Annotated in this window: 47 protein-coding genes and 1 pseudogene (2 of these 48 cut by a window edge); 24 read left to right on the top strand and 24 right to left on the bottom strand. The window is 69.4% G+C overall.

Features of this window, described 5'->3' with window-relative positions; all coding sequences use genetic code 11:
- Together BLU09_RS19520 and BLU09_RS19525 are read left to right on the top strand one after the other, a co-directional pair.
- Positions 1–409, top strand: partial view of an MDR family MFS transporter gene (locus tag BLU09_RS19520; RefSeq protein ID WP_090491061.1) — the final stretch only. The gene continues 1343 nt to the left of window position 1, outside the view; only the last 409 of its 1752 coding nucleotides appear in the window; its start codon lies beyond the left edge, outside the window; it ends in the stop codon at positions 407–409.
- Between the two features lie 9 nt (positions 410–418).
- The gene (locus BLU09_RS19525) at positions 419–1345 is read left to right on the top strand and encodes a phosphotransferase family protein (protein WP_090491062.1); all 927 of its coding nucleotides are present in this window, start codon (positions 419–421) and stop codon (positions 1343–1345) included.
- 8 nt (positions 1346–1353) lie between these two features.
- Here BLU09_RS19525 and BLU09_RS19530 read toward each other — a convergent pair whose 3' ends face one another.
- From BLU09_RS19530 to BLU09_RS19545, 4 genes are all read right to left on the bottom strand, one after another.
- Positions 1354–1680 (bottom strand): hypothetical protein, encoded by a 327-nt coding sequence (locus BLU09_RS19530; protein WP_090491063.1) that lies wholly within the window; start codon positions 1678–1680, stop codon positions 1354–1356.
- A gap of 188 nt (positions 1681–1868) precedes the next feature.
- Complete coding sequence (locus BLU09_RS19535) at positions 1869–2639, bottom strand: hypothetical protein (protein ID WP_090491064.1); 771 nt, start codon at positions 2637–2639, stop codon at positions 1869–1871.
- On the bottom strand, positions 2636–3805 hold the full coding sequence (locus tag BLU09_RS19540; RefSeq protein ID WP_244171863.1) for a hypothetical protein: 1170 nt from the start codon (positions 3803–3805) through the stop codon (positions 2636–2638). The genes BLU09_RS19535 and BLU09_RS19540 overlap by 4 nt, the downstream gene beginning before the upstream one ends.
- Before the next feature lie 85 nt (positions 3806–3890).
- Positions 3891–5396 carry a M20/M25/M40 family metallo-hydrolase gene (locus BLU09_RS19545; protein ID WP_090491066.1) on the bottom strand — a complete coding sequence of 502 codons (1506 nt, stop codon included), beginning with the start codon at positions 5394–5396 and terminating at the stop codon, positions 3891–3893.
- Between the two features lie 451 nt (positions 5397–5847).
- On the opposite strand from BLU09_RS19545, the gene BLU09_RS19550 reads away from it, so the two are divergent.
- The 6 genes from BLU09_RS19550 (at position 5848) to BLU09_RS19575 (ending at position 13434) form a co-directional block, all read left to right on the top strand.
- Positions 5848–7521, top strand: coding sequence for a DUF262 domain-containing protein (locus BLU09_RS19550; RefSeq protein ID WP_090491067.1), 1674 nt, complete (start codon positions 5848–5850; stop codon positions 7519–7521).
- A 1-nt stretch (position 7522) separates the two neighbouring features.
- A complete protein-coding gene (locus BLU09_RS19555) occupies positions 7523–8752 on the top strand; it encodes a type II toxin-antitoxin system HipA family toxin (protein ID WP_090491068.1) in 1230 nt (409 codons plus the stop codon).
- A gap of 13 nt (positions 8753–8765) precedes the next feature.
- Positions 8766–9512 (top strand): class I SAM-dependent methyltransferase, encoded by a 747-nt coding sequence (locus BLU09_RS19560; protein WP_090491069.1) that lies wholly within the window; start codon positions 8766–8768, stop codon positions 9510–9512.
- Positions 9513–9677: 165 nt separating this feature from the next.
- Complete coding sequence (locus BLU09_RS19565; RefSeq protein ID WP_186817687.1) at positions 9678–11954, top strand: hybrid sensor histidine kinase/response regulator; 2277 nt, start codon at positions 9678–9680, stop codon at positions 11952–11954.
- A 42-nt stretch (positions 11955–11996) separates the two neighbouring features.
- The gene (locus BLU09_RS19570) at positions 11997–13073 is read left to right on the top strand and encodes an amidohydrolase family protein (protein WP_090491071.1); all 1077 of its coding nucleotides are present in this window, start codon (positions 11997–11999) and stop codon (positions 13071–13073) included.
- Complete coding sequence (locus BLU09_RS19575; RefSeq protein WP_090491072.1) at positions 13066–13434, top strand: metal-sulfur cluster assembly factor; 369 nt, start codon at positions 13066–13068, stop codon at positions 13432–13434. The genes BLU09_RS19570 and BLU09_RS19575 overlap by 8 nt, the downstream gene beginning before the upstream one ends.
- Positions 13435–13485: 51 nt before the next feature.
- On the opposite strand, the gene BLU09_RS19580 is transcribed toward BLU09_RS19575, so the two are convergent.
- The 5 genes from BLU09_RS19580 to BLU09_RS19600 all read right to left on the bottom strand — a co-directional run bounded on the left by BLU09_RS19580 (position 13486) and on the right by BLU09_RS19600 (position 20004).
- Positions 13486–16626, bottom strand: a complete 3141-nt coding sequence (locus BLU09_RS19580; RefSeq protein ID WP_090491073.1) for a multidrug efflux RND transporter permease subunit — start codon at positions 16624–16626, stop codon at positions 13486–13488.
- 14 nt (positions 16627–16640) lie between these two features.
- Complete coding sequence (locus BLU09_RS19585) at positions 16641–17777, bottom strand: efflux RND transporter periplasmic adaptor subunit (RefSeq protein ID WP_244171864.1); 1137 nt, start codon at positions 17775–17777, stop codon at positions 16641–16643.
- A 242-nt stretch (positions 17778–18019) separates the two neighbouring features.
- On the bottom strand, positions 18020–18175 hold the full coding sequence (locus BLU09_RS19590; protein WP_244171865.1) for a hypothetical protein: 156 nt from the start codon (positions 18173–18175) through the stop codon (positions 18020–18022).
- A 26-nt stretch (positions 18176–18201) separates the two neighbouring features.
- Positions 18202–18846, bottom strand: a complete 645-nt coding sequence (locus BLU09_RS19595; protein ID WP_090491074.1) for a glutathione S-transferase family protein — start codon at positions 18844–18846, stop codon at positions 18202–18204.
- An 87-nt stretch (positions 18847–18933) separates the two neighbouring features.
- Positions 18934–20004 carry an isopenicillin N synthase family dioxygenase gene (locus BLU09_RS19600; RefSeq protein WP_090491075.1) on the bottom strand — a complete coding sequence of 357 codons (1071 nt, stop codon included), beginning with the start codon at positions 20002–20004 and terminating at the stop codon, positions 18934–18936.
- Positions 20005–20066: 62 nt separating this feature from the next.
- Here BLU09_RS19600 and BLU09_RS19605 point away from each other — a divergent pair, with 62 nt between their 5' ends.
- Positions 20067–21278 (top strand): MFS transporter, encoded by a 1212-nt coding sequence (locus tag BLU09_RS19605; RefSeq protein ID WP_090491076.1) that lies wholly within the window; start codon positions 20067–20069, stop codon positions 21276–21278.
- A 30-nt stretch (positions 21279–21308) separates the two neighbouring features.
- Here the strand turns inward: BLU09_RS19605 and BLU09_RS19610 are convergent, their stop codons facing one another.
- The 3 genes from BLU09_RS19610 to BLU09_RS19620 are packed head-to-tail and all read right to left on the bottom strand — an operon-like array spanning position 21309 to position 26648.
- Entirely contained in the window at positions 21309–23303 is a 1995-nt protein-coding gene (locus tag BLU09_RS19610) for an acetyl/propionyl/methylcrotonyl-CoA carboxylase subunit alpha (protein ID WP_090491077.1), read from the bottom strand.
- A gap of 14 nt (positions 23304–23317) precedes the next feature.
- Positions 23318–24934, bottom strand: coding sequence for an acyl-CoA carboxylase subunit beta (locus tag BLU09_RS19615; protein ID WP_090491078.1), 1617 nt, complete (start codon positions 24932–24934; stop codon positions 23318–23320).
- Positions 24935–24938: 4 nt separating this feature from the next.
- Positions 24939–26648, bottom strand: coding sequence for an acyclic terpene utilization AtuA family protein (locus tag BLU09_RS19620; RefSeq protein ID WP_186817688.1), 1710 nt, complete (start codon positions 26646–26648; stop codon positions 24939–24941).
- A gap of 65 nt (positions 26649–26713) precedes the next feature.
- Here BLU09_RS19620 and BLU09_RS19625 point away from each other — a divergent pair, with 65 nt between their 5' ends.
- Together BLU09_RS19625 and BLU09_RS19630 are read left to right on the top strand one after the other, a co-directional pair.
- Entirely contained in the window at positions 26714–27382 is a 669-nt protein-coding gene (locus BLU09_RS19625) for a TetR/AcrR family transcriptional regulator (RefSeq protein ID WP_011550226.1), read from the top strand.
- Between the two features lie 43 nt (positions 27383–27425).
- Complete coding sequence (locus BLU09_RS19630; RefSeq protein ID WP_090491080.1) at positions 27426–28304, top strand: SDR family oxidoreductase; 879 nt, start codon at positions 27426–27428, stop codon at positions 28302–28304.
- Positions 28305–28355: 51 nt separating this feature from the next.
- Here the strand turns inward: BLU09_RS19630 and BLU09_RS19635 are convergent, their stop codons facing one another.
- The 3 genes from BLU09_RS19635 to BLU09_RS19645 all read right to left on the bottom strand — a co-directional run bounded on the left by BLU09_RS19635 (position 28356) and on the right by BLU09_RS19645 (position 33619).
- Positions 28356–29510: a hypothetical protein gene (locus BLU09_RS19635; RefSeq protein WP_244171866.1), complete on the bottom strand. Its 1155-nt coding sequence runs from the start codon at positions 29508–29510 to the stop codon at positions 28356–28358.
- A 188-nt stretch (positions 29511–29698) separates the two neighbouring features.
- The gene (locus BLU09_RS19640) at positions 29699–30163 is read right to left on the bottom strand and encodes a macro domain-containing protein (RefSeq protein WP_090491081.1); all 465 of its coding nucleotides are present in this window, start codon (positions 30161–30163) and stop codon (positions 29699–29701) included.
- A gap of 48 nt (positions 30164–30211) precedes the next feature.
- A complete protein-coding gene (locus BLU09_RS19645; protein ID WP_090491082.1) occupies positions 30212–33619 on the bottom strand; it encodes an amidohydrolase family protein in 3408 nt (1135 codons plus the stop codon).
- A 160-nt stretch (positions 33620–33779) separates the two neighbouring features.
- Between BLU09_RS19645 and BLU09_RS19650 the strand changes: the two genes are divergently transcribed.
- From BLU09_RS19650 to BLU09_RS19665, 4 genes are all read left to right on the top strand, one after another.
- Positions 33780–34781, top strand: coding sequence for a hypothetical protein (locus BLU09_RS19650; RefSeq protein WP_090491083.1), 1002 nt, complete (start codon positions 33780–33782; stop codon positions 34779–34781).
- 68 nt (positions 34782–34849) lie between these two features.
- Entirely contained in the window at positions 34850–35302 is a 453-nt protein-coding gene (locus BLU09_RS19655) for a PaaI family thioesterase (protein WP_090491084.1), read from the top strand.
- A complete protein-coding gene (locus tag BLU09_RS19660; RefSeq protein WP_090491085.1) occupies positions 35299–35763 on the top strand; it encodes a PaaI family thioesterase in 465 nt (154 codons plus the stop codon). The genes BLU09_RS19655 and BLU09_RS19660 overlap by 4 nt, the downstream gene beginning before the upstream one ends.
- Positions 35764–35920: 157 nt before the next feature.
- Entirely contained in the window at positions 35921–36652 is a 732-nt protein-coding gene (locus BLU09_RS19665) for a DUF4142 domain-containing protein (RefSeq protein WP_244171867.1), read from the top strand.
- A gap of 2 nt (positions 36653–36654) precedes the next feature.
- Here BLU09_RS19665 and BLU09_RS19670 read toward each other — a convergent pair whose 3' ends face one another.
- On the bottom strand, positions 36655–38091 hold the full coding sequence (locus BLU09_RS19670; RefSeq protein ID WP_090491087.1) for a protein kinase domain-containing protein: 1437 nt from the start codon (positions 38089–38091) through the stop codon (positions 36655–36657).
- Between the two features lie 207 nt (positions 38092–38298).
- On the opposite strand from BLU09_RS19670, the pseudogene BLU09_RS39440 reads away from it, so the two are divergent.
- A pseudogene (locus BLU09_RS39440) lies at positions 38299–38391 on the top strand (hypothetical protein); the annotation flags it as partial.
- A gap of 780 nt (positions 38392–39171) precedes the next feature.
- Here the strand turns inward: BLU09_RS39440 and BLU09_RS38815 are convergent.
- The 3 genes from BLU09_RS38815 to BLU09_RS19690 form a co-directional block, all read right to left on the bottom strand.
- The gene (locus BLU09_RS38815) at positions 39172–39495 is read right to left on the bottom strand and encodes a pilus assembly protein N-terminal domain-containing protein (RefSeq protein WP_090491088.1); all 324 of its coding nucleotides are present in this window, start codon (positions 39493–39495) and stop codon (positions 39172–39174) included.
- Positions 39496–39593: 98 nt separating this feature from the next.
- A complete protein-coding gene (locus BLU09_RS19685) occupies positions 39594–40508 on the bottom strand; it encodes a sigma-70 family RNA polymerase sigma factor (protein ID WP_244171868.1) in 915 nt (304 codons plus the stop codon).
- Positions 40509–40867: 359 nt separating this feature from the next.
- The gene (locus tag BLU09_RS19690; RefSeq protein ID WP_090491090.1) at positions 40868–41200 is read right to left on the bottom strand and encodes a hypothetical protein; all 333 of its coding nucleotides are present in this window, start codon (positions 41198–41200) and stop codon (positions 40868–40870) included.
- Positions 41201–41477: 277 nt separating this feature from the next.
- On the opposite strand from BLU09_RS19690, the gene BLU09_RS19695 reads away from it, so the two are divergent.
- The 4 genes from BLU09_RS19695 (at position 41478) to BLU09_RS19710 (ending at position 45629) form a co-directional block, all read left to right on the top strand.
- The gene (locus tag BLU09_RS19695) at positions 41478–42830 is read left to right on the top strand and encodes an RtcB family protein (protein ID WP_090491091.1); all 1353 of its coding nucleotides are present in this window, start codon (positions 41478–41480) and stop codon (positions 42828–42830) included.
- 141 nt (positions 42831–42971) lie between these two features.
- The gene (locus BLU09_RS19700; protein WP_143043153.1) at positions 42972–43901 is read left to right on the top strand and encodes a TIGR02266 family protein; all 930 of its coding nucleotides are present in this window, start codon (positions 42972–42974) and stop codon (positions 43899–43901) included.
- Between the two features lie 184 nt (positions 43902–44085).
- Positions 44086–44589, top strand: a complete 504-nt coding sequence (locus tag BLU09_RS19705) for a cupin domain-containing protein (RefSeq protein WP_090491093.1) — start codon at positions 44086–44088, stop codon at positions 44587–44589.
- 140 nt (positions 44590–44729) lie between these two features.
- Positions 44730–45629 (top strand): MBL fold metallo-hydrolase, encoded by a 900-nt coding sequence (locus BLU09_RS19710; protein WP_090491094.1) that lies wholly within the window; start codon positions 44730–44732, stop codon positions 45627–45629.
- Between the two features lie 9 nt (positions 45630–45638).
- Here BLU09_RS19710 and BLU09_RS19715 read toward each other — a convergent pair whose 3' ends face one another.
- Complete coding sequence (locus tag BLU09_RS19715; protein ID WP_090491095.1) at positions 45639–47915, bottom strand: ATP-binding protein; 2277 nt, start codon at positions 47913–47915, stop codon at positions 45639–45641.
- Positions 47916–48159: 244 nt separating this feature from the next.
- Between BLU09_RS19715 and BLU09_RS19720 the strand changes: the two genes are divergently transcribed.
- Positions 48160–50349, top strand: a complete 2190-nt coding sequence (locus tag BLU09_RS19720; protein WP_090491096.1) for a tryptophan synthase alpha chain — start codon at positions 48160–48162, stop codon at positions 50347–50349.
- 70 nt (positions 50350–50419) lie between these two features.
- On the opposite strand, the gene BLU09_RS19725 is transcribed toward BLU09_RS19720, so the two are convergent.
- Positions 50420–50974 (bottom strand): hypothetical protein, encoded by a 555-nt coding sequence (locus BLU09_RS19725; protein WP_090491097.1) that lies wholly within the window; start codon positions 50972–50974, stop codon positions 50420–50422.
- Positions 50975–51073: 99 nt separating this feature from the next.
- Entirely contained in the window at positions 51074–51571 is a 498-nt protein-coding gene (locus BLU09_RS19730; RefSeq protein WP_186817689.1) for a hypothetical protein, read from the bottom strand.
- 182 nt (positions 51572–51753) lie between these two features.
- Here BLU09_RS19730 and ppk1 point away from each other — a divergent pair, with 182 nt between their 5' ends.
- Positions 51754–53916, top strand: a complete 2163-nt coding sequence (gene ppk1, locus BLU09_RS19735; RefSeq protein ID WP_090491099.1) for a polyphosphate kinase 1 — start codon at positions 51754–51756, stop codon at positions 53914–53916.
- A gap of 32 nt (positions 53917–53948) precedes the next feature.
- Here the strand turns inward: ppk1 and BLU09_RS19740 are convergent, their stop codons facing one another.
- A complete protein-coding gene (locus BLU09_RS19740; RefSeq protein WP_167371118.1) occupies positions 53949–55070 on the bottom strand; it encodes an App1 family protein in 1122 nt (373 codons plus the stop codon).
- Between the two features lie 153 nt (positions 55071–55223).
- On the opposite strand from BLU09_RS19740, the gene BLU09_RS19745 reads away from it, so the two are divergent.
- On the top strand, positions 55224–55664 hold the full coding sequence (locus tag BLU09_RS19745) for a DUF6209 family protein (protein ID WP_090491101.1): 441 nt from the start codon (positions 55224–55226) through the stop codon (positions 55662–55664).
- Here the strand turns inward: BLU09_RS19745 and BLU09_RS19750 are convergent.
- The gene (locus tag BLU09_RS19750) at positions 55651–56166 is read right to left on the bottom strand and encodes a hypothetical protein (protein WP_244171869.1); all 516 of its coding nucleotides are present in this window, start codon (positions 56164–56166) and stop codon (positions 55651–55653) included. The two genes, BLU09_RS19745 and BLU09_RS19750, sit on opposite strands and share 14 nt — an antisense overlap.
- Positions 56167–56276: 110 nt before the next feature.
- On the opposite strand from BLU09_RS19750, the gene BLU09_RS19755 reads away from it, so the two are divergent.
- Positions 56277–56707 carry the 5' portion of a DUF2169 family type VI secretion system accessory protein gene (locus tag BLU09_RS19755; RefSeq protein ID WP_090491103.1) on the top strand. Its footprint extends 616 nt past the window's final position, so the window shows 431 of its 1047 coding nt (coding positions 1–431); it begins with the start codon at positions 56277–56279; its stop codon lies beyond the right edge, outside the window.

Raw genomic sequence — 56707 nt, forward strand, 5'->3', positions numbered from 1 at the left:
GCGCATGGCGCAGGCCACGTCGGCGCTCCCGGACTCCGTGAAGGCCGAGGTGACGCGCGCCGCGCCGGGCGTCAGTGGCGAAGGCGGACCCACCGGGCAGGTGTTCCGCGCGGATGAGGTGAAGGCGCGGGTGCGCGCGGAGTTCGACGCCGAGCGGCGCCGTGCGGAGACAACGGCCTCTCCCGAGGCCCGGGCGAAGGTGGACGCAGACGAGCGGCAGGCACTGGCGGCGGTGGACGCGGCGGACCGGGCGCTGAAGATGGCGTTCACTCGCGGCGTCTCCGCCGTGTACCACGTGGCCCTGTTCATCGCCGGCGCGGCGCTGCTGGTGACACTGTTCCTTCCGGAGCAGCACCTGCGCCGCAAGCGCCGGCGCATCGAGTCGCGTGCCAGCGCCCCGGAGCAGTAGAGTCGCGGCATGGCTCACGACGCGGAACAGCCACCCGCGCTCACGGACGCGGAGGCCGCCGAGCGCATCCACGCGCGCTTTCCCTCACTCGCGACGGCACGGGTCGTCCGCCTGGGGGAAGGCACGGACCATCAAGCCTTCGAGGTGGAGGGACGCTACGTCTTCCGCTTCCCCAAGAGCAACGAAGCCGCCGAGCACCTGAAGTGGGAGGCGCGCCTGCTGGCGTGGCTCGAACCCCGGCTTCCCCTGCCGGTCCCCGACTACCGTTTCCTCGCGCACCCTGCCGCCGACCTCGCTGCGGGCTTCGCGGGCTACGAGAAGCTCCCAGGGACACCCGCGCTCCTCGTCGAGCCTGAGCGGCTGGACCTGTCGGACCTCGGCCGCAGGCTCGGCGCCTTCCTGGGAGCGCTCCATGCGCTCGACCCCGCCGAAGCCGATGCGCTCGGCGTGCCGGCGGACGACGACCCGGAACTCGAAGCGTGGTCGGCCGCCGCCGTGGACGATTTGCGGCTCGCCGTCGAACACGGCCATGTGGAACGGCACCGGGCGGCGGATTGGGAGCAGCGGCTCAGGGTGCGTCCCACGGAGGGACGCGGCGCGCCCCGGCTGGTCCACGGCGACTTCGCCGCGGAGCATGTCCTGGTCGATGCCCACGGCGCTCCCACGGGGGTCATCGACTGGAGCGATGCGTGCGTCGGAGACCCCGCGAGGGATTTCGCCGGACTGCTCCACTGGGGCGGAGCGCCCATGCTGACCGCCGCGCTGGAGACGTATGGCGCGATCAGTCCCGCCATCCTCACGCGGGCGCGGTGGTTCGCCGCCTGCCGCGCGGTGGCCGACATCGCCTTCGGCCAGACGCAGGGACGGCCGGAGTACATCGCCGCCGGGCAACGGGCGCTCACCGGACTTGAGGAGCACCCGCCCTTCGACGCGTGACGCGCGGCTCAGGAGCCGCTGCAACGAACCTGGATCGGGTGGCTCTCCAGCACCACGCACTCCCCGCTGCTGCACTTGAACAAGTCACAGATTTCAGGGGACTGGACGCAGCGGATTTCGGGGCCCGAGCCCAGGTTGAACGAGGCGCAGGAGAGGCCCTCGGGGCATTGCTTCTGCTCCCCGATACACGCCGGGCCGAGCACCTGGCCCTCCTTCAACGACAGCCTGGACTCAGCCTCCGTGGGCACCTCGCCCTCGGCGCCACGACAGCCCGCCAGAATGAACGCGGCGATGACCCACTTCAGCCCCGGAACACGCGTGCCTTGCTTCATCATGAATGTCCTCCCACGAACCAGTGACTGTCCGAGCTGAGCAAGACACACGCCAACGCAGACGATGCGCGTAAGCTGAGCAGCCACCCGTGTGACGCCGACGACGCCATGCTCCAAGGGGTGCCTCGGAAATCCAAGGGCCCCGAAGCCACCCTCAGTTTCCCGAGGTCTTCGACTGACCAGAAGTGAGCTTAGAGATCCGCGAACAAGTCGACGACCGCCTGAGCAAGCAAAGCCCGGTCGACCTCTTCGAGCCCTTCTGCATAGGCAATGACATCCAGCACACCTGCGGCATCCGTGCTCCAGAACAAGCGCTGCAGTTTGGCACGGAGCGCCTGCCCTTCCTCGCCGGCCTGCTTCAGTGATGCGCGCACGTCATCCAGCCCCACGAGCTTGACGTAGGCAAAGATGTCGAAGCAGTCCTTGGTCTCCGTTGGCCGCTGCTCCAACTTGGCGCGAACCTTCATCGAGAGGAATCCAACTGCGTCCGGCAGCCGGATTCGCAGCGAGGTCTCTCCCATGGGAAGAGACACGAGCTGACTTCCACGCAGCGCCAGCCGCGCATCCGGCAGCGGCGTCATGTTCGTGGGGAGTTGTTCCAAATCGACTCCAGCAGGTGCGAACAGGTCGAGGTGCATCACCCCTCCCGGAAGGGTTTTCGACCACCGAAAACTGCGCGTTCGCTCGTACCCCCGGAGCTTGAGGACCTCAGGTAGACGCTCCGCCCCGAATTCGGTGCCATCCATGTCGAAGAGCAGATCAGGCTCGTGGGAATAACCACGCTCAATCACGGCGCCTGTGTCGGTCGTGACGGCGATGACCCCCGACCCACCCTTGCGGAGCGACTCCAACGCGAGCACCTGCCCGCCGATGAGCACGACGTTCCAGGAGAGATCTCCCAGTTGCAGCAGGAGTTCACCCAGTTCTCGCAGAATCTCTTCGAACTGCTCCTGCTCGGTCATGGCGCTTCCTCTGAAATGGGCAGCGCCCGTGCGAATCGCTGCACCAATTCATCCGCCTGTTCCTTGCCGCGCCCCCCACTTTGATGGAAGTCCACGGTCAACTGAGGCAACGCCACACCCAGGCCATGAGGAAGCGTTCGTGGCGAAAAGAAGACCCCTCCGGCATCCGTCTCAGCCGAGGGCTCCGCCCGTAGCACCCAGAAGTTATGGGGCATCAGACGGCGCAGCCCGAAGGCTTCGACAGCCGCGTCGATAGAGCCCGTGAGATAGAGCCCGTGAGGCAGTCCCGACACGAAGCGCTCCTCAGGCAGCAAGGCGCTCGCCAGCGTGTAGATGCCCCGAATGCCTTGGGCCCTCAATCGCTCAAGGCCCTTCCCCAACAACTCCGGCGTGGTGGAAGGTGCGTTGAAACCGTCCAGGGTCACGGAGGTCTTCTCGCCACTTGCCATCCACGCCCTCAGCAGGCGCACGGGAGCCCTCAGCCGAAACCCACTCCGCTTGCCGACCGGCTCGACATACCCATCGAGCACGAGGTGACGGACGACGCCGTACGCATAGGAGTAACTGGTCTGCGTCCGCTCCGACAACGCGCGGACCGTCTGCGCTTCTCCCGGCGACTGCAACAGGGTCCGGACGATGCGGCACCCCTTCCCGTGGAACACCGGCTCACGGGGACGCCGCTGCGACGGTTCGCGCCCCTGTACACGAATGAAGGTGCTGCCTGAGCGCAGGAAGAACGTTCCTCGCTGATCGACCAACGCGACGTCTTCTTGCTCACAGGCCGCGATGACTCCAGCTGACGCGGAATCCGTCGCAATCATCGGGATGCGGACAACGGGCAGGCGCTCGGCAGTCCCATCCCGCTGGTCCAGCGCCACACTCGCCGCGCGCAGACGTTCCCGAAGTGAGTGCACGTCCGCCGGGAGCAACGGCGCGCGGTAGGCCATCAGGACCGGCACTCGTACCTGGGGGAGAACCACCTCGGCGAGCTCATAGATCGCCTGCCCACCAGGCCCTCTGCGCGGCAACAGGAAGACATCTTGGCGCAGGAGCTCCACCCCCCGAGGCAACCGGAGGTCCTGCTTCCAGAATGCTTCTCGAAACTCCGCGGTCGAGTCCATCAATTCTGTCGATAATACATAGATATGCGCAAAATACGTGCGCATATTGGCCGTAAACGACCAATATCGACAAAATTAAAGAATCATGAGGTCCAAGGGCGTCCCGGCTGGCCTCCCCCCAAGCGGCCCCTTAGTTCCCTGAGGTCTTCGACTGCTGCGCGGGCGCGGTGACTGGCGCGGGTCCACGCGGCGCCGGCGCCTCGGGGCGCGTGAGCGTGCCGGGCATCTCCGCCAGCGCGTACGTCATCCACGCCACGGCGGCGGTGCTGCGCGCCAGGTCCTGCGGGTCCACCTTGTCCAGCGTGTCCGCCTCCGTGTGGTGCACGTCGAAGTAGCGGCTGCTGTCCACCTCCACGCCGAAGAAGGGCACGCGCGCGGGCATCAGCGGGCTGATGTCCGCCCCACCCGCCTCGCGCGGGGAGAACTGCGTCACGCCCAGCGCCGTCAGCGGCGGGAGCCACGGGCGCAGCAAATCCTGTCCACCTTCGCCCGCGCGCACGCTGACGCTCACGGGCCGCCCGCCGCCCGCGTCCATCTCCAGCGCGCCCACGTGCCGGGGCAGCTCCGCCGCGTGCGCCTCCGCGTAGGCCCGCCCACCGCGCAGGCCGTTCTCCTCGTTCATGAAGAGCACCACCCGCACCGTGCGCCGGGGCGCCTGCGGCAGCTTCGCGATGAGGCGCGCGGCCTCCATCACCATCACCACGCCCGCGCCGTCGTCATGCGCGCCCGTGCCCACGTCCCACGAATCCAGGTGCGCGCCAATCAGCACGATTTCCTGCGGCTTCTCCCGGCCGCGAATCTCCGCCACGACGTTGGAGGAATCCGCGTCCGGCAGCTCGGAGCTGCCCAGCATCAGCTTCACTCGCACCGGGCCGCCCGCCAGCAGCCGGTGGAGCAGGTCCGCGTCCTCCGTGGCCACCGACGCCGCCGGAATCCGCGGCCCCTCACTGGGGAAGTTCGTCGCGCCCGTGTGCGGCGTGCGCAACGACGCCGTGGCCAGCGAGCGCACCAGCGCGCCCACCGCCCCGTGCTTCGCGGCGGCGGCGGGGCCTCGTGAGCGCAGCCCCGCGAAGCGCCCGTAGTCCGAGGCCACCGTCATGGTGTGGTTGAAGAAGACGAACTTCCCCTTCACCGCCGCGCCCAGCGACTCCAACTGCTCCAGCGACGTCACCTCCACCACCTCGGCGCTGAGTCCCTCGGGCGCGGTGGGCGGGCTGCCGCCCAGGGCCAGCAACGCCAGGGGGTGTCCCCGCGTGCGCTCGGAGGCCAGCACCTCGCCGGACGCCTCGCCTCGCACCCAGTGCGGCACCTTCACCGGCTCCAACCACGCCTTCACCCCGTCGGCCTTGAAAGAGCGCAGCGCCCACTGCACGGCGGCCTCGGCGCCCGGCGACCCCGACAGGCGCGGGCCAATGCCGTCCGTCAGCTCGGCGAGCCGCGCATAGGCATGGCCATCCGTGAGCGCGGGACCAATGAGCTTCTCCGCGGTCGCCTGCGCGTACACGGGCGCGGCGCGCTTCGCGGTGGCGGAGGGCTTCGCGGGGACGGCCTTGGGCGCCGACTTCGCGGCGGGTGCGGCTCCCGACAGCAACTGGAGCGCGAGGGAAGCGGGCAGGATGAAGGTGGCGACGGGCAAGGGGCCTCCAAGGGGAGGCGCTCACTCTCCGTCGAGCCCCTGGGCCTCGCAAGCGACGGTGAGCGTCACCACCGCAAGGAAACGGATAACGCCCGTGCGTCCTGCAGGCATGGAACCGAGGGGCGGAGCGAGAATCCCAGGGGCCACCGCGCGCCGAGAGGGGGAACGCGGCGCGCGGGGCTCAACTGGGACTTCCACGACGGTGTCGCTTTTGGGGGAGGCAATCACCGCCGCCGCGTCTCACTCCGAAGAGGAAACGTGGACGGCATGTTGAAGGGCGAGCGAGCGCCCGTCAAGCACGCGCCCCCTCCGAGCCCATAATCGAACATTCACACCCGGTGAACACAGACGATTCCACTGTCACTGTCCAAATCAGGCGATTCCCGAGGGCAGCCACCGGAAGGCGGGCATCCCGTGCGGGGCGTGTTACAGGCCGGGCAGAGGTAAGCGCATGCAATCCACCCTGACGCGGCGGCCCCAGGCGACGGCATTCAGCATCGAGGACCTGCTGGACCGCGTCCGGCGAGGTGAGGTGCGGCTGCCCCACTTCCAGCGGCCCCTGCGCTGGGAGGCCGGCGATGTGAGGGATTTGCTCGACAGCGTGTACCGCGGCTATCCCATCGGCACGCTGCTCTTCTGGAAGCGCGAGGCTCCCGCCGCCAGCGTGAGCTTCGGCCCGGTGCGCATCGACGCGCCTTCCCACAGCCAGGCGCTGTGGGTGGTGGATGGACAGCAGCGCATCACCGCGCTGGCCGCGGTGCTCCTCCACCCGGAGCAGGAGCCCGCCGCGCGGGACGGCTTCACGCTCTTCTTCGACCTGGACACACACGAAATCGTCCAGCCCGCGCACGGCGAGCCGACGCCTCCACACTGGCTGCCACTCAACCGGGTGCTCGACAGCGAGCAACTGCTGGGCTGGCTGGACCGCTACCCGGGGCGCGAGAAGAACCCGGAGCACGTGCGCGCGGCCATCCGTCTGGGCAAGGCGGCGCGCGAGTACCAGATGCCCGCGTACGTCGTCGAAGCCGCGGAGGAGAAGACGCTGCGCATCATCTTCAAGCGGCTCAACACCTCCGGAAAGCCGCTCACCGACGACGAGGTCTTCAACGCGCTCTACGGCGGCACCGCGGGCTCGCGGCTGCCCAACCTGAAGGCGCTGGCCACCAGCCTGCTGGAGCTGGGCTTCGGCCGCATCGATGAATCCCTGCTGCTCAAGGCCGTGCTCGCGGTGCGCGGCCTGGACTTCACCCAGGACTTCCAGAAGCAGCTCCGCGAGGAGGACGACCTCACGCAGACGTTGCTCCAGACGGAAGCGGCCCTGCGCAGCGTCATCGTCTTCCTCAAGCGCGACGCGGGAATCCCCCACGGGCGCCTGCTGACGAACCCGCTCTACTTCGTGCTGCTCGCGCGCTTCTTCCACCTGCACCCGGAGCCGTCGCCGCGCACCCGGGATTTGCTCGCGCGCGGGTTCTGGCGCGGCAGCCTGGTGGACAGCTTCCTCGACAGCCGGGCCCTGTCGCCGCAGGAGCTGCTGGCCGCCATCGGCCCCGACGAGGAGCAGTCCGTCCAGTCCCTGCTGGCGCAGGTGCGGCCCCTGTCCGACGAATGGCTGGCCCAGCACGCGCAGCCCGCGACGTTCGGCCTCGCGCTGCGCTCGCGGGGCATGGCCCTCAATGCCTTGTACGCGCTCCAGCCGCGGCACCTGCGCACCGGCGCCCTGCTGGAGCCATCCCAGCTCTTCAGCGACACCGACCCCGCCAGCCTCAGCCCCGTGCTCAAGTCCCTCACGGTGCAGGAGCCCGACGCCGAGCTGAAGCTGGACCCCGCGCTGTACCGCTCCTTCCTCTACACCCCCGCCAACTACCTGATGCACCCGCCCCTGCCCGGTCAGCCCCTGCTGGACGTGCTGCGGGACGAGCCCGCGCCGCCACCCGAGGTCCTCCAGAGCCAGGCCATCACCCCCGCCATGCGCGACACGCTGCGCGAGGGCGGCACGCTCGAATTCCTCATGCAGCGCATGGAGCTCATCGATAGACACATCATCGAGTTCCTGCGGGCCCGCACCCGCTACGAGGAGTCGGACCGTCCGTCCCTCCAATCGCTGGTCGTCGAGGAGGAGGACTGACTTGGAGCCCACCCGCACCACGGCCGGAATCCTCGACGTCCACCTGGGCGACGTCCACGTCGGCACGCTGACGCTGCTGGAGGACGAACGCATCGAGTTCGTCATCGCGGAGGAGTACCGCCAGCGCTACCCACGCCCGGTGCTGGGACAGATTTTCGAGGACGACCTCTCGCGCCGCCACGTCAGCCGCCTGCGCCTGCCTTCGTACTTCTCCAACCTGCTCCCGGAAGGCACGCTGCGCGAGCTCATCGCCGAACGCGAGCAGGTGGCCCGCCAGCGCGAGTTCTTCCTCATCGCGCGGCTGGGTGAGGACCTGCCCGGCGCCATCGTCGTGCGGCCCGCCAGCGTGCTGTCGCTCAGCGGAATGGAGCCGCTGGAGGAGCCCCAGCCGTCCCACGCGCCGCAGGAGCAGGAGCCGCTGCGCTTCTCGCTCGCGGGCGTGCAGCTCAAGTTCTCCATGCTGCGCCGGGACAAGGCGATGACGCTCCCGGCGGGCGGACGCGGCGGCAACTGGATTGTGAAGCTGCCGGACAACCGCTACGACCGCGTCCCGGAGAACGAGTTCTCCATGATGACGTGGGCCCGCGCCGCCGGCATCACCGTCCCCGAGGTGGCGCTGCTGGACGTGGCCGACATCCAGGGACTGCCCGAAGGCATCACCCTGCGCGAGGACGTGGCCTACGCCGTGCGCCGCTTCGACCGCCCCGAACCCGGCCGCCGGGTCCACATGGAGGACCTGACGCAGGTGCTGGGGCTGTACGCGGATGAGAAGTACAAGAAGTACAACTACGAGACGGTCGCCAACGTCATCTACAAGGTCGCCGGACTGGACGCGCTGCACGAGTTCCTGCGGCGGCTGGTGTTCATCGCCGTCATTGGCAACGGGGACGCGCACCACAAGAACTGGTCGCTGCTCTACCCGGACGGCACCCGCGCCACGCTGTCACCCGCGTACGACCTGGTGTCCACGCTCCAGTACATGCCGGCGGACACGCTCGCGCTCAACTTCGCGAAGTCGAAGCGCTTCGAGGACATCTCCCTGGGCAGCTTCGAACGGCTGGCGCGCAAGCTGGCGCTGCCCCCCAGCGACGTGCTGCCGGTGGTGACGTCCGCGGTGGAAGCGTCGCTCGACACCTGGTCCTCGCTCCACGCGCAGCTGCCCCTGCCGGAGGAGAGCCGCCGCCGCATCGAAGCCCACTGGAAGCGCGTGCCCCTGCTCCAGGGGCACTGAACCGGAGCCCGCCATGAGCGAAGACGCCTTCTTCACCGTCTATGACAACCTGCCCCGTCACGGCCCTGGCAGCGACGACTGCACCCGGGAGGCCCTGCGGCGGCTGCCTCCGCTGCCACCGCACCCGCGCGTGGTGGACCTCGGCTGTGGCGCGGGCGCGCAGACGCTGGTGCTCGCCGAGGCGCTGCGCACCCGGGTCATCGCGGTGGACCTGCACAGGCCCTTCCTCGACCAGCTCCAGGCGCGGGCGCGCGAGCGGGGCCTGGACGCACTCGTCGAAATTCAGCAGCAGGACATGGGCGCGCTGTCGCTGCCCGAGGCTTCCTTTGACCTCCTCTGGTCCGAAGGCGCCATCTACCACCTGGGCTTCGGTCCGGGACTGCGGCGCTGGCGCCCGCTGCTCGCGCCCGGCGGCCTGGCTGCCGTCACCGAATGCACCTGGCTGACCGATGAGCGCCCCGACGAAATCGCGCGCTTCTGGGGTGAGGTCTACCCCACCATGGGTACGGTTTTGGAGAACCGCGCCGCCGCGGAAGCCGCGGGCTACGAGGTGCTCGACACCTTCACCCTCCCCGCCTCCGCATGGTGGGACACCTACTACACGCCCCTGCTCCAGCGCGTCGCACACCTGCGCGCCCACGGCGACGCGTCATTGGAAGACGCGCTCTCGGCCGCCGAGCAGGAGACCCGCCTCTATCGCCAGTACGAACACACCTACGGCTACGTGTTCCATCTGCTGCGCAACCCGTCAGCGCTTTGACTCCGCGTATGAGCGGCCTCATCCATAAAATCAGGACATGCAATTTTTCCACAAATAGTGTCTATGTCCTGGAAAGCGCAAAGGCATCTACGAACACCTCGCATGCCATGACCCGGCCTTCCCCCCAAGCCGGCGTTGGCTGCGCCCTGGCAACCCAAGGGAAGCATGTCGACCGAGCAGTGGGCCCACCGCTTCTTCGAGCTGTCCACGGAGCCCTACGTCATCCTGGGCCGTGATGGCGTGTTGCTCGAAGCCAATCCTGCCTTTGGCCACCTGGTGGGCCTGTCTTTGACGTCACTGCGTGGCATGGCCTTGCAGGATTTCATCCCCATCGAAGACGCCGCCGGCCTGTTCGCGCATCTGGGTTCCACAAGCCCCACCTCGCGCACCTGTCGCTGGCGCCGGCCGGATGGGTCCTGGCTGCCTCTGTCCTGGCGCATCACCGCCGCATTGGAGTCGGAGCCGCTCTACTGCACGGTGCGGCAGGCCGAGGAGCCGTCCGCCGCGCCCTGGCCAGAGAGTGACTACCTGCCCTTCGGCCTCTACCTGGTCGACATCCGCACGCGCCGGGTCCACTACGTCAACCACCGCTTCTGCCAGCTGTGGGGCATCACCGCATTGGAAGGCGCCATCCAGCGGGGTGAGCTCTCCCATGACGAGGTGATCCACCACTGCCTCAAGGCAGGCGACGCGGCGGAGTTCCTGCGCCTGTGCGCGGCCCCGGACCAGGGCTGCGTGCCGGGCCTGGTGGAGGACGAAGCCAGGATGTCGGATGGACGCACCCTGCGGCGGCTGTCCACATCCTCCTCGGTGGCGGGGGACGCCATGCGCTACCGGATGTTCGCGTTCGAGGACGTCACCGAGAGCAAGCGCACGCAGGAGGCGCTGCGCCGTTCAGAGGAGAGCTTCCGCAGGCTCATCGACCGGGCGCCCGAAGGCATCTTCGTGCACACCCAGCGGCGCTTCATCTACGCCAACCCCACGCTGCTGCGGGCCCTGGGCTACGACGACCCGGCCGAGCTGATGGCCAAGCCCATCTGGAGCATCGTCCATCCGGATGACCTGGAGCTCGTGAAGGACCGCGTGCACACCGCGGCCGTGAAGGGCGCGCTGGCCCCGCTGCGGGAGGTCCGCTACCTGCGGCGCGACGGCACCTGGTACGACGCGGAGAGCGTGGGCATCCCCATCGAGTTCGACGGACACGAGGCCGTCGTGGTGATGGCGCGCGACATCACCGAGCGCAAGCAGGCGCAGTCGCAGCTCCTGCAGAACGACCGCATGGTGCTGGCCGGCACGCTGGCGGCGGGCGTGGGGCACGAAATCAACAACCCGCTGACCTACGTCATGGCCAACCTGGCCTCGGCCCTGGAGTCCGTGAGCCGCCTGGGCGCGGAGCTGACGCGGGCCGGAGAGCGCGGACCCAGCAGCGTGGCGTGGCCCGCGACGCTGCATGACGCGGAGGCCCTGCTGAAGGAGGCGCAAGAAGGCGCCATGCGCGTGCGCAACATCGTGCGGGACTTGAAGTTCATCTCCCGTCAGGATGAGGAGCGGCGCGAAGCGGTGGACGTGCGGCAGCCGCTGGACTTCTCCATCAACATGGCCGCCAGCCAGCTGCGTCACCGGGCGCGGCTCATCAAGAAGTACGAGTCCGTCCCCCGCGTATACGCGGACGGCTCGCGCCTGGGCCAGGTGTTCCTCAACCTGCTGGTGAACGCGGCGCAGGCCATTCCCGAAGGCAACGCCGAGGAGCACCACATCACCGTGTGGGTCCGCGCCGGTCCACCGGGCATCGTGCTGGTGGACGTGAGCGACTCCGGCTGCGGCATGACGCCCGCGGTGCTCTCCCGCGTCTTCGACCCCTTCTTCACCACCAAGCCCGTGGGCAAGGGCACGGGGCTGGGGCTGTCCATCTGCCACAGCCTCATCCGCAAGCAGGGCGGTGACATCACCGTCCGCAGCGAGCTGGGCCAGGGCACCACCTTCACCGTCACCCTGCCCACGGCGCCGGACGCCGTCCCCGCCCAGGCCGCGCCGGTGGCACCCGCGCCCCACGCCGAGCGGCGGGGGCAGGTGCTGGTGATTGACGACGAGCCCGCGGTGGGCCGCTCCCTGGCGCGCATCATCGGCATGCGGCACCGAGTGACGGTGGTGAACAATGGCGAGGACGCGCTGGCGGTGCTGACGTCGGGCGCGCCCTTCGACGCCGTCTTCTGCGACCTGATGATGCCGGGCATCTCCGGCATGGACGTCTACGAGCGCGTCCGCGAGCGCGGGGATGGCATCGCCGAGCGCTTCATCTTCATCACCGGCGGCTCGTACACCACGCGGGCCCGTCAGTTCCTGGAGCGCGTGCCGAACCTGCAGATTGAGAAGCCCTTCGACGTGGAGTCGATTCATCAAGGCCTGGGACAACTCCTGGGTGCCTCTCGTGGTAGCGAATGACGCCGGGCGTCCTCCCGGCCCAACTGTGAAAGGAGTCCTCGGGTGATTGACGGCAACTTCGTCATCGATGCGGTGACACACGCCTACAACCTCCATCCCACGAACTACCGCGCCGGCAAGTACGCCGAGTCGCTCGCGGGGCTCATCTGGGGGCTGCACAGCGGCCTGTCTGGGGACACGCACCGCGTCCCCACGTCGGAAGGCTTCCTGAAGAACTGGTCCGTGAAGGAGCTGGCGCACCTGCTCTTCGTGGAGAGCGGCGTCGACCTGGCGGTGCACCACGTGCTGCCGCTCCAGACGCTGTACCACGACGGCCTGTGCTCCTATGAGAAGACGCTGGAGATTCACCGCAACTATCCCCACCGCTTCCTGGTGTACGCGGGCGTGGACCCGCTGCGCGGCACGGCGGCGCTGGATGACTTGGAGCAGCAGTACGAAACGCTCAAGCCCAGCGGCCTGAAGCTCTACCCGGCGGCGTGGCTGGGCGACAAGTTCCGCCACACGGGCTGGCGCATGGATGACCCGACCATCGCCTTCCCGCTCTTCGAGCGGGCACAGAAGCTGGGCATCAAGAACATCGCCGTGCACAAGGGCCTGCCCATGGGCGCGGTGCCGCTGGAGCCCTACAAGGTGGATGACATCGGCGGGGCGGCGGATGCCTTCCCCGACCTGAACTTTGAAATCGTCCACGGCGGCATGGCCTTCCTGGACGAGACGGGCATGCAGCTGTCGCTGTTCCCCAACGTGTATGTGAACCTGGAAGTGACGGGCGCGCTCATCGTGAAGCGTGAACGCTGGTTCGCCGAGTCCCTGGCGGCGCTGCTGAAGTGGGCGGGCCCGGAGAAAATCATGTGGGGCTCCGGGACGGTGTTCAGCCACCCGCACCCGGCGCTGCACAAGTTCTGGCATGAGTTCCAACTGCCGGATGACCTGGTGCAGGTGGCGGGCATGCAGGTGACGCCGGACGTGAAGCGGATGATTCTGGGCGGCAACTACGCGCGCTACGCGGGCGTGGACGTGGAGTCGGTGAAGAAGAAGATCGCCAACGACAAGTTCGCCAAGCTGAGGGCGCGCGGCGACATCCAGCCGTACGGCTACCGGGAGAGCCTGTATGAGTGAGCAGGCCCTGCGCGAGCGCATCCAGGACATCCCCGACCCGTGCAGCTGCGCCACGGGCGTGCCGCTGGGCATCGGGGAGATGGGGCTGATTGAGTCGGTGAAGCGCACGGAGGGCCAGGTGACGGTGCGCCTGCACATCACCTCGCCCATGTGCATGATGGCCGCCTACTTCATGCGGGAAATCGAGCAGCGGTTGCTGACGGTGGAAGGTGTCACCGCGGTGAACGTGGAGTTCGACCACGACCTGAAGTGGACGCCGCAGGACATCGAGCCGGAGGCCCGCCAGCGGCTCGCGGCCAAACGCATCACCATGCTGGGTGGCCGCCTGCTGCCCCAGGACTCGGCGCAGCGCCGCTCCTGAGGGGTGCTGCGGCGCTGGCGGGAAGCCTCCACCCGCCAGCGCCCGGCCGCGCTAACTGTTCTCCGCGGGCGCGTGCTGCACGAGAGGAGCCGGGCTCGCCGACTCGCGCCGTTTGAGCAGGCTCCGCACGGCGACGTAGAACGCGGGCACCAGGAAGATGGCCAGGACGGTGCCTGACACCATGCCGCCGAATACGCCCGTGCCGATGGCCCGCTGCGTCTCCGCGCTCGCGCCGCTGGCCACCACCAGCGGCACCACGCCCAGGGCAAAGGCGAGTGACGTCATCAGGATGGGACGGAAGCGCAGCCGCGCCGCCTCCACCGCCGCCTGGAGCGGTGAGCGCCCCTGCTCCTCGAGCTGCTTCGCGAACTCGACGATGAGAATCGCGTTCTTCGCGGACAGGCCGATGATGGTGATGAGGCCCACCTTGAAGAAGATGTCGTTCATCAGTCCGCGTGACATCACCGCGGCCAGCGCGCCAATGAGCCCCAGCGGCACGACGAGCATGACCGACAGCGGAATCGACCAGCTCTCGTAGAGCGCCGCCAGCACCAGGAAGACGACGAGCATCGACAGCGCCAGGAGGATGGGCGCCTCCGAACCGGAGAGCCGCTCCTGGTAGGAGAGCCCCGTCCACTCCACCGCGAAGCCGGCTGGGAGTTCGCCCGCGATGCGCTCCATCTCCGCCATGGCGTCACCGCTGCTGAAGCCCGGTGCCGCCGCCCCGGCGATGCGCACGGCGGGGTAGCCGTTGTAGCGGACCAGCTGCATGGGTCCCCGCTCCCAGACGGGCTCGGCCACCGAGGACAGGGGCACCATCTGCCCGCGCGCGTTGCGCACGGGGAGCTTGAGCACGTCCTCCACCTGCATGCGGGACTCCGCGCGCGCCTGCAGGATGATTTGCTGCATGTAGCCCTTGTTGGGGAAGTCGTTGACGTACGTCGACCCCAGCGCGGTGGAGATGACCGAGTTGATTTCCGCGAACGACACACCGAGCGCCGCCGCGCGCTCGCGGTCCACCTGGATTCGCACCGTCGAGCCGTCCGGCAACCCCTCCTGATAAGGGAAGGCGATGACCGGACTGTCCGAGGCGCGCCGGAGGACGTGGTTCATGGCGTCGTTGAGCGCCTTCGGGCCGTGTCCGGAACGGTCCTCCAGCCGCATGGCGAAGCCCGCGCTGTTGCCGAGCCCGTCCACCGCGGGCGGCAGCACGTTGATGACCATGCCCTCCCGCGGAGAGGCGAAGCGCGCGTTGGCGGCGGCGACCTCACCCGCCGCCGTCTCCCCCTGGCGCTCGTCCCAGTCGCGCATCATCACGAACATGAGGCCGGCGTTCGCCCCCGAGCCGAAGAAGCCGAAGCCCTGGATGGTCAGCACGTCCTGGATGCCCTCGCGCTCGCTCAAGAAGGCCTCCAGCTCCCCGAGCACGCTGTTCGTCCGCTCGGCCGTGGCGTCCGACGGGAGCTGCACCGAGACGTTGAGGAACCCCTGGTCCTCCTCCGGGAAGAAGGCGCCCGGCAGCCGCCAGAACGCCAGGGCGACCATGGCGACCACCACGGCATACGCGAAGAACGCCCGACCCAGGCGTCCGACAATGGCCCGGGTCCAGTTCGCATAGCGCCCCGTCACCCGCTCCAGGAGCCGGTTGAACCCGCCGAAGAAGCCGCGGCGCTTCCCCGCGTGGCCGGGCTCCACCGGGCGCAGCAGCGTCGCGCAGAGCGCCGGGGTGAGCGTGAGCGCGAGGAACGCGGAGAAGAGAATCGACACGGCCATCGCCAGGCTGAACTGGCGGTAGATGGTGCCGACGGAGCCCGTGGCGAACGCCATGGGGATGAACACGGACGTGAGCACCAGGGTGATGCCGATGACGGCGCCCGTGATTTCCTTCATCGCCTTCTTCGTGGCCTCGAGGGGAGAAAGCCCCTCCTCCGCCATGAGGCGCTCGACGTTCTCGACCACGACGATGGCGTCATCGACGATGATGCCAATCGCCAGCACCATGCCGAACATCGTCAGGACGTTGATGGAGAACCCCGACGCCAGCATCACCGCGAAGGTCCCCAGCAGCGCGATGGGCGCGACGATGGCGGGAATCAGCGTGTAACGCACGCTCTGCAGGAAGAGATACATCACCGCGAAGACGAGCAGCATCGCCTCGAAGAAGGTCTGGACGACCTTCTGGATGGAGACGCGCACGAACGGCGCCGCGTCGTACGGAATCGTGTACTCGACGCCCGCGGGGAAGGCCCGGGAGAGGTCCGCCATCCGCTCGCGGATGCGCTCGGAGGTATCGAGCGCGTTCGCCCCCGGGGCCAGCTGCACGCCGAACGTGGCGGCGTTCTTCCCATTCTGCCGGGTGGACGAGGCGTAGCTCTGGGGCCCCAGCTCCACCTTGGCGAGCTCCTTGAGCAGCACGTTTGAGCCATCCGGATGGGCCCGGATGATGACGCGCTCGAAGTCCGCGACGTCCAGGAGCTGCCCCTGGAGCATCAGGGGGGTGGTGACGCGCTGGCCTGGAACCGCGGGCATGTCCCCCAGCCGTCCGGGAGAAGCCTCCGCGTTCTGTGCGCGAATCGCCGCCGCGACCTCATCCACGGAGATTCCGTGCGAGATGAGCCGCTCCGGGTCCAACCAGACGCGCAGCGCGCGGGCTGGCGTGAAGAGCTGGACGCGCCCCACGCCGGGCACGCGGCGCAGGTCCTCGACCACGTTGCGGCTCAGGAAGTCCCCCAGTTCGGCCTCGTCGTAGCGACCGTCGCTCGACACGAGCGTGGAGAAGAGCAGGAAGTTGGTGGTGGTCGTCTCCACCTGGAGCCCGAGCTGCCGGACCATCTGCGGCAGCCGCGATTCGACGGTCTTCAGGCGGTTCTGGATGTCGACCTGCGCCAGGTCCGGGTCCGTTCCGGGCGCGAACGTCACCACGATTTGCGCGATGCCCGACGTGTCGCTCGACGACTCGAAGTACAGGATGTTCTTCACGCCGGACAGGCCGCGCTCAATCAACGACACGACGCTGTCGTTCATCGCGGCCGGCGTGGCGCCGGGATAGGTGGCGGTAATCGTCACGCTCGGCGGCGCGATGGACGGGTAGCGCTCGATGGGGAGCCGGGGGATGGAGATGGCTCCGGCGAGCACGATGAAGATGGCAATCACCCAGGCGAAGACCGGGCGTTCAATGAAGAATCTTGGCACGGCTCACTCCAGGTTCAGCGCGAGGCCGGGGCGTGCTGCCACTCGGCGGGGGTGACCTGCTGGCCTGGCGCAAGACGGTCCTGCCCCTCGACCACGATACGCTCTCCGGCGGAGAGTCCCTCCTCCACCAGGTAGCGTCCGCTGACGATGCGTCCGGCGCGGACGTTGCGCGCCTCCGCGGTGTTGTCCTCTCGGACGATGAAGACCTGCGCCTGCCCCTGCGCGTCGTGAAGCACGGCCTGCTGGGGAACGAGGAGCGCACCGGCCACCTCTCCGAGCACGACGCGCGCCTTCACGAACATGCCCGGCAGGAGCTTGCGCTGCGTGTTGGGGACCAGGGCGCGCACCGTGAGCTCGCCGGACCCGGGGTCGACCGAGATGTCCGAGAACTGAACGCGGCCTCGCTCCGGATAGGGCGTCCCCGTCGAGGAGAGCACGATGACCTCCGCCCCCGCTTCCCCGTCACCGCGCTGGAGTGACTGCAAGCCCGCCGCGCGCTCCACGGGTGACTTGATGTCGACGAAGACGCGGTCAATCTGCTGGATGACGCTCAGCGGCGTGGCATCCGCGGGGCCGACGAGCGCGCCCTCGTTGACCTGGGAGATGCCGATGTGCCCCGCGATGGGGGCGGTAATCGTGGCGTAGTCCAGGTCGACGCGGGCCCTGTCCAGCGCCGCGCGGGCGCGCGCCACCTCCGCGTTCGCGATGGCGAGCGCGGCCCGGGCGTCATCGTGCGCCTGCTGGGTGCTCGCGCCTTTCTCGAAGAGGGACTGGATGCGCCTCGCATGCAGCTCCGCCTGCATCCGCCCGGCCTCACTGGCCGCATGGGCCGCCGCCGCGCCTTCCACGTTCGCGCGGAACACCGCCGCTTCCAGTTGGTAGAGCGGCTGCCCCTTCTGGACCGTGTCTCCTTCGGAGAAGCGCCGGCTGCGCACGAGCCCGCCCACCTGCGGGCGGACTTCCGCGACCCGGAACGCGGAGACTCGCGCGGGGAATTCGTCGTGAAGGACAACGGCCTCCCCTTGCACCTTCAGCGTGGACACCTTCTGGACCGGCGGTGCGAAGGCGGCTTCTTCCTGCTTGCCGTCACAGGCGAGCAGCGGGAGCAGCGTCCATGCAAGCAGAAGACGCTTCGAGCGTTGGAGAGGCATTGTCGTCTGGCGAGGAAAACGTCGAGGAACACGCAAAACCATACTTTTCACACAGCACCGCGCCCTGGTCCGCCAGCAGCCAGGGAATGAAGCGTCACCTGCGCCCGAGCAGATGACATGACGAAGGGGGCATCTCGAGACACAAGCCCGTCACTGACGGCCCCCTCACGGGAGCCCCTGACAAATGAATTCTTGGCCGGGGTATTAGCTGGAGACAGACACACACTGACGGCGAGGAGCGCCTACTCCCGGGTGAGCTCCTCGAGCCTTCGGATGACGGCGGCTCTCACTTCAGGCTTGATTCCCTGGTCCTCGAGCAGGTCCGCGAACCACAGGCCGCCGGTCGCGAGCCTGCAGATGACGGATTTGAGGGCCTGAAAAGGCCTCGTTTCAGACATTTACGCCCGGCGGGCTCTCCAGACGCTCAAGCGCGAGGCTGCTGGAACGGCGCCATCTGGGCCGCCAGGGCGCGCTGGAACGCGGGCCGGGCCTCACAGCGTTCCTTGTACGCCTTCAGCGTGGGAAAGCCGTCGAGCACGTCCGTGTGCCGGAGGATGCGGAGCACCGTCACCATCATCAGGTCGCCCGCCGTGAAGCGGTCCTCCAGGTACTCGCGCTCACCCAGATGCGCCGCGAGTTCTCCCAGACGCGCCTTCAGCGACTCCACCACGCCCGGCCTGCGCAGCTTCGCCCACTCCTCCTGGGCGAAGAACAGGTCCACCTCGGCGAGCGGCTGAATCGCGATTTCGATGGAGTTGAGCGCCGCGAAGAGCCACGTCACCGCGCGAGCCCTGCCCGCCGCGTCCGCCGGCAGCAGCGCCTCACACTTGTTGGCGATGTGGAGCACGATGGCGCCTGATTCAAAGAGGACGAGGCCGTCCTCCTCCAGCACCGGCACCTGGCCGAAGGGCTGGAGCTTGCGGTAGTCGGGCGAGGCCTGGACTTTGTTGTCGATGAGCTTCACCTGATACGGCAACCCCGCCTCCTCGAGCGCCCACCGCACCCGGAGGTCCCGCACCAGGCCCTGTGCGAACGGCGGAACCCACTTGAACGCGCTGACGGTCATCATCGTGATGTCTCCTGGTCGGTGAGCAGTTTGCGCGCGCCGAAGCGCGTCATCCGCCGCAGCGCTCTCAAGCATGCGACCCGGGCTCCGTCAACGCGGTAACGGTCCTCGGGGTGTCTCCTCTGGCAGTGCCGCGGGCGCTCGCTCCCACACCCGCCGCACCAGCTCCGGAAACACCTTGGACACCTTGTCCAGCAGGTAGTCGCCGTACGTCCCCTGGAAGGCGTGGACGCTGGCACCATCCCAGCGGCGGGCGCGGTCCTCATCGACGTCAGCGCCCGCGCCGCGTGGCAGGGGGTGGACCTCGGCGGCGAAGTCCGGGTCGAAGAAGAGTGGGAAGGACAGCCTGTCCTTGCCGCTCACGTTCTTCACCCGGTGCGGCGTGGAGCGGTACCACCCGCCTGTCATCCGGTCGAGCATGTCGCCGATGTTGCACACCAGCGTCCCGGGCAGCGGCGGTGCCTCCACCCAGCCGCGCGGCGTCTTCACCTGCAACCCGCCGTTGTCGTCCTGGGCCAGCAGCGTGAGCAGCCCGTAATCGGTGTGCTCGCCCACGCCCCAGCTTTCGTCCTCGTGCTGGGGCTCCGCGGGGTAATGGAAGATGCGGAAGAGCACCGTCGGGTCCGCCGTGTAGTGCCGCCGGAAGTAGTCCGTGTCCAGGCCCAGGCTCAGCGCCATGCCCTCCATCAGCGCATGCGCGGCGCGCGTGCAGGCCGCCACGTAGTCGAGCACCGCCGCGCGCAGCTCCGGCACCTCCGCGGGCCACAGGTTGGCGCCGTGCAACGGCCAGCCGGCCTTGACGCGCGGGTGCTCGCTTCCAAGCTCCGTGCCCAGATACAACCCCTCCTTCCGGTCCGGACGCCCTGAGGTCAGCTCCCCCCCGAGTGGAAACCAGCCTCGCCACGCGACACCGCCCATCGACATGGCGATGGCCTCCTTCGCCACCCGGGGCAGCGCGAAGAAGCGGTGGCTCTCCCGCTCCAGCCGCGCGAGCACCTCGCCGGACACGCCGTGGCCCGTCACGTAGAAGAAGCCGCTGTCGCGACAGGCCTGCTCGATTTCACGCGCGACGCGCGCACGCTCGGTGACGCGGGATGCATCGAACAGTGACGCCATGTCGATGACGGGCAAGCCGCCCCGTGCGGAATCCGGACCTGTCATTCCCGGGAGCCTACACAGGTCTGGACCCCGGCAGGGCGCGGGGCGAGAGTCCGCCCGCCTCCATGACGATGCATTCTCCTCCGGAAGCTCCCCACACCCCGTTGTCCACCGGGCTCGTGTGGCTGATGGCCGCCGCTTCGGGCGCCACCGTCGCGAACCTCTATTACAACCAGCCGCTGCTGGGAGACATCGGCGCGGCCCTGGGGGCCTCGGGGAGCGCGCTGGGGCTGGTGCCCATGCTGACGCAGGTGGGCTACGCGGTGGGGATGCTCTTCATCGTCCCGCTGGGCGACAGCCTGGAGCGGCGGCGGGTCATCGTCACCATGAACACGCTGGTGGCACTGGCGCTCGTTGGCGTGGCCCTCGCGCCGACGCTGCACTGGATGGTGGCCGCGAGCTTCGTCGTGGGCGTCACCACCATCATTCCCCAGCTCCTCGTCCCCTTCGCGGCGCACCTGGCGCCCGCCGCGCAGCGAGGCCGGGTGGTGGGCACCGTCATGAGCGGTGTGCTGATGGGCATCCTCCTGTCCCGGACGGCGGCGGGCTTCGTCGGGACGCACCTGGGATGGCGCACCATGTTCTGGATTGCGGCGGGGCTGATGCTCGCGCTGGCCGGCGTGCTCCGCTTCACGCTGCCGTCCCAGCCGCCCATGGCCTCCATGCCGTATCCGCAACTGTTGCGCTCGCTCATCCACCTGGCGCGCACCGAGCCCGTGCTGCGGCTGCACGCGGTGCTGGGCGCGCTCAGCTTCGGCGCGTTCAGCGTGTTCTGGTCCACGCTGGCGCTGTACCTCCAGAGCCTGCCGCAGAAGTACGACGCGCAGGTCGCGGGGCTGTTCGGCGTCGTGGGCGTGGCGGGCGCCGCCGTGGCCCCGCTGGTGGGCCGCCATGCCGACAAGCGCGGGGACCGGCGCATCAACGGAGCGGCCATCGTCGTGTTGCTGCTGTCGTTCGTCGTGATGTGGCCCCTGGGACGCTGGCTTTGGGGCATCGCGCTGGGCGTGGTGCTGCTCGATTTGGGCGTCCAGGCGAACCAGATTTCCAATCAGACGCGGGTGTACTCGCTGCGTCCGGAGGCCCGCAGCCGGCTGAACACGCTCTACATGGTGACGTACTTCGCGGGCGGCGCCGCGGGCTCGTGGCTGGGGACCTTCGCCTGGACGCACTGGGGATGGGGCGGGGTGTGCGCCTCCGGCGCCGCGCTGTGTGTCGTGGCCCTGTTGGTGCTCAAGCGAGGGCCGAAGGGCGGCGCGCCTGAAGCGGCGGAGGCCTGACGCTCCGCCGCTCGAGCCAGGCCGAATCGCTCAGGAAGCCTTCTCCGCCGCCAGCGACACCAGGAGCTGCTTCGCCTTCACCTGGCTGCCCACGGACACGTTGAGCTCCGCGACGGTGCCCGTGACGTCCGCCACCACCTGGAACTCCATCTTCATGGCCTCCAGCACCAGCAGGACGTCCCCGGGCTTCACCGCCGCGCCCACCTGTGTGTCCACGCGCAGGATGCGCCCGTCCATCGGCGCCGCCAGCCGTCCGCTGCCCACGCCATCCGACTTCGACGGTGGACGGAACGTTACGTCCGTCACGGCGTGCGCGCCCGAGCCCAGGTCCAGCCACAGCGTGTCTCCGTCCCGCAGGTAGCGTGCGCGGCCCCGCGTCCCGGCGCAGGAGAAGTCGAGCACGCCCGCGGACAGCCCCCACACGGACACGTCGAACGACGAATCCCCCGTGTCCACCTCGTACCCTTCCGCGGACACGGGCTGGACGGTGACGGACGCTTCCGCGCCACGGCTCGCGAGCTTCATCCGCACGGGGTGGCGGTGGGACGTGTTCCAGTTCAGCAGGGACACATCCAGTCCCGCCGTGTCCGCCAGCTTCAGGCCTTCGTCGTGGAAGAGCAGCGCCGCCGCCAGCGCCCTCGCCTTCGCGTCCGTCTGGTACAGCGCTTCCACCTCCGTCGCAGGCGCGTGCTTCGCGATGAACGCCGTGTCGTACTCCCCCGAGCGGAACGCCGCGTGCTCCAGCACGTACAGCAGCAGGTTCTTGTTGGTGGTGACGCCGAACACCGTCAGCTCGCGCAGCGCCTCCACCAGCCGCCGGCGCGCCGTCTCCCGGTCCGGGCCGTGCGCAATCACCTTCGCCTGCATGGAGTCATAGAAGGGCGGAATCTCCTGCCCCTCCCGCACGCCGTGGTCGATGCGCACGCCCTCGCGCACCGGCAGCCTCCACGTCAGCAGCCGCCCGGCCTGGGGCGCGTAGCCCTTCGCCGGGTCCTCCGCGCAGAGGCGGACCTCGATGGCATGCCCCGACGCGGAAATCGCCTCCTGCGTCCGGGGCAGCTTCTCCCCTGCCGCCACGCGGAGCTGCCACTCCACCAAATCCAACCCGGTAATCAGCTCCGTCACCGGGTGCTCCACCTGGAGGCGCGTGTTCATCTCCATGAAGTAGAAGTCACCGCTCGGCGCGAGGAGGAACTCGAGGGTCCCCGCTCCCCGGTAGCCAATGGCCCGAGCCGCCGCCACCGCCACCTCGCCCATGCGCGCGCGCAGCGCCGGGCTCACCGCCGGTGACGGACTCTCCTCCACGATTTTCTGGTGCCGGCGCTGCACCGAGCAGTCCCGCTCGCCCAGGTGCACCACGTTGCCGTGCGTATCCGCGAAGACCTGGACCTCCACGTGCCGCGCGTCGATGACGGCCTTCTCCAGGATGAGCTCGCCGCTCCCGAAGGCATTCGTCGCCTCCGAGCGCGCCGCGCGCAGGGCCGCGCGAAGCTGCGACGCCTCGTGCACCAGCCGCATGCCGCGCCCGCCGCCACCCGCCGCCGCCTTGACCATCAGCGGGAAGCCGATGCGCTCGCCCTCCAGCGCCAGCGCCTCATCATCCAGGTCGGACGCCTCGTAGCCAGGAATGCAGGGCACGCCCGCCGCCATCATGCGCAGCTTCGCCTGACGCTTGTTGCCCATCAGGGTGATGGCCTCGGGCTCCGGGCCGATGAACACCAGGCCCGCGTCGCGGCAAGCGCGCGCGAAGTCCGCGTTCTCCGACAAGAAGCCGTAGCCCGGGTGGATGGCCTCCGCGCCGGACGTCTTCGCCGCTTCCAGAATCTTCCCGATGACGAGGTAGGACTCCTTCGCCGGAGACGGCCCAATGGCCACCGCCTCGTCCGCCGCCAGCACGTGCGGCGCGCCGCGGTCCGCCTCGGAGAACACCGCCACGGTGCGGTAGCCCAGCCGCTGGCAGGTGCGAATCACCCGGACGGCAATCTCGCCGCGGTTCGCGATGAGGACCTTTTTGAAGCGCTCCATCGTGTCCGCTCCTCTCACAGCCGCGCGACGCCGAACGTGTTGGGATGGACCTGCCGCCGCTTCGCCTCACGGCACACCGACAGCGCGAACCCGAGCACCCGCCGCGTGTCCCGCGGGTCGATGAGCCCGTCGTCGAACATCCGCGCGCTGCAGTTGAACGGATGCGACTCCTTGTCGAACTGGTCGATGATGGGCTGGCAGAACGCCTTGAGCTGCTCCTCGTCCACCACCTGCCCCTGCCGGGCCAGCTTCTCTCCGAAGACGATGGACATCACCTTCGCCGCCTGCTCGCCGCCCATGACGGCGGTGCGCGAGTTGGGCCACCCGAAGATGAAGCGCGGGTGGAACGGACGGCCGCACATGCCGTAGTTGCCCGCGCCGAACGCGCCGCCAATCAGCACCGTGAGCTGCGGCACCGTCGCGTTGGCCACGGCCTGAATCATCTTCGCGCCGTGCTTCACGATGCCCCCCTGCTCCGGCTGCGTGCCCACGAGGTAGCCCGTGGTGTTCTGCAGGTAGAGGATGGGCGTGTCCTTCTGGCAGCACAGCTGGATGAACTGCGCCGCCTTCGTCGCGCCCTGGGGCGAAATCGGCCCGTTGTTTCCGATGATGCCCAGCGGGTGGCCGTACAGGTTCGCCCAGCCACAAACGGTGTGCGCGTCGTACTCGTCCTTGAAGCCGGTGAACTCCGAGCCGTCCACGATGCGCGCGATGACCTCGCGGCAATCGTAGGGTTTGCGGTAGTCCACGGGCACGGCGCCGCAGAGCTCGTCGGGCGAGTACACGGGCTCGGCATAGGCGGGGCGCTCGGTGGGCGGGAGCTGCGCGTTCCACCCGAGCTTCGCCACGATTTCGCGGGCCATGCGGATGGCGTCCGCGTCGTCCTCCGCCAGGTAGTCCGCGGTGCCCGCCACCGTGGCGTGCATCTGGGCGCCGCCCAGCTCCTCATCCGTGGCGACTTCCCCCGTGGCCGCCTTGAGCAGCGGCGGGCCCGCGAGGAACACCTTCGCCTTCTTCTTCACCATCACCACGTAGTCGGACAGGCCCGGCAGGTACGCGCCGCCCGCCGTGCTTGAGCCGTGCACCACTGTCACCTGGGGGATGCCCGCCGCCGACAGCCGCGCCTGGTTGTAGAAGGTCTCCCCACCCGGGATGAAGATTTCCTGCTGGTACATCAGGTTGGCGCCGCCGCTCTCCACCAGCGACACCATGGGCAGCTTGTTCTCCAGCGCCAATGCCTGCGCGCGCAGCGCCTTCTGCACGCCCCACGGCGACGCGGTGCCGCCCTTGATGGCGGAGTTGTTCACGAAGACGATGCACCGCACCCCGGACACGTAGCCGATGCCGATAATGCTGTTGCCGCCCGCCAGCGAGCCGTCACTGTCGTCGTGGTAGCCATAGCCACACAGCGTGGACAGCTCCAGGAAGGGCGAGCCCCGGTCGAGCAGCAGCATCAGCCGCTCCCGAGGCAGGAGCTGCCCACGCTTGTGGAACTTCTCCTTCGCCTGGTTCTCCGTGTTGCGGACCTTCGCCTCGATGGCGCGCAGCTCCGATACGCGGGCCAGCATGTCCGCGCGGTTCGCCTTGAAGGATTCGGAGCCCGGGTCGATTCGCGAGGTGATGCGTGGCATCGGTCTACTCCTGTCCTTCGCGCAGCAGCGCCTCGGGAATGTCCATGTGCCGCGAGCGCAGCCACTCGCCCAGCGCCTTGCCCTGCGGGTCAAAGCGGGTGGACGAGGAGACGCCCTCCCCCAACAAGCCATCGACGACGAAGTTCAGCCCCCGCAGGTTGGGGAAGATGTGCCGCTCGATGCGCAGCGGCGCGGCCTCCGGGAGCAGCTCGCGCAGCTTCTCTTCCGTGAGCGCATGCGCCAGCCACCGCCAGGCCGCGTCCGTGCGCGCCCAGACGCCGATGTTCGCCGTGCCGCCCTTGTCACCACTGCGCGCGGCGACGATGCATCCTAGCGGAACCCGGCGCGTGGGGCCGCCCGGCACTGGCGACGGCAGCGGCGGCGGCTCCACGGGCTCCAGCGAGCGCGTCTCGCCGGGAGGCGTGATGGCGGTGCGCGTTCCATCCTCGAGGACGGCGACATGCTCCACACGCCCCGCTTCGACATAGGCGGGCGTGTAGACGCCATACGGCGCGCCGTCGGAGGGAGGCGCCGTCATCGTGAAGCCGGGATAGCTGCCCAGCGCCAGCTCCACCGCCGCGCCGCTGAAGGCCCGGCCCACCACCTTCGCGTCGGCGTCCTTCACCACCACGCGAAGGAAGGCGGCGGCCTGCTCCTCGGTGGCCGCGTCCTCGCGGTCCGTCCGCGTCAGCATCCACTGGAGTTCCGTCGGCTTGCGCGTCAGCGCCGCCTCCAGTTGCTCGCGCACCAGTCTCGCCTTCTCCTCGATGTCCAGCCCCACCAGGATGAACGTCGCCTCGTTCCGGTACCCCCCCAGGTTGTTGAGGCACACCTTCATCGTGGGCGGTGGCGGCTCGCCGCGCACGCCGGAGATGCGGACGCGGTCCTTGCCGTGTGACGCCAGGGCAATGGTGTCGAAGCGCGCCGTGGCGTCCGGGCCCGCGTACCGCGCCCCGGTGATTTCATAGACGAGCTGCGCCAGCACCGTGTCCACCGTCACCGCGCCACCCGTGCCCGCGTGCTTGGTGATGACGCTGCTGCCGTCCTCGTACAGCTCCGCCAGCGGGAAGCCGGGGCGCCGCGCGTCCAGCTCCGTGAAGAAGGAGAAGTTGCCGCCCGTGGCCTGCGTGCCGCACTCCAGGACGTGGCCGGCGACCATGGCCCCCGCCAACCGGTCCCAGTCATCCACCTTCCAGCCGAAGTGCGCCGCCGCCGGGCCCACCACCAACGAGGCATCCGTCACCCGTCCCGTGACGACGATGTCCGCCCCCGCGCGCAGGCACGCGGCGATGCCCCACCCACCCAGGTACGCGTTCGCGGTGAGCGGCGAGCCCAGGCCCAGCGCGTCCGCCCGCGCGGAGAGGTCATCTCCCTCCACGTGCGCCACTCGCACCTTCACGCCCAGCTTCGCGGCCACTTCGCGCAGGGCGGCGGCCAGCCCCGCGGGGTTCAACCCTCCCGCGTTGGTGACGACCTTGACCTTCTTCTCCACCACCAACGCCAGGCACTGCTCCATCTGCCTCAGGAACGTCTTGGCATAGCCGGTGGACGGGTCCTTCATCCGGTCCCGGCCCAGTATCAGCATCGTCAGCTCGGCCAGGTAGTCGCCAGTCAGGACGTCGAGCTGGCCGCCTTCGAGCATCTCCCGGACCGCCGAGAAGCGGTCTCCATAGAAGCCCGAGGCATTGCCGACACGCAGGGGGGACGCAGGCATGAGCTCTCCACTCGGCAGCAACGAAAGACGCGTAAGTCTGGGCAGGCGGGTCTAAAAAAGCAAGCGTGCTTGCTTTTTTAACCCTTGGCTCGCATCCTGGCCGGGTGAGTGAGGCATCCGGTACGCCCGGCAGGCAGGAGCAGGAGCGCAGCCGCGTCACGCGCCAGCGTCTGATGGAGGCGGCCATTGGCGCGCTCTCCGAGCTGGGGTGGGCGGGCGCGACGATGACTGTGATTGCCGAGCGAGCGGGCGTGTCCCGGGGCGCCTGTCAGCACCACTTCCCCACCCGCGCCGACCTGGTGGCCGCCGCCGTGGAGTATGTGGGGCACCAGCAGGTGGAGGCCGTGCTCCGCAAGGCCGCCCAGTTGCCGGCCGACGCTCGCCGCACGGAGGCCATCCTCCACATGCTGGCCGGCATCTACCTCAGCCCTGTCTTCACCGCCGCGGTGCAGCTCTGGGTGGCCGCCGTGGCGGACGCGGAGCTGCGCGCGCAGTTGGCCCCGCTGGAGGCCCGCGTGGGGCGGGAGTTCCACCGGCTGACGGTGCAGCTGCTCGGCGTGGATGACAGCGTCGCGGAGGTGCGCGAGCTGATTCAGGGAACGCTCGACCTCATCCGGGGACTCGCGCTGGCCAATCTGCTGAGGGATGACAGCGCGCGCAGGAAGAAGGTCCTCCACCGTTGGGCGCTCACGCTGGACGAGGCCCTGAGCGCCCGGCGCACCCGCAGAGGCTGAGGACCACGGGTTTCATGAACGACCTCCACATCAGGAGCTGACCATGGGTTACCGCTCTCTCTTCGCACCGGGCTGTTTCAGCAACCGCACCATCATCGTCACCGGCGGCGGCAGTGGCATTGGCCGCTGCACCGCGCACGAGCTGGCCGCGCTGGGCGCCAACGTCGTCCTGGTGGGCCGCAAGCCCGACAAGCTGGAGGCTGTCGCGCGGGAAATCCAGGAGGACGGCGGCAAGGTGTCCTTCGAGGTGCTCGACATCCGCGACGAGGAGGGCGTGAAGGCCACCGTGGCGCGCATCATCGCCGCGCACGGCCCCATCCACGGCCTGGTCAACAACGCGGGCGGGCAGTTCCCCTCGCCGCTGTCGGCCATCTCCAAGAAGGGCTTTGACGCGGTGGTGTCCACCAACCTCACCGGCGGCTTCCTGATGGCGCGGGAAGTCTATCTCCAATCCATGAGCAGCCACGGGGGCGCCATCGTCAACATGCTCGCGGACTCGTGGGGCGGCATGCCGGGCATGGGGCACTCCGGCGCGGCGCGCATGGGCATGCTCAACCTGACGCAGACGGCCGCCGTGGAGTGGGCCGCGTCGGGCGTGCGCGTGAATGCCGTGGCGCCCGGCTGGGTGGCCTCCAGCGGCATGGATAGCTACAAGGACGAGGGCGTGCGGGCGATGATTCCCCTCCTCAAGAAGGAGGTGCCGCTCCAGCGGCTCGCCACCGAGTCCGAGGTGAGCGCCGCCATCGTCTTCCTGCTCACCGACGCCGCGGCCTTCATCACCGGCGACGTCATCAAGATTGATGGTGGCGCGTCGTGCAACACCAAGATTTTCCCGCTGGAGGAGACCACCGCCTCCAAGCCCTACGAGGGCTTCCACCGCGCGTCGGCGCCGCGCATCCTCGGGGGTGAGTCGAAGGAGTAGGAACGACACCCCGCTTCCGCCAACGTCGCGCGGAAGCGGGGCGCCGCCAGCTCAGAGGCCGTCCGGGTAGCAGAAGCCGTAGGTGCGGTCGTAGCCGCCACCCGCGAGCGGGTAGGACACGTAGCCCAGCTCCTCACCCGGGCCACAGTCCGAGCGAGCACGGGTGTAGGGGAAGCAGGTGCCGCGGCCCGTGCCGTTCAGGTCGAGGCACACGCCGCGCGCGCCCTCGGCGCCGCAGAACTCCGCGTAGCCCAGGGTGCACTCCTCGCCGATGAGGGCCGGGTCGAAGTCGAAGCCACTGGCCACCTGCACGGCCTGCTCCTGGCACAGTCCCTGGACGCCGCACACGGTGCCCGTGGGGCAGCCCGGGTCGGCGGCCATGAAGTCACACGTGGCCATGCACGTGCTCGACGAACCCCAGGCCGTCGTACAGGCGTAGCCCTCCGCGCAATCCGTGGCCGCCAGTTCGTACTCGCTGGTGGGCGCCGTGTACGTGCACGCCTCGCCGTGCGTCTTGGTTCCGAGCGACCGCTCCAGCGTGCCGTCATCCGCGGCGCGGTTGGTGGCCACGCAGGTGTGGCCGGGGATGTTCGCCGTCAGCGAGCCCTCGCGAGGGTCACACCCGCCGTTGCGGGCGGTGTTCCACGTCGCGAAACGAATCCACCGGCACTCGCCGCCCGCCACCGGCACGGTGCCGGTGTAGGGCGCGTACAGCGGCGGCGCGGCCACGGACTGGCGCAGCGTCACGTTGGCCAGGGCGCCAATCGTCTGCTGCGGTGTCACCTTGAGCGCGAGCAGCAGCGTGCCCGACTCCGCCACGAAGGTCTTCGCCGTGGAGGTACCGGCGTCCTGGACACCCCAGACACACTGTTCACACGTGAAGAGGTTGGTACCTCCAGCCGCCAGGTCATAGGCGCCCGGCGCCGTATTCACATCCAGCCGGATGCGGGCGACGTCCGCCACCGCCGGGTCGCCCTGGTCGGAGAACGAGCCGACGTAGGTCGGCTGCGGGCCATACTGCACCGGCGTCCGCTCGATGCCGTTCGTCAGCTCGCCCATCGTGATTTCGGTACACCCGGCGGGCGGCGACAGCAGCGCCGCCTGCTCCTCCGCGGCGCGCAGCGTCTCCTGCTCAGCGGCAGGAGGCGGGGGGTCCACCGGCTTCTCCGGCGCACCACAGCCCACCACCGCGGTCAGCAATGCCACACTCCAGCGCCACCCACCTGCAAATGCAACTCCAGAACGTCGATTCGCCATGAGGTCCCGTCCAGTTGCCATCCCGGCCATTCGGCTTGCCTCGATTGATTCAAGGCAAAGTTAGAATTAGCCGTAGGGTCTGACATCGAACAACTGCTGCTCCCGTGTTCCTGGTCCCTGCATTCACCTGACGGGACCTATGGCCGGAAGCGCACGACGCTCACGTCGAGAGCGCCAGCTTCCACACCCAGGACCTGGCGCATCAGTTCCAGCGCGCGCGCTTCATCAAAGCTGCCGGAGCCCGCGCCAATGACGGGGAAGGCGACGGAGCGCAAACCCTGCTCGCGGGCCTTCGCCAGGGCATTGCGGACCGAGTCCTGGATGGAGCGCTCCGAGGCGCGCCAGCGCATGTCGATGCCCGCCACGTGGATGATGGCTTTGAATGGCAACCGCCCGGCGGAGGTCACCACCGCCGAGCCCAGGGGCATGGGGCCTGCCTTTGCCACCTCGCGGAAGGGCCCGACCCCGCCCCGGCGCTTGATGGCGCCGGACACCCCCTGCGGCAACAGCAGCCACCAGGGGATGATGTTCCGGTTCCAGGCATTGACGATGGCCTCCACCGGCTGGTCCAGCAAATCCCCTTCGACGACAGAGACGGGCATGGCGCGGACTCTAGCGCCAGCCCGCCTCGGGTGGGGGTGCCTGGGGGCTCAGTCGCACGCGTGCGTGTGCGTGTGCTCCGTGGCCTTCGGGCTCCAGCCTTCGTTCCCGTCCTTCTCGAAGAAGAACTTCGCGCGCGGGCGCTGGCGCGTCCCCACCTCGTTGAGCGTGGCCGCGTCGTACAGGCGCCCGTTCACCATGGTGTAGCGCACCGAGCGGCTGTGCTTGAGGTCCTGCAAGGGATTGCCATCCAGCACGATGAGGTCCGCCAGCTTGCCCTCTTCCAGCGAGCCAATCTCCCCGTCCAGGCCCAGATAGCGCGCCCCGCTCAGCGTCGCCGAGCGCAGCGCCTGGAGCGGCTTCATGCCGCCATGGCCGAACATCCAGAGCTCCCAGTGCGCCGCCAGGCCTTCACGCTGGCCGTGCGCGCCCAACTGCACGCTCACGCCCGCGTCACTCAGCTCGCGCGCCACGGTGGCGGCAGAGAAGTGGTTGAACTCGTCGTCCGGCACATGCATGGACGGCCGGCGGCTGCGCGAATCCACCACCCGGCGCGGGACGAAGGACAACAGGCGCTCGTCCTCCCACACGTTCGTCTTCTGGTACCAGTAGTTCTCACCCCAGACGCCGCCGTAGGCCACGCCCAGCGTCGGCGTGTAGCCGGTGCCGCTCTTGCCCCACAGCTGCTTCACGTCCGCGTAGATGCGCGCCACCGGAATCGCGTGCTCCACGCCCGTGTGCCCGTCCACCACCATCGTCAGGTTGTGCTGGAGCAGCGAGCCGCCCTCCGGCACCACCAGCATGTCCAGCTCGCGCGCCGCCTGGAGCACCTTCTGCCGCTGGTCTCTGCGCGGCTGGTTGTAGCTCTTCACGCTGAAGGCCCCCATCGCCTTCATCCGCCGCAGGTGCGAGCGCGCGTCATCCACCGTCTCAATGGGCGCGCGGTAGCCCGCGCCGGACGCGCCGTAGAGGATGGTGCCCGTGGAGAAGATGCGCGGCGCCACCACGCCGCCCGCCCGGGCCAGCTCACTGGCCGCGAAGACCTCTTCCGACGTGTTCGACGGGTCGTGCAGCGTCGTCACGCCGAAGGCCAGGGACGACGCATGCACCCAGCTCTGCTCGGGCATCAGCCCGTCCATGCCCATGGCCCCATGCCAGTGCACGTCGATGAGGCCGGGCATCAACGTCTTGCCCTTCACGTCCACCACCTTGGCCCCGGACGGCACCTGCACCTTGCCCACCGGGCCCACGGCGACGATGCGGTTGTTCCGCACCACCACCACGCCCTGCTCGATGACCTCGTCACCCTTCATGGTGATGACGCGGCCCCCCACCAGGGCCAGCGTGCCCTCCGGCGCGTCCGCCTTCACCGGGAAGGAGAGGTCCACGCCCTTCTCCGGCGCCTCCGGCAGCTTCTCCGGCGCGCCGTCGATGAAGGCGAAGCTCTCCTTCAGCGCGCGCGTGAAGAGCTCGGGCCCCAGCGCCCAGTGCAGGCGCTGGCTGTCGCCGGACCAGTGCAGGTACTCGCCCGCGTCCCGGCTCACCTTCGCCAGCGGCAACGCCTTCGCGCCGGGCCCCACCGTGGCCGCCTTCGCGCCCACCGCGAAGGGGACGACGAAGGCGTTGAAGTTCTCCCGGAACGCCACCCACCGCTCGTCCGGGGAGACGCGCAGCTCGGTGGCCTCCGCGCTGGTCAGGTGCGTGCGCTCCTCGCTCCCGCTCAACCCGATGCTCTTCAGGGAGCGGACGTCCTCCTTCTCCTTGTGCTCCACGTGCAGGAAGTACACGCGGTCCGAGCGCGCGCCGAAGTGCGGCTGCTCACCGTCACGCGTCAGGCGCTTCGGCGTGCCGCCGCCCGCGGGCATGGCGAACAGGCCCGTGTTCCGGCTCCACAGCCCGGGCATCAGGTAGCCGTCCCCGGACGCGCGATACACCAGCGTCTTGCCGTCCGGGCTGAGCGCGGGCTCCACGTAGTAGCCCGGCTGCTGCGTCAGCACCTTGCCCTCGCCGCCGGTGGCGGGCACCACGCGGATGGTGCCCAGCTTCTCGTCGTCCCACGTCGTGTAGACGATGGAGCGCCCGTCCCGGGAGAACGACGGATAGAACTCCAGGTGGTCGTCTTGCTTCGTCAGGCGCCGGGGCGTGCCCGCCGGCAGCTGCTTCACGTACAGCTTGCCCAGCGCCTGGTACACCACGCGGTCCCCCTTGGGGGACACCTGCACCCAGCGCAGCATCTTCGTGGAGAAGCGCTCGGGGGCCACCGCCTGCGGGCTGCGCACGGCCTCGAAAATCGTGCGCGTCCCTCGCACGCGGAAGGCAATGGGCGTCACCTTCTTCGTGGCCACGTCGATGCGGTGCAGCTTGCCGCCCGCCCAGAAGACAATCGCCTTGTTGTCCGGCGTCCACGCCATGCCCGGATACACGCCGTGGATGGCCCACGTCTCCTGCATGTCCCGGTCGAGCCCGTCGTACAGCGGGCGCTCCGCGCCGGACGCCACGTCGGTGACGTAGAGCACGCTCTTGGCGCGCACCCGGCGGACGAAGGCCAGCTGCTTGCCGTCACGTGACGGCGTGGGGCGGATGGCGCCACCGGGGCCCGTGATGAAGGGCTCGATTTCCTTCGTCTCCAAATCCAACCGCTGGATGGCGTAGATCTGGCCGTTGGGGTCCTTGTTGTATTCGAAGCTCTTCCCCGGCGAGACGTCCTGGCTGAAGTAGACGTGGCGCCCGTCGGGTGAGAAGGCGGGCTCGCCCAAATCCTTCTGGTCGTTGGTGCGCTCGGTGAGCTGCACGCCCTCGCCGCCGGCGCGGTGGTACATCCACACCTCGCCCGCGCCCAGCGAACGCCGCGCGGTGAAGTGCTTGCGCGCCACGATGAACTGCCCGTCCGGGCTCCACGCGGGGCTGTTGAGCAGGCGGAACTTCTCCTCCGTCACCGCCCGCGCATTCGAGCCGTCCCGGTCCACCACCCAGATGTTGTCTCCGCCGCCCCGGTCACTGGTGAAGACGATGCGCTTGCCGTCCGGGCTGAAGCGCGGCTGCATGTCCCACGCGACGCCGGACGTCAGCGCCTTCGCTTCGCCGCCGCCCATGGGCAGCACGTAGATGTCCCCCAGCAGGTCGAAGACGATTTCGTCTCCGCGCGGGCTGACGTCCACGTTCATCCACGTGCCCTCGGTGACGTCGATGTTCACCTGGCGGGCGGGGAAGCCCGGCGCGTCCACCTTCCAGGTGTCTCCCCCTTCCTTCTCCGCCTTCTGCGCGGCCTCACCGGACGGCGGACGCGGGGCGTCTACCTCCGCGGCGCGGGCCGCGTCGCGCGCGGCGTCCTTCGTGTCGGGTGCCGGCCGCGGCGGGTCCTGCCGGACCGAGGGAGGCTTCGCCGGCGCCTGCTGCGCGGCCATGGGCGCGGCGGGCATCAGCAGGACGGCGAGGAGGGAGGAGGTCAGTCGTTTCACCAGAAGTCCTCTTGAGGAAGAAACCGTGTGTCGGGTGGCGGAGACTATCCGGCCCCCAGGGGCTGTTGGATGCCGGCCGAGAACAGGCGAACAGGCGAGCCTCTTCCGGGCCGTGTAGGCTCACACCCGCCGAGCAGCACTGATTCCGGGGGGAGTCTCCATGCAGACGCGTCAGAAGCTCGCCGTGCTCGTCATCCACGGCATTGAAGTGGATGACCCGGGTCTCTATGACACCGCCGTGCGCCTGCTGCGCCAGCACTTCGCGCAGCACGCGGGGGCCGGGCCGGACACACTCGCCGTCGAAACGGTGAACTGGGCCTCCGTGCTGGAAGGCGCGGAGAAGGACCTGCTCGCCCGCTACGCCCCGGCCGACGCGGACACGTACTGGAAATCCCTCTATGACAGCGTGCGCACGGTGAACCAGGGTCACGAGTCCGCGCTCGTGCCGATGATGCTCCGCTTGATGCGGCCGTCCCTGCGCGGAATGGACCTGCGCTACCCCGGCCTGCGGTGGATGCTGGTGCACTTCGTGGGCGACATCATCGCCTACCAGACGAACCCCGCCGACCCGGACGTCTACACGGGCATCCACCGCAAGGTCGCCGAGGCCCTGGGCCGTCTGCGCCAGCAGGCCGGTGACACCGCTCCGCTCTGCGTCATCGCGCACAGCCTGGGCAGCGTCATCGCCAGCAACTACTTCTACGACTTGCAGGCTCAGCGACTGGCCGGGCGGGACATCATCGAGGAGACGGTGCGCGCGGCCCAGGGCAGCTCGCCCCTGGAGCGCGGCGAGACGCTCAGCCACTTCTACACGCTGGGCAGTCCCATGGCTCTGTGGAGCCTGCGCTATCCCCACGCGGAGCTCGACCAGCCCGTGCAGGTCCCCGCGCCGGAGCTGGCACGCCACCATCCGGGGCTTCGCGGACGGTGGCTCAACTTCCACGACGAGGACGACGTGTTCGCCTGGCCGCTCCAGCCCCTCAGCGCCGCCTATCACGCCGCGGTGGAGGACCGCGCCGTGCGCGTGGCCGGCCCGCTCTTCTCGTGGACACCCCTGGTCCACCCCTTCTACTGGTCGGATGACGCGGTGATGCGGGACATCGGCACGTCGCTTGCCCACGCGTGGAGGCAGCTCTCCAGCGCCGCGGCCGTGGCCTCCTAGCGTGGCGTTGCGGGCCCCCGTCAAAACACTGTGCGCCACGCGGCCCTGAATCTGGTATCGCGCCCCTCATGTCGGACGACTTCACGCTTCCTGAAGACAAGGCCGAGCGGATGGAGCGCTGCGCGATCTTCTACACCGACGTCGTGCCCCACAATCACGCGCTGGGGCTGCGGCTGGTGGACATCCGCGCCGCCGAGGCCACCGTCGAACTGCCCTACGCGGAGAACCTCGTCGGAAACCCGGAAACCGGCGTCATCGCCGGCGGCGCGGTGACGACGCTCATCGACGCCACCTGCGGCACCGCCGTTTTCCTCAAGCTGGACCGCTTCGCCCCGCTCGTCACGCTGGACCTGCGCATCGACTACCTGCGCCCCGCGCGGCCTGGCATCGTTCTCACCTGCGTGGCCGAGTGCTACCGGCTCACCCGCCAGGTGGCCTTCGTCCGCGCGTTCGTCCACCAGGGCGACCCGGGCCACCCCGTGGCTTCCGCCCAGGGCACCTTCATGCGGACAGAGGAATGACGACCATGTCCGAGTCCACGAAGCCTCCCCTCGCCGAGCTGGTTCGCCAGGTGCGCAAGACGCGCGAGTACAAGCGCCTCACCGACGCCATCCCCTACACGCGTTTCATGGGCATCGGCGTGGAGAACCTCGCCGGCGAGATGCTCTGCCGCATGGCCTTCAACCCGAGGAACATCGGCAACAGCCTGATTCCCGCCCTGCACGGCGGCACGCTCGGCGCGCTGCTGGAATCCGCCGCCGTCTTCGAGCTGCTGCTGCAGACGAACACCGAGCGCGTGCCGAAGGTCATCTCGCTCACGGTGGACTTCCTTCGCTCCGGCAAGCCGCAGGACACCTTCGCCAAGGCGTTCGTCACCCGCCAGGGCCGGCGCGTGGCCAACGTCCGGGTGGATGCGTGGCAGGACGACCGCACGCGGCCCATCGCCAGCGCGCACGCGTTGTTCCTGCTGTCGGAGCCGTAGGCCTTCCGGGCGTGGCGCCGCTGACGGCGGGATGCCCTCGACACCCTGGAGGCACTGAGACAGGAGCCCTCGCCCCGCTGCCCGCCCCCCTTGCTCCGCGCCATCCTCCGCCTCCACCTTCGGTTTGATGTGTCGCTCGGGACATGGGAGGCAGGCGATGAAGCGATGGATGGGTGGGGTGGTGGCGGGCGCGCTCGCACTGGGCGGCGGCGCTCTGGCGCAGCAGAACGGCACGGACGACACGGAGAGCATGGTCCGCATGGGCCGTCCGGAGGCCATCGACCAGGGGCAGGCCCCGGAGCCGTTCGAGGAAGGCACGGGGGGCGCCGGTTCCCAGGGCACTCCGCCTGATGCGCGCGGCGTGGCGCTGCTGCGGCAAGGCCTGCTGCCCATCCCCACCGACGAGAAGGCGTTCCTCGACGAGCTCCACCAGGCCAACCAGCATGAGGTGGAGCTGGGCCAGCTCGCTCAACGGCAGGGCAGCGCGCAAGGCGTGAAGGACTACGGCGCACGGCTGGTGAAGGACCACGGGCAAGCAGACCAACGCCTCATGGCCTACGCCCGGAAGCAGAACCTGACGCTGGCCGAGCCCCAGGCGGACACCGACTTCGCCAGGACGATGGAGCGCGCGGAAGAAGCGTCGATGGCGAAGCTCCAATCCCTCCAGGGCCCCGCGTTCGACCGCGCCTTCCTGGCCGCCATGGTGGGCGACCATGACGCGGACATCGCCAAGGTGATGGCGGGGCAGCAGCAGTTCTCCGGCAACGCCGGGCTGCAAGCGCTGCTCGGGGACATGCTGCCTACGCTGCGCGAACACCGGCAGCAGGCGTACCGGCTGCTGGGACAGGAAACTCCCCGCCAGGCACGCAGGGCTCCCGGCGGCCGCTGACGTCAGCGCGCGGTGATGTCCAGGACTCGGGACTTCATCTCTCCGGCGTGGCTCCACGTAATCAGGTCCGTGCTGCCCGCCTCCTTCCCCCTCAGACGCACCACGCCCTGACGCGGCACGGTGACTTCGACGAGGCTCGGTTCGCCCACCGCGATGCGCTGGAGTCCAGGAACGACCAGTTCGTGCACGTCGCCGACGCGCAGGACAACCGGCGATGCGGCCATGCGCCCGGGCCTCTCGGCTCGCGGCGTGGCGGCGTCGGACTGGAACAGAAAAGACGGCTTCCACAGGAGCACGCCCAGGACCACCAGGGAACCCGCTCCCGCCAGGGCCAGGATGCTCCGGCGACCCCATGCCGGCGAAGGCAGGGAGAGCACCGCCATCAGCGCCTCCATGCTGGGGAAGCGATCCTCGGGCGCGTTCGCGAGCCCCCGCGCCAGCGCGGTGCGGAGATGCCTCGGCACGCTCGACGTTCGCGGTGCGGCGGAGCCAGCAAGGTGGCCGGGGCGCTCACCGTGGAGCGCTTCGTGGAGCGCGACACAAAAGCTGTACTGGTCGCTGCGGTCGTCCACGGCCCTCCCCGCGCGCTGCTCGGGAGACATGTACGCCGGCGTTCCCGCGGCCTGCCCCCACTCCGTGAGCATGGGGACCTTCGATGAACCCTCGCTCACATCGGCCGGCGCCTCGGGAGACGCCCCCGTGCCGCGCCTCGCGAGCCCGAAGTCCGTGACGCGTACCCGGCCATCGCGCCCCACCAGCACGTTGGACGGCTTGAAGTCGCGGTGCACCATGCCCGCGCGATGGGCGGCGGCCAGCCCCGCTCCCGCTGCCAGGAAGACATCCAACACGTCTCGCCATGGACGCTCGCGTTCCCGAAGCCAGTCCGCGAGCGTCGTGCCGTCCACCCACTCCATGGCCAGGAAGTCGTGCCCCTCCGCCGTCCCCAACTCGAAGAGCGGCAGCACGTTGGGATGTGAGAGCCGCGCCATTGCCTGGGCCTCCCGAAGCAGCCGCTCACGACCCTGGTCCTGCGCGCCCGCGAGCAGCGGCCTCAACAGCTTGAGCGCCACCCGCCGCCCCAGCCGCAGGTCATCCGCCGCGTACACCACGCCCATCCCTCCCATGCCCAACACGCCCTGCAGCAGATAGGCCCCCAGCCGCGTCCCTGGCGGCAGGACCCGCTCCTCCCGCGCGTCCGGCAACGTCGCCGCGCCCGTGTCCCACCGCGTGGACGCCTCCGCCTCACGCTCAACGGTGACCGCGCCCGGCAGGGAGGAACTGGCCGCCACCGCCGCCACCAACGCCCGGCAGTCCGCGCAACCGTCGAGGTGTGCTTCCACCACCACCACCTTCCCCACGGGAGCCGAGCCACTGACAAAGGCCGCGAGCAGGTTCTCATCCGGACATGCGGACATCGGAGGACGGTGCAACGGGTTCATGGCGCGCCTCGAATCATCGCAGCCCGGGTCCGCGCCGAACAGCCCACCCGAGACTTCCCACCCTCGAAGGCAGCTCCGCTGGCGCGCCGGCCTGACCTCCCACCTCGTGTCAGCCCCTCCCTGTAGACAGGTCGTCGTGGAGGGAACGTTCCTTCCACGCGACGGCCGCGAAGGCAGGGGGACGGGCGGATGTACACGTTGGCGGAGATGCGCGCTTTCAGGCTGCGTGACGCGGCGGAGTTGCTGGCACAGCGGGGGTTCGACAACGTCCGGGCCGCGGAACTGGCCCGGGCCACGCGGCTCTCGGTGGGCTCGCTGTATCGTTACTACGGCAGCAAGCAGGGCATCGCGAGGGCGATACGGACCCTCACCGAGCGCGAGCTGTCCTACACGGGTTTCGTCGCCTACCAGATGGCGGATGGCGACCCGCTGCGGCAGGGCTTTCGCGACGTCTTCATCGCCTTCTGGCGCGAGTTCGCGACCTGGGCGCTGTTGCAGCCCCACCTCGTGGGCTTCACCTTCCTTCACAACCATCCGGACACGGACCCACCGGGCGAGCATGACGGACGGACGCGCGCGCAGGTGCTGGAGGTCCTCGAGCATGGCGAGCGCGAGAAGGTGTTTCCCAAGGGCCGCACCTGGCTCCATGAGTGCATGGTGTGGGGCATGCTGTCGGAGCTCGTGCGCCGGGCGGGCCGGGGCGAGGTGGTGAGTGAAGAAGACGTCGAGACTGCCGCGGAGGTCCTCTGGAAGGCGCTCTCTTCAGATGAGCCCTCCAAGCCTCGAGGGGGTGGCCATCCGCCTCCGGGAGGTGACCCCGCGCATCCAGCGCTCACGGCGGACACGTCAGCTCGGACAAGCGGGGCGATGGTCCCCACCGCATCCGCTGAACCGCCTCCCGCTGCGACGCGCCTTCGCGCGGCGGCAGGTGACACACCGCTCTCGCATGCACTTGGCCCCCGGCCGGTCCAGACTGCGCGAAACCCTGGTCCAGCGGCGCCCACGCCCCTCATCCCTGCGCGGAGGAGCGCGGCTTCCATTCATGCCACATGGCGGCACCATGGCCACCGATGCCCTGCATCAATCGGTGACGACGATGCGGTAGCTGCTGCGCTTGTTCTCGGGCCCCGCCCACACGAGCAGCGCTGTCTCACCGGCCTGCTGACCGATGATGCGCAGCACCCCTTTGCCAAGCGCCTTGATGTCCGCAATCTCCGGTTCGTCAATCGCGATGCGGACCATCCCCGGAATTTGAAGGTCGCGATGGCTGCCCTTCTTCACGACCACCGTTTCCTCGGTGGTGGCCGAGGCTCCAGAAGACGGGGCCGGCTTCGACTCCTCCGCCAGCGCAGGCGCTCCCACCAACGCCAGCGCAACCAGGGCAAGGCCTATTCTGTGATGCATGGTGTGTGTCCTCCAAGAGGGGGTTGTTCCACCTTCACCCGGATGACACCGGCCAGGTCGGAGCGTTGCACGCGGCCGCGAAAAAAGTCCGCGGACCCTCAGGAAGCCCCAGACGTGCTCAGCAGGGACGGCAGGCTCAGGTCCAGCTCTCCCTGTACCACCCGCATCAGGCTGTGCAGTTCGCCGGAGGTGAGCCGAAGCCGCTCCGCCAGCCGCTGACGTGTGCCCTCCAGCGCCGCTTCCCGGCCCCGGACCACCCAGCGCGACACGGTGGACTTGTGCGTCTGGTACATGGTGCCGATGCGCTCCAGGCTCAGCCCCTCCACCACGTGCAAGCGCAGCACGGTGCGCTCCCGCGTGGGCAGGGCATTCAGCGCCTCGGAGAGCGCCGTCTGGAAATGCTCGCGGTGGTGCTTGCGCAGGTAGTCCAACTCGACGTCCGCCATGCCCGCATGGGTTGGCAGCGGGAGCGCCTCCGCCTCCTCTTCGGCGTGGGCCCTCCGGCGCTCCGAGCGCTGGAGGTTGAGGGCGGTACGCACCGCTGCCGCCCGCAACCAGGCCGCGAGCGGACCACTGCCCTGGTATTCGGCCATGCGTCCGGGCCGGTCACCTTCTGGGACGAGCAGCCGCTCGCGCAGGTGTTGAACCACCTCGGCGGGGTCCACACCCGTGTCCCGCATCCGAGCCAAGGACGCCGCCGCCTTGGGAAGAACGTGGCGCTCCAGCGCGACATGCGCCGCGGCGTTCCCCCGCACACAGGCGCACGCCAGATAGAGGTCCGCGGCATGCACGGTGGCCAGCACCCGTGAGGGGTCCTCGTCGCGTGGCAGGCACGAAGCAAGGTGGCGTAGGAAGTCTTCCTCCGCCAGCGTCACGCTTGGCCAGGCCTGCCGCGCCGCGGCGCAGAGCGCGACCAGCGTGTCCTCCAGTCCGGACAGGGCCTCGTAGCCCTCACGTGCCCCGGGGCCGAGCTGCTGGAGGAAGACGAGCGAGCGGCTCTGCTGCGTTCGCATGCGCACCTCGGCACCGCGCGTGCCTGGAGCGGCACGGCTCACCCGCCTTGTTACCCCGTTCCCTCCCTCGGTTTCCACCCGGCCATGACGACAGCTCGGCGAGCAACTGCGCCAGGAAGTCGCCAAGGGCCTTGACCTTGGGCGGCGTGGGGCGCGCGGGCTGCTACACCCGCCACAAGGATCCCCGCTCCACCCTGTGCTCGCACACGCAGGACCGGACGCGGCGCTCGCGCGGACGCTGAGCCACGCCCGCCTGGGCATCCTGCCCGGACAGGGCCACGTGGCCCACGTCACCGCGCCTGAATTGCTGGCGCGCGAGGTCTCCGCGTTCCACCGCGAATCGCCCGCGCGCCTGGGGCCTACATGGACACGGACTTGCTCGGGTCGAGCTGCTTCTTCTCGGGCTCGCGCGTCCGGGCCTGCGTGTCCGCCTTCTTCGAGGCGTCCCGGCTCTTGCGCGGGGCCTTGACCTCCGCCTTCACCGGCGCCTCGCAGTGGTCACCCTTCCGATTCGGGTGGCAGTGCCGGATGCCATAGACATGGTGACACCCACAGGGGTCCACCCGCTTCTTCGCGCACGCGGAGGGATTGAACACCGGGGCTGCCACCTCCACCGGCGTCTGTGCCTGCTCCTTCTCCACGGGTCCCGCCTGCAACGCCACCGCCAGGAAAATCCCACCAAGGAAACCCATCGCCCACCCCCTACCTGGATGCTGCGGAATGGATGGGAATGGAATCCGGACGTGACAAGTCCCGGGGCGATCGGAACCTCGCCGTCCGCTCTCGGGCTGACTTTCGCCCGGCCGGGCACGTCCCGGCCGCGGCCTCGTACGGCTCCGAATTCGCTCGCCTTCCCGCCTGTGCCCCCAGCATCCTCTGCTCCTGTTTTCGGGTTTCGGCTCCTGGCGTCAGCTTCCCTGGACGCTCCCGTCGCTGCCGCGTGTTCATCCCGTCTGGGGGATCAAAGTCATGAGTTGGAAGCAGCGGCTGGAGAAGGTCTCAGAAGGCCATTACGTCCTGGCGAAGACCAAGAGCATGAAGGTCGATGCGGACCTGTTCCTGTCCGACAAGTTGCTGTGGGGGGAGGGCCCCGAGCAACCTGGACTGGAGGACTCTGTCTTTGACCAGGTGGTGAATGCGGCATCCTTCCCCGGGGTCACCCGCGTCGCTGTCACACCCGACTGTCACCTGGGCTACGGCGTCCCCATTGGCACAGTGGTGGAGACGGACGGCATCCTCCTGCCCACCGCCGCCGGCTACGACATCGGCTGCGGCATGGTGCAGTTGCAGACGACGCTCACCGCCGAGGACGTCGCCGACGCCACGAAGCGCCGCCGCTGGATTGAAGAGGTGACGAAGCGCATCGCCGTGGGCGTGGGCGCCAGCCGCGTGCAGAAACAGCGCAGGGTGACGGACCGCACCTTCTCGGACGTGGTGCGCCACGGCGCCAAGGCCCTGGGCCGGGGTTCGTCCGTCACCGAGCGCGACTACATCCCCGTCGAGGACGACCGGGTGGACATCCCCGAGCGCGCCTTCGGCAAGCGTGAGCAACTGGGCAGCCTGGGCGGCGGCAACCACTTCACCGAGATGCAGGTGGACCAGAACGGCCGCGTGTGGGTGATGCTGCACACCGGCAGCCGCGGCTTCGGGTGGAACATCGCCAAGCACTTCTTCGTGGAGGGCGCCGCGCAGCTGGGCCTCAAGAGCCGCAGCGAGGACCATGTCTGGCTGGACGCGGAGAGCCCGCTGGGCCGCGACTACTGGAACCTCCACAACATGGCGGCCAACTTCGCGGTGGCCAACCGGCTCATCATCGGTGAGGCGGTGTGCGCGGCGCTGGAGGACGTCTTCGGCGGCACGGCCAGCGTGTATTACGAAATCTCCCACAACCTCATCCAGAAGGAGGCGGGGAAGTTCGTCGCCCGAAAGGGCGCCACGCGCGCGTTCCCCGGAGGACACCCCGCGCTGAAGGGCACGCCCTGGGAGAAGACGGGCCACCCCATCCTCATCCCGGGCTCCATGGAGACCGGCAGCGCCATCCTCTTCGCCGAGCCGGGCGCACAGAAGTCCATCTATTCGGTGAACCACGGCTCCGGCCGCCGCATGTCGCGTGGCGAGGCGCGGCGCGTGCTGAAGCAGGACGTCACCGACCAGCGCATGGCCGAGGCGGGCATCCTCCTCAACACCCGCCAGACGCCGCTGGACGAGTCAGGCCCCTGCTACAAGAACCTGGACGACGTTTTGGAGACGGTGGAGATGGCGGGGCTGGCCCGGGTGGCCTACCGGCTCAAGCCGGTGGCCTGCATCAAGGGCGCGGACTGAGGCGGCCCGGACGGCGCACGGCCGCCTGCCTGCCACCAATCCCTGGGAGGCGGGCGGCCCCGGGTCATTTCCGGCTCGGCGCATGGGGCTCGTGGGGCCGTCCGGGGAACGCTACAGTGGGCGCCCCTGGAGTCCTTCGCCATGAGCTCGCCGTCCCCTGCTGCCCGCATGCCCCCAGCTGCTTCCCGTGAAGCGGAGCTGGCTCGCGCCGAGAGCGAGCTGTCCACGCTGGAGGGCCGGCTCCATGAACAACTCGCCCAGGCCACGGCGGAGGCGTCCGCGCTGGCCACCCGGCTGGAGCAGACGCGGCAGGCGCTGACGCGGGCCCACCAGGCCCCTGGTGCCGACCCCATGTTGGGGGAACAGTCCTCCCGGTTGCAGTTGGCCGTGGCGCCCGCGCTGGACGTGGAGGCGCCGCGCATCCGGGCACTGGAGGCCCGTCAAGCGGCGCTCCAGGCTCGGCGGCAAGCAGGTTCGGAGATGCAGTCCCTGCTGCGAGCCCACCAGGAGCAGGCGGCGCAGGTGGCCCGCGCGGTGACCGAGGCGGAAGCGGTGCTCAAGCGTCAGGCCGAGGCGGCCAGGGCCCGCCAGGAAGCCGCGTCGCGGGCACAACACGAAGCCGCCAAGGCCCGCCAGGCCGAGCTGGCGCGGGCGGCCGCCGCGGCGAGGGCCCAGGGGCACGCGCCGCTCCCAGCAGCCGCGGCCCGGCCCGCCACCCCGCCTGAGAACGACGCGCGGCGCAACGGACGGGTGCGGATGCACACGTCCATCGACATGCGCAGCGACTCCAACTTCTTCACGGGTTTCTCACTGGACCTCAGCGAGGGCGGCGTCTTCATCGCCACCGTGGACGCGGTGCCGCGCGGCACGCAGGTGGAGCTGGACTTCACCCTGCCGGGCGGCCGGCCCATGAAGGTGACGGGCGTGGTGCGCTGGGTGCGCGAGGCCAATTCCCGCACGCCGGAGCTGATGCCAGGCGTGGGTGTGCAATTCACCGGGCTGCCAGCGGAAGTGGCCAGCGCCATCTCCGCGTTCGTCACCACGCGCGACCCGATGTTCTTCCCGGACTGAGCTCGAGACAGACGCCTTCGTGACACGCGGGCGCGATGTTTCACGTCATCCGTCGGGTAGTCGACCTCGCGGCCACTCCCGCGCGCTGACAGGCGGGATTATCCTCCGCAGAAGACAGACACTCCGACGACGAACTCATGGCGCAAGCCAATGCAGCGGCGCCGCGGAAGGAGATGACACCCGCATGAGCGCGCCTCATCGCAGCCCCACGGTCCTCGCCGGACGTCGTCCGCGCTGGGACTCCCGCCGCCACGCCGACACTGCCCGTGCCTTGGAAGGCACGGGCACCCCGCCCGCGCGCGACGCCCTGGAGACGCCGGCCCCCGAGGTGGACAAGGTCAACCTCGCGCAGAAGCTGGCCCTCTTCTCCGAGCACGGGTCCCCGAAGGTGGTGGGCGAGCTGAACGGCCAACACGTCCGGCTGGCCCGGCTCCACGGCCCCTTCGTCTGGCACCAGCACGACGCCGAGGACGAGCTGTTCCTCGTGCTCCACGGCCAGCTGCGCATGGAGCTGCGCGAGCGCACGGTGGACGTGGGCCCAGGCGAGTTCATCATCATTCCTCGCGGCGTGGAGCACCGGCCCGTGGCGGAGGAGGAGGTCCACGTCCTGCTCTTCGAGCCCGCCACCACGCTCAACACCGGCAACGTCCGCGAGGAGCGGACGGCCGAGCACCTGCTGCAGCTCTGAAGCGGACATCCAGGCACCCCCACCGGGCGGGCGAGCCTCCCGCCATCCCGCTTGCGCGGATTCCTCCGTGGCGTCACGCGGCGCACCTTTAGCTCCGGACCCGGGCCGCCCGAGCGGCTCCCTGCCGAGGAGCGGAAGCGATGCGCATCCACCACCTGAACTGCACCACCATGTGCCCACCGGGCGGCCGGCTGGTGGACGGGCGAAAGGGCTTCACGGGGCCCGCGGCGCTGACGTGTCACTGCCTCCTGGTGGAGGGCCGGCAGGGACTCATCCTGGTGGACACCGGCTTCGGCCTGGAGGACGTGAAGCACCGGCGCCCCCGGCTGTCGCCCCTGTTCCTCGACCTGCTGACGCGGCCCCAGCTCAACGAGGGCTCCACGGCCATCCGACAGATTGAGCGCATGGGCTTCCAGGCCAGGGACGTGCGCGACATCGTCCTCACCCACCTGGACTTCGACCATGCCGGCGGCCTGGACGACTTCCCGCACGCCCGGGTCCACCTGCTGTCGGACGAGTACCAGGGCGCCGTGGCCCAGGCGACGCCGTTGGACCGGCGCCGCTACCGGCCGTTGCAGTGGATGCACGAGACGCAGTGGGTGACGTACCCCTCCGGTGGAGACGGTGAGCGCTGGTTCGGCTTCGAGTGCGTGCGGGATTTGGCAGGCCTGCCGCCGGAAATCCTGTTGGTGCCGCTGCCGGGCCACACCCTGGGCCACGCGGGCGTGGCCATCCAGAATGGCGGCGGCTGGCTGCTGCACGCCGGAGACGCGTACTTCTACCACGGGGAGATGGCCCCGGACCGGTACCGGTGCACGCCAGGGCTGCGCGCCTACCAGAAGCTGATGCAGAAGGACGGCTACCTGCGCTGGCACAACATGCGCCGGCTGCGCGAGTTGGTGCAGCGGCACGGACGGGACGTCACGGTGTTCTGCGCGCATGACTCGCTGGAGTTCGAGCTGCTGGAGGAACAGGAGAAGGCGCCGGAGCGGTCGCCCCTGCGAACCTTCGTGGACACCCGGCCGCCGCTGCACGCGTGACGGGTGGGCTCACGAGTGCAGGGGAATATCGGGTGCCTCACGCAGCTCCGAGCCCAGCAGCATCAGCGGCAACTCCACGATGAAGGTGGCGCCCTCGCTGGGGGCGCTCTCCACGCGGATGGTGCCGCAGTGCGCCTCCACCAACTGCCGGACGATGTAGAGCCCCAGCCCAAAGCCCGCATGCTGGCCGCCAGAGGGCTCTCTTTCGAAGCGCTCGAAGATGCGCCGCTGCGCCTCCGGGGCAATGCCCACGCCGTGGTCTCTCACGCACAGCCGCGCTCGCGCCACGCCCGCGTGCTCCACCCGGACCTCCACCGGCCGTCCCCTGCCGAACTTCAGCGCGTTGGACAAGAGGTTCGTCACCACCCGGTCCAACCGCAGCCGGTCCCACCGGCCCACCAGCCCCAATTCCGCGCCAAACTCCAGCTTGCAGCCCGCCTCCGCGGCCTGTTCGGCGAAGCGCTCCACCACCTCGTGCACCAGGTCCGACAGGTCCACCGGCGCCACGTCCAACATCAGCTTCCCCGATGACAGCCGCGACAGGTCCAGCAGGTTGTGCAGCAGCTGCCCCAGCCGCTGCGTCTGCTTCAGCGCCGCCGCCAGCCCGTCACGCGCCTTCTGCTCCTCCGCGAGCTCCATCCGCTGAAGCCTTCGCAGGAGCAACTGCAGCGTGTTCAACGGATTGCCCAAGTCGTGCGCCGCCACGCCGATGAGCTCCACCGCGTCCTGCGCCTCGCTCCAGAGCCGGGCGTTGTCCAGCGCGAGCGCGGCGCGTCCCGCCACCTCCTCCACGAAGACCTGGTCCGTCACCGTCAGCCGGCGCTCCGGCGCGGACGTCAGCAGCACGAACACCCCGCGCGTCTGCCGCCCCACCCGCAGCGGCACGCCGAGGTAGGAGCGCACGCCCACCTTCTCCATCAACGAGAGGTGCTCGGGGCCCACCAGCCCCCGGGCCAGGGTCTCCGGAGACACGTCGCTCTTGAGCTCGGAGCGCCCCGTGCGCATCACCTGCCAGATGCCCCACGGAGACTCTGGTGGCGGCGGAAAGCGCCGCGCCGCGTCCCACAGCCACGCCTCCTTCTCCGGCATCGCGTGCGCCACCGCGCGAGGCCAGAGGTCGCCACTGGCCGTCAGCAGGTAGAGCAGGCAGGCGTCCGCCACCTCCGGCACCATGATGCGCGTCAGCTCGGCCACCGTCTGGTCGGGGTCCTGGAACTGGTGGAAGAGGCCCCCCGCCTCCGCCAGCAGTTGCTGCGTGCGCTCGGCCCGGCGCCGCTCGGTGATGTCGCGCGTCACCTTGGCGAAGCCGCGCGGCTGCCCGCGCGCGTCCTGGAGCACGGTGACGTTGACGTCCGCCAGATAGCGCGAGCCGTCCTTCCTCACTCGCCAGCCCTCCGTGTGCAGCCGCCCATCCCTCCGGGCCCGCACCAGGTCCTTGTCCGGAATCCCCGCCGCCACCGCATCCGGCGGGTAGAAGACGCTGGAGGGCTGGCCCAGGATTTCCGCCTCGCGGTAGCCCATGATGCGCTCCGCGCCCGGGTTCCAGCTCTCCACCCGGCCCCGCGCGTCCAGCAGGAACAAGGCGTAATCACGCACCCCCTCCACGAGGAGCTGGAAGCGCTCGGCGCTGGCCTCGGCCTCCTGTTGGATGGGCCGCAGCTTGCGCGTCAGCGTCCACGCCAACATCGTGGCGCCCGCGAGGCCCAGGCTCCCCGCGAGCAGCGACAGCCCGAGCGCGCTGCGGTCCGTGGCCAGGCTCTCATGGATGCCCTCGGACAGCCGGGCCTCCGTCTGATGGTGGAGCATCCGGAGGCTGTCCATGGCACGGCGGCGCGTGTCCGCCACGTGGCCGTCGAAAATCTGCTCCAGCCGCTGGCGGGGCACGCCGTCCTCGCGCTCCATGATGAGCGCCTGCATGGCCTCCTCGTGCTCCAGCTCCGCGTGGGAGACGGCCTCCAGTTGCGTGGCCAGGGGCTCCTGGGTGAGCCGGCGCTTCAGGGCTTCGTAGGTGGCGATGAAGCGCTCGCGCGCGACGGACATGTCCTGGGCGAAGAAGGTATCTCCCGATAAAGCGAAGCCCCGGCCACTGACGACCTTGTCGTTGAAGGTCCGCTCCAGTTGTTTGATGTCCAGCACGTCCCGGGACAGCTCCAGGATGCGCGCCTTGTGATTGGCCCGCACGGAGAGCAGCGCCACCACGGACGTTCCCGCCAGCACGAGCGCCACCACCAACGAGATGATGAAGCCGGCGCCCGCGCGCTGCGCGAACGTCCACGGACGTGCCACCTCCCCTCCTCCCCAGACGGTCCACCGCCCATGCCCTCGGGCAGGGTGAAGCGCTCCGCATCCTGAATCCAGGGGGCTCGCCGGGTGACGCGAACGTCGGAAACCAGGCGCCCGGGCAGACGGCGCCCGTGCCCGCGCGTCGCGGTGTGTGCACCGTCCAACCCCGCATTACACCCTGGCTGGGCACGCGCGCTGCCCGGACCCACGTTGGGCGCGGGTGGTGGCCTGGGCGGGACGGGAGCGCATGCGCGGAGCGGGGCGGCGGGGAGCGTGGTTCTGGACGTGTGGGCTGGTGCTGTGGGTGGCGTGCAGCCAGACACAACCGTACGAGGGCGCGGACAGCCGCCGGCCAGTGTCCTCCTGCGAGCCCATGACGTGCGCCTCCCAGGGCATGGACTGCGGCATCGCCATTGACGGCTGCGGCGGCACACTCGACTGCGGCGCCTGTGGCCCCGGTGAGGTGTGCGGAGGCGGTGGCCGGCACAACGTGTGCGGACCGGCGCCCTGCGAGCCCACCACCTGTGAGGCTCTGGGGAAGGATTGCGGACCAGTCTCGGATGGCTGTGAAGACGTGCTCGACTGCGGCACCTGCACGGCGCCCGAGTCCTGCGGCGGCGGAGGCACACCCAACGCATGCGGCGAGCCCACCTGCACGCCGGACACCTGTGAGTCGCTGGCGCGCGACTGCGGCGCCGTACCGGACGGCTGTGGCGGCATGCTCGACTGTGGCGTCTGCGCGGACGGACTGACGTGCGGGGGCGGCGGTGCGCCCAACGTGTGTGGCCGCGGCATCTGCAAGCGGGCCACCTGCGACGTGCTGGGGAAGGACTGCGGGCCGGTGTCCGACGGCTGCGGCGGCATGCTCGACTGTGGGGCCTGCGCGGGCGGCCTGACGTGTGGCGGCGGCGGCGTGCCCAATGTCTGCGGCAACTCGCCGTGTACGCCAGGGACGTGTGAGACGCTGGGGAAGAACTGCGGGCCGGTGGCGGACGGGTGCGGCGGCATGCTCGACTGCGGTGTCTGCGCGGACGGCCAGACGTGCGGCGGCGCCGAGCCCAACGTGTGCGGCGGCGGCGTGTGCACCCCGCTCACCTGCGAGTCCCAGGGAAAGAACTGCGGCACCGTGCCCGATGGCTGCGGCGGACTCCTTCACTGTGGCCTCTGCCCGGCGGGCGAGACCTGCGGCGGGGGCGGCGTGGACCACGTCTGTGGCCGTCCCCTCTGCACGCCGGCCACCTGCGAGTCGCTGGGCAAGGACTGCGGCACCGTGCCGGACGGGTGCGGCGGCGCGCTCCAGTGCGGGGCATGCGCGAATGGCGAGACGTGTGGAGGTGGCGGCACGCCCAACGTGTGCGCGGCGCCTTCCTGCCGCCCCTACACCTGCGGCCTGCTGGGCAAGGATTGCGGCACCGTGCCGGACGGGTGTGGCGGGTTCCTGGCGTGTGGCACCTGCACGGCGCCCGAGTCCTGCGGAGCGACGGGCGTTCCCAACGTCTGCGCGGCGAGCGCCTCCGTGTGCGTGGACCGGAACCTGGGCAGCGTGTTGCCGGTGATGGTGAAGGGCTCCACCGCGCACGCGGGGGACGACCATCAGTCCTCATGCGGCGGGAGCGGCGCGCCGGACCGGGGCTTCCTGTGGACGGCGCCCAAGAGCGCGCTCTTCACCTTCGACACGGCGAAGTCGGCCACCCGCTCGCTCGTCTCCGTGCGCAGCGGCGGCTGCGGGGGCGCGGAGCTGGCGTGCGCGAAGGACGGCATCAGCTACGGCGGCGGCGCGCGTGTCTCGGTGCCGCTGGTGCAGGGACAGACGGTGCTGGTGGTGGTGGACTCGGCGAGCCTGGACCGGTTCAGCGCGGGGTACTTCGAGCTGCACATCGATGAGCTGCGGGCCAGCGAGGCGGGCTCCTGCTTCGACGGCATGGACAATGATGGGGACCGCTGGGTGGACTGCGCGGACACGGACTGTCACGACGCGCCGGGCTGCGGCGGCCGTGGCTGCGCGCACCATGACTTGGGCAGCGCGCTGCCGGTGACGTTCCATGGCGAGACGGCGGGTTCCGGTGACAGCTTCCAGGGCACCTGCGGCGCGCTGCTCCAGCAGGACCGCGCGCACCTGTGGACAGCGCCGCGGGCGGGCACCTACGTCTTCGACACGGCACCGAGCGAGTGGGGCAACGCGCTCTACGTGCTCACGGGTTGCCGGGGCACGGAGCTGGGTTGCGCCTCCAACTCGAACGGGAGTCCCCAAGGCTCGCCCGCCGTGAAGGTGGCACTGGCGCAGGGCCAGACGGTGCTGGTGGTGGTGGACGGCATGGCGAATGCCGACCAGGACACGCCCATCCGGTACACGCTCCACATCAGCGAGGACGCCGCCACGGAGGCGAGCCGGTGCGCGGATGGCGCGGACAACGATGCGGATTCCAACTGCCGGTAAAAAAGGGCAACCCTTGTGGCGGAGTGCCTCGATGGAGCACTCCCATGCACATGTGTTGGGTGCCGTCGTATCAACGATGTGCCTGCCGGAGTGCCTTCACCACGACGTCACGGATGCCAACGGCGCGCGCGTAGGTGTCTCCCTCTCCCTCATCCGGGGAATACAAGTCGTAGGCGGGTGCCATGAACGCCACCGTGCCGCGCTTCGTCCCCCTGACACCACCACAGGCCCACTCGACCGTGGTCACGTAACGGGTCGGCGCATCACCTGAGGCCGACTCGGACTCGCGACGAAGCATCACACTCGTCAAATCCTGGAGGATGCGCTCACCTTCGGCCCGGGACAGCTTCCTCGGACTGAGTTTGACCGGGTCTTCCCAGTCGTCCCCTCGGCCAGAGACCTCCGCGCCGCTTTGCGTCACCTTCAGGTAGAAGGTGCTTTGGGTGAACACCCAACAACCCGTGAGGACATAGTCGACCTTCATCGTCACGGGCAGGTCCTCACTGAGGCAGCGCAAGGCCTCCTCGCTGGGCGCCTCGTACCCGATGACGTCGTCAGACGCCGCCGCGGACGAAAGCCCCGCTACCGCCAGGAGAACCGCGAGCCCCTGAGAGAACCGCCGCATGGTGCGACCTCCGTTTCACGGAACGGAGGGAGCCTGGCACCCGCGACTCGCGGGCAGCCACGCATGGTTCCATCATCGTTTCGGCAGGAAAGGCCCTGCTCAGCCTTCCTGCGCGGGTGCGGGCGCCGCGTCCGCGGGCTCCCCGCCCGGCGCCGCGAACGTCCCCGTGGCGGGGTCCACGTTCCAAGCGGAGTACTGGTGCGTCTTCACGTCCCGCAGCTTCCCGTCCTCGTAGCAGACTGAATAGATGAGGAACTGCGGGTTGACGAAGTTGGGCTGCCCGTAGCGGTAGCACTCCGCCCCACTGGTGTCCCGCTCCAGGGTGATGGGCCGTCCGAGCACGGCGCGCACCTGCTCCGTCGTCATCCCACCCCGCATGGACTTGAAGCCTTGGGGCGTGACGATGCGGAACGTCTTCTCCTCGCCCTTGGCGAGGGTCCAGAAGCCCACGCCCAGCACCACCGGTATCAGGGCCATCAGCAGGGCGCCCACCCACCGTCCCCGAGGCACCTTCCTGTCCTTCTGGAAGGCCGTGAAGAGGCCGCTGGCCGCGTCCGCCTGGGGGTTCATCTCCGTCGCGCTCACGTCGCCTGACATGCAGTCCTCATATCGCGGATGCAACAAAGTCCACGCCTCCCGCCCTTTCTCCCTGCCCGCCCACCTGGGAGGGCTTACATCGCCTGACGGCTCCCTCTCCCAAGTAACACGCGAGTTTACAATGAGCAGGGGGTCGGCCTGCTACATCCCCTCCAAGGGAGTCAACGAGGAGTCAAGTCACCATGCCGAAACGCGGCGGCGGCGGTCGCAGCGTCACCCAGAAGCCCTCCAACCGGGACGTGCTCCCGGCCGGCGCGGAGTCGAAGGACACGGAGCTCTTCTTCAACCGAGAGCTGTCCTGGATGGCCTTCAATGACCGCGTCCTCCAACTCGCCGAGTCTCCGGAGATTCCGCTGCTGGAGCGGCTGAAGTTCATCGCCATCTACGCGCGCAACCTGGACGAGTTCTTCATGATTCGCGTCGCCCGTCTGCACGAGCAGATTCGCGGCGGCGTGGCGCGCCTGGTTCCCGACGGAGCCTCTCCCAGCGACACCCTGGACAAGCTGCACGACGGCATCCTCAAGCAGACGCGCCGGCACGGCGACGCCTTCGAGAAGGTGCTCCGCCCCGCCCTGGCCGAAAAGGGCCTGCGCATCCTCTCCGCCAGGAGTCTGGACGCCGAGCAGCGCGCCCAGGTGGACCAGCGCTTCAAGGAGCAGATTTTCCCCGTCCTCACCCCGCTGGCCATCGGCCTGGGGCGGCACTTCCCCTACATCTCCAACCTGTCGCTCAGCCTGGCGGTGCTGCTGAGAGACCCGGACGCGGACGAGGAGAGCGTGGCCCGGGTGAAGGTGCCCAAGGAGCTGCTGCCGCGCTTCCTGCCCCTCAAGGGCAACGTCTTCGTCCCCTTGGAGGAAATCATCGCCCAGCACCTGGGGGACTTGTTCCCCGGCATGGAGGTGCTGAGCTGGGGCACCTTCCGCGTCACCCGCGACGCGGACTTCACCGTGTCCGAGGACGCGGAGGACCTGCTCAAGGCCGTGGAGACGGAGCTGCGCGAGCGCCGCTTCGGCGACGTCATCCGCATGGAAGTCCAGGCCGGCATGAGCCCCAAGCTGCTCGAGCCGCTGGTGGAGGCCATGGGCCTGGAGGCACGTCAGGTCTACGAGGAGCACGGCCTGGTGGGCCTCAATGACTTGCAGTCCATCGCCTTCGCCCCGGGCTTCCCGGAGCTGAAGGACCCGCCGTGGGTCCCCGTCACCCAGGCCCGCCTACGCACGGACGCAGACGCGCCGGATGGCGGCACGGTGATGTCGTCCATGCGCCGGGGGGACCTGCTGGTCCATCACCCCTACGAGTCCTTCGCCACCTCCGTGGAGCGCTTCGTCACCGAGGCCGTGGCCGACCCGGACGTGCTGGCCATCAAGCAGACGGTGTACCGCACGTCGGACAGCTCGCCCCTGGTGCCCGCGCTGATTACCGCCACCGAGCGCGGCAAGCAGGCGGTGTGCATGGTGGAGCTGAAGGCCCGCTTCGACGAGCGCACCAACATCCGCTGGGCCAACGCGCTGGAAGAGGCGGGCGTGCACGTCGTCTACGGGATTCCGTCCCTGAAGACGCACGCGAAGGCCATCCTCATCGTCCGGCGCGAGGGCGACAAGGTGCGGCACTACGTGCACATCGGCACGGGCAACTACAACCCGAAGACGGCGCGCCTCTACACGGACATGGGCCTGTTCACCACGGACCCGGACATTGGCGCGGACGTGGCGGACGTCTTCAACTACCTCACCGGGTTTGGCCGGCCGAAGAGCTTCCGCAAGCTGCTGGTGGCCCCGCTCACCATGCGCCAGGGCCTGCTGGAGGAAATCAAGCGCACCGTCGCCGCGCACACGGCCGAGCGCCCCGCGCGCATCCAGATGAAGATGAACGCGCTGGTGGACCCCGGCATCATCCACGCCCTCTACGAGGCGTCCCGCGCGGGCGTGAAGGTGGAGCTGAACGTGCGCGGCATCTGCTGCCTGCGCCCGGGCGTTCCCGGCGTGTCGGAGAACATCCGCGTGGTGTCCGTGCTGGGCCGCTTCCTGGAGCACTCGCGCATCTACATCTTCGAGCGCGGCCCGGAGCTGCGTTGCTTCATCGGCTCGGCGGACTTGATGCCGCGCAACCTGGACCACCGCGTGGAAATCCTCGCGCCGGTGGAGGACGCCAGCCTGGCCGCCCAGGTGAAGGACTCGCTGGAGCGCTGCATGGCAGACACCACGTCCTCCTGGGAGCTGACGGCGGATGGCGGCTGGCGCCGCCGGCTGCCGCGCGCCGGTGACGAGAAGCGCTGGGCCCAGGGCGAGATGATGGAGCGCGCCCAGCGCATGGCCCAGTTCCAGGGCGGCCGTCCGCTGTCCTGACAGCACCTGCACCCCGGTGGGCGCCGGGAGCCTCAGCGCTCGGCGTCCTCGCGGCGATGGGCCTCCACCTCGCGCACCTCACGCCACTGAATCCACCCCTCGCGCGCGGCGTGACGGGCGGCCTCGGTGGTGTCATCCACCGCGAGCATCTGGCTGCCCGCGGCGCGGATGTCCCCGGCGATGAGCGCCAGCTCCTCGGCCCGGCGCTGATGCCCCGGCACGTTGCGGATGTAGACGCAGAGGATGCGCCCGGGAAACTCACGGACGATGGTGCGGTAGTGCTCCGCGTCCTCCTGGCCACTGTCGCCAATGAGGATGAAGGGCAGATGCGACAGCGTGCCGAGCACCGCGCGAATCTTCTCCAGCTTGTGCCCATGGCCCCCGCCGGGCGCGAAGCCCTGGCTGGACAGGCCCCAGTCGCGCAACAGCAGCGGACCGGTGGGGATTTTGTGCAGGGAGAGGAACTCGTCCAGGTGCTCGTAGAGGTTCCACGGGCTGCTGGACACGTAGAAGATGGGGTTGTCCGCGCTCGTGCCCCGGCCGTGCTGGAGCGCGGCATAGAAGGCGTCCACGCCCGGGAAGGGCAGCCGCACGCGGTGCTCGGTCAGGAAGAGTGCCCAGGCCCGCTTCAGCAAGTCGGTGACGCCGGTGACGATGACGGTGTCGTCAATGTCGCTGATGACGCCGAACTCCGCGCCGGGCCCGGCCATCCGCACCGGCGCGGCCACGCGGGACACGCCCTCCGCGTCCGGCGACAGCAACTCCAGCTCCACCATGTGCCAGCCCGAGCGCACCCCGTCCGGCGGAGGCACCCACAGCTCCAGGAAGCCCTCCTCGTCGGTGGTGCCCTCCCAGCGCTTGTCGCCCCAGCGCACCGCGACGCGCGCGCCTGGCACCTCGCGCGTCATGTAGCGCTTGTAGGAGGCCACCGCGCTGCCCACCAGCGTGTAGCGCTCCTGCGGCGGACGCACGTGCCGGTCCTCCAGCACGCGGGCCTTGATGACGGCGCGCTCGGGGGTGCCATAGCCCCGGTAGGGGAGGATGCGCAGCGGCGGCGCGATTCCCAGCTTCTGGCGAAGCTTGCGGCTCAGCGCGTCATAGTGCGCGTCCACGCGGACGGCGAGTCGATAGAAGCGAGGAAGAAAGTCGGCCATGGCGCGGAGCGTAAAGGTGAGGAGCCTGACTCTAGAGGAGTCCACGATTGAGCGGCACAAACCCGTGAGGGTCCACTGGCGGACCGTCACAGCCCTTGCCTGCCACGCTGTGCGTATCCGCAACGCAGCTTCCTCTCAACCTGGAGCTTTGCCTTGCCGCGTCAATCCCCCCGCTGGTGTCTCGCCGCCGCCATCGCCGTGCTGCTCGCCGGAACGGCCGCTTCCTCGCAGTCCTCCTCCAGCATCACCTTCCAGTCGCCGGCGCAGGGCTGGAGCGTGTTCGCGTCCTCCAACCCGCTGCCCTTCGGCTCCACCGCGGCCATCCACTACAGCGCGGACCGGCTGACGCAGTGTCGGGGCACCATCAACGGCACCACGCCCGGGTGGACGATCACGGGCTACTACCAGTTCAACGACGGGCCGGTGCAGCGCTTCTGGGTGGCGGGCTTCTCCTCTACGCCCAACCCGCCCGCGCCGTCCATCCCACTCAACACGCGGGGCACGCTGGCCATCTGGTTCGAGAACACCAGCCGCTGGGGCTGCCAGACCTGGGATTCGAACTTCGGCAACAACCACGTCTTCACCGTGCAGTGACGAGCTCCACGCGGCCCAGGGGGCTGTGGCCCTTCGCCAGCAGCCGCCGCGCCGCCAGCACCGACACGCAGTCATCGGTGCTGTGGATGTCTCCGTAGAAGGTGAGCAGCGTGGCCGGGTCCACCACGCGAATCCCCCCGGCGTCCACGGACGGCACGCGCCGGACGAAGACGTCGAGCAGGACCTTGCCGCCCTCGTCGTGCCGGGCGTAGCGGTAGAAGTGCGTGGAGGTGGCGTCGAAGCGCGTCCAGATGCGGTGGTAGCCGCGCGCGGTGAGCACGGCGATGAGCTCCGGGAAGCGCGCGGGCTCCACGAAGAGGTCCACGTCCTTGTGGTCGTGGAAGCGCTTCAGCTCCTCATGGGGCGGGGCCATGAAGTGCCAGGCCCAGCCACCGGACACCGTCACCCAGGGCGCCAGGGCGCGCACCTCCGCCTCGCAGGCGCGCAGGCGCTCCAGGTTCCAGCGCTCATGCGCCCGCTTCGGATTGCGTGGGTCTCCCATGGCCGTGTCCTTGTGTGAGGGCACGGCGTGGACGGAAGGTCGAGCACGGGCTGACAGCCGGGCTCCGGCTGTCCGTGTCCCAAAAGGGTGAGGACTGGTAGACATGTTTCATGGGGCACCCCTCCACCGAGAACCTCACGCCCTTCACCTTCGAGCCGCTGTTCCTCACCGACGAGGCGCTGCGGCCCCTGTTCGTGCCCGTGTTGAAGGCCACGTTCGACCTGCGGCCTCGGGGCGCGCCGACGCTGTCCGCGGAGCAGACGCCGCTGCTGACCGGAGGTGAGCGCTGGGAAGGCGGCGGGGATGCGGCCAGCCTCCGCCTGGAGCCCGAGGGCGCCTTCTTCAAGGCCGCCACGGACGTGGTGCTGGTGGGACATGCCCATGCGCCCGCGGCGGGGACTCGCGAGCTCCTCGCCGAGTTGCATGTCGGGCCGGTGCACAAGCAGGTCCGTGTGCTGGGGGACCGCACGTGGTTCAAGAGCATGGGCGGCATCGGGGTGACGCAGCCCCTCCCCTTCGAGCGCATCCCCTTGCGCTATGA

The sequence above is a fragment of the Myxococcus virescens genome (assembly GCF_900101905.1).
GTDB classification, from domain to species: Bacteria; Myxococcota; Myxococcia; order Myxococcales; family Myxococcaceae; genus Myxococcus; species Myxococcus virescens.

What these genes read in the sequence shown, in the direction of transcription:
- BLU09_RS19525 (WP_090491062.1), top strand. Translation starts at nt 419, where the DNA reads ATGGCTCACGACGCGGAACAGCCACCCGCGCTCACGGACGCGGAGGCC.
- BLU09_RS19530 (WP_090491063.1), bottom strand. Translation starts at nt 1,680, where the DNA reads ATGATGAAGCAAGGCACGCGTGTTCCGGGGCTGAAGTGGGTCATCGCC.
- BLU09_RS19535 (WP_090491064.1), bottom strand. Translation starts at nt 2,639, where the DNA reads ATGACCGAGCAGGAGCAGTTCGAAGAGATTCTGCGAGAACTGGGTGAA.
- BLU09_RS19540 (WP_244171863.1), bottom strand. Translation starts at nt 3,805, where the DNA reads ATGCGCACGTATTTTGCGCATATCTATGTATTATCGACAGAATTGATG.
- BLU09_RS19550 (WP_090491067.1), top strand. Translation starts at nt 5,848, where the DNA reads ATGCAATCCACCCTGACGCGGCGGCCCCAGGCGACGGCATTCAGCATC.
- BLU09_RS19560 (WP_090491069.1), top strand. Translation starts at nt 8,766, where the DNA reads ATGAGCGAAGACGCCTTCTTCACCGTCTATGACAACCTGCCCCGTCAC.
- BLU09_RS19565 (WP_186817687.1), top strand. Translation starts at nt 9,678, where the DNA reads ATGTCGACCGAGCAGTGGGCCCACCGCTTCTTCGAGCTGTCCACGGAG.
- BLU09_RS19575 (WP_090491072.1), top strand. Translation starts at nt 13,066, where the DNA reads ATGAGTGAGCAGGCCCTGCGCGAGCGCATCCAGGACATCCCCGACCCG.
- BLU09_RS19585 (WP_244171864.1), bottom strand. Translation starts at nt 17,777, where the DNA reads ATGCCTCTCCAACGCTCGAAGCGTCTTCTGCTTGCATGGACGCTGCTC.
- BLU09_RS19590 (WP_244171865.1), bottom strand. Translation starts at nt 18,175, where the DNA reads ATGTCTGAAACGAGGCCTTTTCAGGCCCTCAAATCCGTCATCTGCAGG.
- BLU09_RS19595 (WP_090491074.1), bottom strand. Translation starts at nt 18,846, where the DNA reads ATGATGACCGTCAGCGCGTTCAAGTGGGTTCCGCCGTTCGCACAGGGC.
- BLU09_RS19600 (WP_090491075.1), bottom strand. Translation starts at nt 20,004, where the DNA reads ATGACAGGTCCGGATTCCGCACGGGGCGGCTTGCCCGTCATCGACATG.
- BLU09_RS19605 (WP_090491076.1), top strand. Translation starts at nt 20,067, where the DNA reads ATGACGATGCATTCTCCTCCGGAAGCTCCCCACACCCCGTTGTCCACC.
- BLU09_RS19610 (WP_090491077.1), bottom strand. Translation starts at nt 23,303, where the DNA reads ATGGAGCGCTTCAAAAAGGTCCTCATCGCGAACCGCGGCGAGATTGCC.
- BLU09_RS19615 (WP_090491078.1), bottom strand. Translation starts at nt 24,934, where the DNA reads ATGCCACGCATCACCTCGCGAATCGACCCGGGCTCCGAATCCTTCAAG.
- BLU09_RS19620 (WP_186817688.1), bottom strand. Translation starts at nt 26,648, where the DNA reads ATGCCTGCGTCCCCCCTGCGTGTCGGCAATGCCTCGGGCTTCTATGGA.
- BLU09_RS19630 (WP_090491080.1), top strand. Translation starts at nt 27,426, where the DNA reads ATGGGTTACCGCTCTCTCTTCGCACCGGGCTGTTTCAGCAACCGCACC.
- BLU09_RS19640 (WP_090491081.1), bottom strand. Translation starts at nt 30,163, where the DNA reads ATGCCCGTCTCTGTCGTCGAAGGGGATTTGCTGGACCAGCCGGTGGAG.
- BLU09_RS19650 (WP_090491083.1), top strand. Translation starts at nt 33,780, where the DNA reads ATGCAGACGCGTCAGAAGCTCGCCGTGCTCGTCATCCACGGCATTGAA.
- BLU09_RS19655 (WP_090491084.1), top strand. Translation starts at nt 34,850, where the DNA reads ATGTCGGACGACTTCACGCTTCCTGAAGACAAGGCCGAGCGGATGGAG.
- BLU09_RS19660 (WP_090491085.1), top strand. Translation starts at nt 35,299, where the DNA reads ATGACGACCATGTCCGAGTCCACGAAGCCTCCCCTCGCCGAGCTGGTT.
- BLU09_RS19665 (WP_244171867.1), top strand. Translation starts at nt 35,921, where the DNA reads ATGAAGCGATGGATGGGTGGGGTGGTGGCGGGCGCGCTCGCACTGGGC.
- BLU09_RS19670 (WP_090491087.1), bottom strand. Translation starts at nt 38,091, where the DNA reads ATGAACCCGTTGCACCGTCCTCCGATGTCCGCATGTCCGGATGAGAAC.
- BLU09_RS38815 (WP_090491088.1), bottom strand. Translation starts at nt 39,495, where the DNA reads ATGCATCACAGAATAGGCCTTGCCCTGGTTGCGCTGGCGTTGGTGGGA.
- BLU09_RS19685 (WP_244171868.1), bottom strand. Translation starts at nt 40,508, where the DNA reads ATGCGAACGCAGCAGAGCCGCTCGCTCGTCTTCCTCCAGCAGCTCGGC.
- BLU09_RS19690 (WP_090491090.1), bottom strand. Translation starts at nt 41,200, where the DNA reads ATGGGTTTCCTTGGTGGGATTTTCCTGGCGGTGGCGTTGCAGGCGGGA.
- BLU09_RS19695 (WP_090491091.1), top strand. Translation starts at nt 41,478, where the DNA reads ATGAGTTGGAAGCAGCGGCTGGAGAAGGTCTCAGAAGGCCATTACGTC.
- BLU09_RS19700 (WP_143043153.1), top strand. Translation starts at nt 42,972, where the DNA reads ATGAGCTCGCCGTCCCCTGCTGCCCGCATGCCCCCAGCTGCTTCCCGT.
- BLU09_RS19705 (WP_090491093.1), top strand. Translation starts at nt 44,086, where the DNA reads ATGAGCGCGCCTCATCGCAGCCCCACGGTCCTCGCCGGACGTCGTCCG.
- BLU09_RS19710 (WP_090491094.1), top strand. Translation starts at nt 44,730, where the DNA reads ATGCGCATCCACCACCTGAACTGCACCACCATGTGCCCACCGGGCGGC.
- BLU09_RS19720 (WP_090491096.1), top strand. Translation starts at nt 48,160, where the DNA reads ATGCGCGGAGCGGGGCGGCGGGGAGCGTGGTTCTGGACGTGTGGGCTG.
- BLU09_RS19725 (WP_090491097.1), bottom strand. Translation starts at nt 50,974, where the DNA reads ATGCGGCGGTTCTCTCAGGGGCTCGCGGTTCTCCTGGCGGTAGCGGGG.
- BLU09_RS19730 (WP_186817689.1), bottom strand. Translation starts at nt 51,571, where the DNA reads ATGTCAGGCGACGTGAGCGCGACGGAGATGAACCCCCAGGCGGACGCG.
- ppk1 (WP_090491099.1), top strand. Translation starts at nt 51,754, where the DNA reads ATGCCGAAACGCGGCGGCGGCGGTCGCAGCGTCACCCAGAAGCCCTCC.
- BLU09_RS19740 (WP_167371118.1), bottom strand. Translation starts at nt 55,070, where the DNA reads ATGGCCGACTTTCTTCCTCGCTTCTATCGACTCGCCGTCCGCGTGGAC.
- BLU09_RS19750 (WP_244171869.1), bottom strand. Translation starts at nt 56,166, where the DNA reads ATGGGAGACCCACGCAATCCGAAGCGGGCGCATGAGCGCTGGAACCTG.